59 protein-coding genes and 2 tRNA genes (1 of these 61 cut by a window edge) are annotated in these 54193 nt (G+C 67.1%); 32 read left to right on the top strand and 29 right to left on the bottom strand.

Translation table 11 applies throughout. From position 1 onward, the window contains the following. Positions 1-202, bottom strand: partial view of a PLP-dependent cysteine synthase family protein gene (locus TSH20_RS27595; protein ID WP_109155541.1) — the 5' end (the start) only. 926 nt of this gene lie to the left of the window's left edge; only the first 202 of its 1128 coding nucleotides appear in the window; it begins with the start codon at positions 200-202; its stop codon lies off the left edge, out of view. A 92-nt stretch (positions 203-294) separates the two neighbouring features. After that, the gene (locus TSH20_RS27590; protein ID WP_158282072.1) at positions 295-1983 is read right to left on the bottom strand and encodes a cache domain-containing protein; all 1689 of its coding nucleotides are present in this window, start codon (positions 1981-1983) and stop codon (positions 295-297) included. Positions 1984-2218: 235 nt separating this feature from the next. Between TSH20_RS27590 and TSH20_RS27585 the strand changes: the two genes are divergently transcribed. Then, a complete protein-coding gene (locus TSH20_RS27585) occupies positions 2219-2950 on the top strand; it encodes a DUF6065 family protein (RefSeq protein ID WP_109155543.1) in 732 nt (243 codons plus the stop codon). Here the strand turns inward: TSH20_RS27585 and gmk are convergent, their stop codons facing one another. After that, on the bottom strand, positions 2951-3598 hold the full coding sequence (gene gmk, locus TSH20_RS27580) for a guanylate kinase (protein WP_109155544.1): 648 nt from the start codon (positions 3596-3598) through the stop codon (positions 2951-2953). Positions 3599-3620: 22 nt separating this feature from the next. Continuing rightward, positions 3621-4487 carry a YicC/YloC family endoribonuclease gene (locus TSH20_RS27575; RefSeq protein WP_109155545.1) on the bottom strand — a complete coding sequence of 289 codons (867 nt, stop codon included), beginning with the start codon at positions 4485-4487 and terminating at the stop codon, positions 3621-3623. A gap of 142 nt (positions 4488-4629) precedes the next feature. On the opposite strand from TSH20_RS27575, the gene TSH20_RS27570 reads away from it, so the two are divergent. After that, positions 4630-5391, top strand: coding sequence for an SDR family NAD(P)-dependent oxidoreductase (locus TSH20_RS27570; protein ID WP_109155546.1), 762 nt, complete (start codon positions 4630-4632; stop codon positions 5389-5391). Positions 5392-5416: 25 nt separating this feature from the next. Here TSH20_RS27570 and TSH20_RS27565 read toward each other — a convergent pair whose 3' ends face one another. Continuing rightward, a complete protein-coding gene (locus TSH20_RS27565) occupies positions 5417-6703 on the bottom strand; it encodes a hypothetical protein (RefSeq protein WP_109155547.1) in 1287 nt (428 codons plus the stop codon). 284 nt (positions 6704-6987) lie between these two features. Next, a complete protein-coding gene (rnd, locus tag TSH20_RS27560; RefSeq protein WP_109155548.1) occupies positions 6988-8178 on the bottom strand; it encodes a ribonuclease D in 1191 nt (396 codons plus the stop codon). Positions 8179-8521: 343 nt separating this feature from the next. Here rnd and aspS point away from each other — a divergent pair, with 343 nt between their 5' ends. From aspS to gloA, 16 genes are all read left to right on the top strand, one after another. After that, positions 8522-10348 (top strand): aspartate--tRNA ligase, encoded by a 1827-nt coding sequence (gene aspS / locus TSH20_RS27555; protein WP_109155549.1) that lies wholly within the window; start codon positions 8522-8524, stop codon positions 10346-10348. Between the two features lie 241 nt (positions 10349-10589). Continuing rightward, positions 10590-11372: a 30S ribosomal protein S2 gene (gene rpsB, locus TSH20_RS27550; protein WP_109155550.1), complete on the top strand. Its 783-nt coding sequence runs from the start codon at positions 10590-10592 to the stop codon at positions 11370-11372. 149 nt (positions 11373-11521) lie between these two features. After that, positions 11522-12454, top strand: coding sequence for a translation elongation factor Ts (tsf, locus tag TSH20_RS27545; RefSeq protein ID WP_109155551.1), 933 nt, complete (start codon positions 11522-11524; stop codon positions 12452-12454). Positions 12455-12521: 67 nt separating this feature from the next. Continuing rightward, positions 12522-13277 (top strand): UMP kinase, encoded by a 756-nt coding sequence (gene pyrH / locus TSH20_RS27540; RefSeq protein ID WP_109155552.1) that lies wholly within the window; start codon positions 12522-12524, stop codon positions 13275-13277. A gap of 40 nt (positions 13278-13317) precedes the next feature. Further along, positions 13318-13839, top strand: a complete 522-nt coding sequence (gene frr, locus TSH20_RS27535; protein ID WP_211099754.1) for a ribosome recycling factor — start codon at positions 13318-13320, stop codon at positions 13837-13839. Positions 13840-13845: 6 nt separating this feature from the next. Further along, on the top strand, positions 13846-14586 hold the full coding sequence (locus tag TSH20_RS27530) for an isoprenyl transferase (RefSeq protein WP_109151391.1): 741 nt from the start codon (positions 13846-13848) through the stop codon (positions 14584-14586). Positions 14587-14605: 19 nt separating this feature from the next. Continuing rightward, positions 14606-15418, top strand: a complete 813-nt coding sequence (locus tag TSH20_RS27525) for a phosphatidate cytidylyltransferase (protein ID WP_247871105.1) — start codon at positions 14606-14608, stop codon at positions 15416-15418. Continuing rightward, positions 15409-16617: a 1-deoxy-D-xylulose-5-phosphate reductoisomerase gene (locus TSH20_RS27520; protein ID WP_109155555.1), complete on the top strand. Its 1209-nt coding sequence runs from the start codon at positions 15409-15411 to the stop codon at positions 16615-16617. Before TSH20_RS27525 ends, TSH20_RS27520 begins: the two co-directional genes overlap by 10 nt. A gap of 36 nt (positions 16618-16653) precedes the next feature. Then, positions 16654-17787 (top strand): RIP metalloprotease RseP, encoded by a 1134-nt coding sequence (gene rseP / locus TSH20_RS27515; RefSeq protein ID WP_109155556.1) that lies wholly within the window; start codon positions 16654-16656, stop codon positions 17785-17787. A 27-nt stretch (positions 17788-17814) separates the two neighbouring features. Further along, entirely contained in the window at positions 17815-20154 is a 2340-nt protein-coding gene (bamA, locus tag TSH20_RS27510; RefSeq protein WP_199231857.1) for an outer membrane protein assembly factor BamA, read from the top strand. Between the two features lies 1 nt (position 20155). Beyond that, positions 20156-20800: an OmpH family outer membrane protein gene (locus TSH20_RS27505; RefSeq protein ID WP_109155557.1), complete on the top strand. Its 645-nt coding sequence runs from the start codon at positions 20156-20158 to the stop codon at positions 20798-20800. 215 nt (positions 20801-21015) lie between these two features. Beyond that, positions 21016-21498: a 3-hydroxyacyl-ACP dehydratase FabZ gene (gene fabZ / locus TSH20_RS27500; RefSeq protein ID WP_085089229.1), complete on the top strand. Its 483-nt coding sequence runs from the start codon at positions 21016-21018 to the stop codon at positions 21496-21498. Then, positions 21495-22289, top strand: a complete 795-nt coding sequence (lpxA, locus tag TSH20_RS27495; RefSeq protein ID WP_109151385.1) for an acyl-ACP--UDP-N-acetylglucosamine O-acyltransferase — start codon at positions 21495-21497, stop codon at positions 22287-22289. The genes fabZ and lpxA overlap by 4 nt, the downstream gene beginning before the upstream one ends. A gap of 12 nt (positions 22290-22301) precedes the next feature. Beyond that, complete coding sequence (gene lpxI, locus TSH20_RS27490) at positions 22302-23159, top strand: UDP-2,3-diacylglucosamine diphosphatase LpxI (RefSeq protein ID WP_109155558.1); 858 nt, start codon at positions 22302-22304, stop codon at positions 23157-23159. Continuing rightward, the gene (gene lpxB, locus TSH20_RS27485) at positions 23156-24367 is read left to right on the top strand and encodes a lipid-A-disaccharide synthase (protein WP_109155559.1); all 1212 of its coding nucleotides are present in this window, start codon (positions 23156-23158) and stop codon (positions 24365-24367) included. Before lpxI ends, lpxB begins: the two co-directional genes overlap by 4 nt. A gap of 17 nt (positions 24368-24384) precedes the next feature. Beyond that, a complete protein-coding gene (gene gloA / locus TSH20_RS27480; protein ID WP_109151382.1) occupies positions 24385-24780 on the top strand; it encodes a lactoylglutathione lyase in 396 nt (131 codons plus the stop codon). A 12-nt stretch (positions 24781-24792) separates the two neighbouring features. Here the strand turns inward: gloA and ftrA are convergent, their stop codons facing one another. Continuing rightward, positions 24793-25821: a transcriptional regulator FtrA gene (gene ftrA, locus TSH20_RS27475; protein ID WP_109155593.1), complete on the bottom strand. Its 1029-nt coding sequence runs from the start codon at positions 25819-25821 to the stop codon at positions 24793-24795. 100 nt (positions 25822-25921) lie between these two features. On the opposite strand from ftrA, the gene TSH20_RS27470 reads away from it, so the two are divergent. Beyond that, positions 25922-26320, top strand: coding sequence for a rhodanese-like domain-containing protein (locus TSH20_RS27470; protein ID WP_109155560.1), 399 nt, complete (start codon positions 25922-25924; stop codon positions 26318-26320). Positions 26321-26329: 9 nt separating this feature from the next. Here TSH20_RS27470 and TSH20_RS34735 read toward each other — a convergent pair whose 3' ends face one another. From TSH20_RS34735 to gltX, 3 genes are all read right to left on the bottom strand, one after another. After that, positions 26330-26503, bottom strand: coding sequence for a hypothetical protein (locus tag TSH20_RS34735; RefSeq protein ID WP_158280154.1), 174 nt, complete (start codon positions 26501-26503; stop codon positions 26330-26332). Positions 26504-26525: 22 nt separating this feature from the next. Continuing rightward, the gene (gene gltA / locus TSH20_RS27465; protein ID WP_109155561.1) at positions 26526-27839 is read right to left on the bottom strand and encodes a citrate synthase; all 1314 of its coding nucleotides are present in this window, start codon (positions 27837-27839) and stop codon (positions 26526-26528) included. A gap of 100 nt (positions 27840-27939) precedes the next feature. Continuing rightward, entirely contained in the window at positions 27940-29346 is a 1407-nt protein-coding gene (gltX, locus tag TSH20_RS27460) for a glutamate--tRNA ligase (RefSeq protein WP_109155562.1), read from the bottom strand. Positions 29347-29502: 156 nt separating this feature from the next. On the opposite strand from gltX, the gene TSH20_RS36220 reads away from it, so the two are divergent. Beyond that, a complete protein-coding gene (locus TSH20_RS36220; protein ID WP_109155563.1) occupies positions 29503-31656 on the top strand; it encodes a ComEC/Rec2 family competence protein in 2154 nt (717 codons plus the stop codon). Between the two features lie 150 nt (positions 31657-31806). Here TSH20_RS36220 and lexA read toward each other — a convergent pair whose 3' ends face one another. The 8 genes from lexA to TSH20_RS27415 all read right to left on the bottom strand — a co-directional run bounded on the left by lexA (position 31807) and on the right by TSH20_RS27415 (position 37995). Further along, complete coding sequence (lexA, locus tag TSH20_RS27450; RefSeq protein WP_109155564.1) at positions 31807-32529, bottom strand: transcriptional repressor LexA; 723 nt, start codon at positions 32527-32529, stop codon at positions 31807-31809. Between the two features lie 198 nt (positions 32530-32727). Further along, positions 32728-33957, bottom strand: a complete 1230-nt coding sequence (gene glp / locus TSH20_RS27445) for a gephyrin-like molybdotransferase Glp (protein ID WP_109155565.1) — start codon at positions 33955-33957, stop codon at positions 32728-32730. Between the two features lie 4 nt (positions 33958-33961). After that, complete coding sequence (moaC, locus tag TSH20_RS27440; protein WP_109155566.1) at positions 33962-34465, bottom strand: cyclic pyranopterin monophosphate synthase MoaC; 504 nt, start codon at positions 34463-34465, stop codon at positions 33962-33964. Continuing rightward, positions 34462-34935, bottom strand: coding sequence for a GNAT family N-acetyltransferase (locus TSH20_RS27435; protein ID WP_109155567.1), 474 nt, complete (start codon positions 34933-34935; stop codon positions 34462-34464). Before TSH20_RS27435 ends, moaC begins: the two co-directional genes overlap by 4 nt. A gap of 4 nt (positions 34936-34939) precedes the next feature. Then, positions 34940-35743 carry an indole-3-glycerol phosphate synthase TrpC gene (trpC, locus tag TSH20_RS27430; protein ID WP_109155568.1) on the bottom strand — a complete coding sequence of 268 codons (804 nt, stop codon included), beginning with the start codon at positions 35741-35743 and terminating at the stop codon, positions 34940-34942. After that, positions 35743-36777 (bottom strand): anthranilate phosphoribosyltransferase, encoded by a 1035-nt coding sequence (trpD, locus tag TSH20_RS27425; protein WP_109155569.1) that lies wholly within the window; start codon positions 36775-36777, stop codon positions 35743-35745. Before trpD ends, trpC begins: the two co-directional genes overlap by 1 nt. Then, positions 36774-37382 (bottom strand): aminodeoxychorismate/anthranilate synthase component II, encoded by a 609-nt coding sequence (locus TSH20_RS27420; protein WP_109155570.1) that lies wholly within the window; start codon positions 37380-37382, stop codon positions 36774-36776. Before TSH20_RS27420 ends, trpD begins: the two co-directional genes overlap by 4 nt. Positions 37383-37542: 160 nt before the next feature. Beyond that, positions 37543-37995, bottom strand: a complete 453-nt coding sequence (locus TSH20_RS27415; protein WP_109155571.1) for an STY0301 family protein — start codon at positions 37993-37995, stop codon at positions 37543-37545. 125 nt (positions 37996-38120) lie between these two features. Here TSH20_RS27415 and TSH20_RS36215 point away from each other — a divergent pair, with 125 nt between their 5' ends. The 3 genes from TSH20_RS36215 (at position 38121) to TSH20_RS27400 (ending at position 39814) form a co-directional block, all read left to right on the top strand. Further along, entirely contained in the window at positions 38121-39260 is a 1140-nt protein-coding gene (locus tag TSH20_RS36215) for a divergent polysaccharide deacetylase family protein (protein ID WP_282183589.1), read from the top strand. 27 nt (positions 39261-39287) lie between these two features. Then, complete coding sequence (locus TSH20_RS27405; protein WP_109155572.1) at positions 39288-39494, top strand: heavy-metal-associated domain-containing protein; 207 nt, start codon at positions 39288-39290, stop codon at positions 39492-39494. A gap of 89 nt (positions 39495-39583) precedes the next feature. Next, a complete protein-coding gene (locus TSH20_RS27400; RefSeq protein WP_109155573.1) occupies positions 39584-39814 on the top strand; it encodes a zinc ribbon domain-containing protein in 231 nt (76 codons plus the stop codon). A 7-nt stretch (positions 39815-39821) separates the two neighbouring features. Here the strand turns inward: TSH20_RS27400 and TSH20_RS27395 are convergent, their stop codons facing one another. Continuing rightward, positions 39822-40643, bottom strand: coding sequence for an alpha/beta hydrolase (locus TSH20_RS27395; RefSeq protein ID WP_109155574.1), 822 nt, complete (start codon positions 40641-40643; stop codon positions 39822-39824). Positions 40644-40809: 166 nt separating this feature from the next. On the opposite strand from TSH20_RS27395, the gene TSH20_RS27390 reads away from it, so the two are divergent. From TSH20_RS27390 to TSH20_RS27375, 4 genes are read left to right on the top strand one after another with little or no spacing between them, the layout of a single operon-like run. Further along, positions 40810-41271 (top strand): cupin domain-containing protein, encoded by a 462-nt coding sequence (locus TSH20_RS27390; protein WP_109155575.1) that lies wholly within the window; start codon positions 40810-40812, stop codon positions 41269-41271. Between the two features lie 11 nt (positions 41272-41282). Then, positions 41283-41807 (top strand): bifunctional adenosylcobinamide kinase/adenosylcobinamide-phosphate guanylyltransferase, encoded by a 525-nt coding sequence (cobU, locus tag TSH20_RS27385; RefSeq protein ID WP_109155576.1) that lies wholly within the window; start codon positions 41283-41285, stop codon positions 41805-41807. Continuing rightward, positions 41804-42418, top strand: a complete 615-nt coding sequence (gene cobO / locus TSH20_RS27380; RefSeq protein ID WP_109155577.1) for a cob(I)yrinic acid a,c-diamide adenosyltransferase — start codon at positions 41804-41806, stop codon at positions 42416-42418. Before cobU ends, cobO begins: the two co-directional genes overlap by 4 nt. A gap of 18 nt (positions 42419-42436) precedes the next feature. Continuing rightward, the gene (locus tag TSH20_RS27375; protein ID WP_109155578.1) at positions 42437-43903 is read left to right on the top strand and encodes a cobyric acid synthase; all 1467 of its coding nucleotides are present in this window, start codon (positions 42437-42439) and stop codon (positions 43901-43903) included. Positions 43904-43952: 49 nt separating this feature from the next. On the opposite strand, the gene TSH20_RS27370 is transcribed toward TSH20_RS27375, so the two are convergent. The 7 genes from TSH20_RS27370 to TSH20_RS27340 all read right to left on the bottom strand — a co-directional run bounded on the left by TSH20_RS27370 (position 43953) and on the right by TSH20_RS27340 (position 49512). Further along, positions 43953-44570: a GNAT family N-acetyltransferase gene (locus TSH20_RS27370; protein WP_109155579.1), complete on the bottom strand. Its 618-nt coding sequence runs from the start codon at positions 44568-44570 to the stop codon at positions 43953-43955. Further along, positions 44546-44974: a GNAT family acetyltransferase gene (locus tag TSH20_RS27365; RefSeq protein ID WP_109155580.1), complete on the bottom strand. Its 429-nt coding sequence runs from the start codon at positions 44972-44974 to the stop codon at positions 44546-44548. The genes TSH20_RS27370 and TSH20_RS27365 overlap by 25 nt, the downstream gene beginning before the upstream one ends. Continuing rightward, a complete protein-coding gene (locus TSH20_RS27360; protein WP_109155581.1) occupies positions 44971-45858 on the bottom strand; it encodes a rhodanese-like domain-containing protein in 888 nt (295 codons plus the stop codon). Before TSH20_RS27360 ends, TSH20_RS27365 begins: the two co-directional genes overlap by 4 nt. Before the next feature lie 51 nt (positions 45859-45909). Next, positions 45910-46617 (bottom strand): alanyl-tRNA editing protein, encoded by a 708-nt coding sequence (locus tag TSH20_RS27355; protein WP_109155582.1) that lies wholly within the window; start codon positions 46615-46617, stop codon positions 45910-45912. Positions 46618-46635: 18 nt separating this feature from the next. After that, positions 46636-47637, bottom strand: coding sequence for a cysteine synthase A (locus TSH20_RS27350; RefSeq protein ID WP_109155583.1), 1002 nt, complete (start codon positions 47635-47637; stop codon positions 46636-46638). 156 nt (positions 47638-47793) lie between these two features. Further along, positions 47794-48405: an NUDIX domain-containing protein gene (locus TSH20_RS27345; RefSeq protein WP_109155584.1), complete on the bottom strand. Its 612-nt coding sequence runs from the start codon at positions 48403-48405 to the stop codon at positions 47794-47796. A gap of 78 nt (positions 48406-48483) precedes the next feature. Then, positions 48484-49512: a S1C family serine protease gene (locus TSH20_RS27340; RefSeq protein WP_109155585.1), complete on the bottom strand. Its 1029-nt coding sequence runs from the start codon at positions 49510-49512 to the stop codon at positions 48484-48486. A gap of 229 nt (positions 49513-49741) precedes the next feature. Between TSH20_RS27340 and TSH20_RS27335 the strand changes: the two genes are divergently transcribed. Beyond that, the gene (locus TSH20_RS27335) at positions 49742-49921 is read left to right on the top strand and encodes a hypothetical protein (protein WP_109155586.1); all 180 of its coding nucleotides are present in this window, start codon (positions 49742-49744) and stop codon (positions 49919-49921) included. Positions 49922-49998: 77 nt separating this feature from the next. Then, a complete protein-coding gene (locus TSH20_RS27330; RefSeq protein ID WP_085089261.1) occupies positions 49999-50241 on the top strand; it encodes a hypothetical protein in 243 nt (80 codons plus the stop codon). Positions 50242-50248: 7 nt separating this feature from the next. On the opposite strand, the gene TSH20_RS27325 is transcribed toward TSH20_RS27330, so the two are convergent. From TSH20_RS27325 to TSH20_RS27315, 3 genes are all read right to left on the bottom strand, one after another. Next, on the bottom strand, positions 50249-50494 hold the full coding sequence (locus TSH20_RS27325; protein WP_247871106.1) for a hypothetical protein: 246 nt from the start codon (positions 50492-50494) through the stop codon (positions 50249-50251). A gap of 268 nt (positions 50495-50762) precedes the next feature. After that, positions 50763-50838 (bottom strand) — tRNA-Asn (locus TSH20_RS27320). Positions 50839-51069: 231 nt separating this feature from the next. After that, positions 51070-51143 (bottom strand) — tRNA-Cys (locus tag TSH20_RS27315). 320 nt (positions 51144-51463) lie between these two features. Here TSH20_RS27315 and TSH20_RS27310 point away from each other — a divergent pair. The 3 genes from TSH20_RS27310 to TSH20_RS27300 all read left to right on the top strand — a co-directional run bounded on the left by TSH20_RS27310 (position 51464) and on the right by TSH20_RS27300 (position 53955). Further along, positions 51464-52120, top strand: coding sequence for a protein-L-isoaspartate O-methyltransferase (locus TSH20_RS27310; RefSeq protein ID WP_109152886.1), 657 nt, complete (start codon positions 51464-51466; stop codon positions 52118-52120). Positions 52121-52222: 102 nt separating this feature from the next. Beyond that, positions 52223-52549, top strand: coding sequence for a rhodanese-like domain-containing protein (locus TSH20_RS27305; RefSeq protein ID WP_085089264.1), 327 nt, complete (start codon positions 52223-52225; stop codon positions 52547-52549). 2 nt (positions 52550-52551) lie between these two features. Next, a complete protein-coding gene (locus TSH20_RS27300; protein WP_109155588.1) occupies positions 52552-53955 on the top strand; it encodes a TolC family outer membrane protein in 1404 nt (467 codons plus the stop codon). The last annotated feature ends 238 nt before the right edge of the window (positions 53956-54193 follow it).

Genomic DNA, 54193 nt, shown 5'->3' with positions numbered 1-54193 from the left:
GCCGGTGCTTCAGGCTGCCGGTGGGGTGTGTCGATTCGTCCTTCAGGTACAGCGTGATCCCCTGCGCCGCCGGGACCGGCAGCCGCAGCAGGTGGGTGTCGGCGGAGCGGTTCACGTCCGCCTCGAGTCGGCGCAGCGCCTCGTCGAGCCAGCCCCGGCGGGCGGAGGTGGGGGTGGTCTGAGCGGGGGAGGGGGCGGTCATGGAGTCCTGTCCGACAATTCGCTGACCCCATCCATAGCGCGGAATTTTACCGAATGCATCCGGTAGAATACCCTCCCCACCGCAACAGGCGGTCAGCCCTGACGGATGCGGGCGACGAAGGCGGACACTTCGCCCAGCATGCGGTCGGCGCGCTCACCCACCGCACGGGCCGCGGCGGCGACCTCGGCGGAGGCCTGCCCGGTGGCGGTGGCGTGGCTGCACACCAGGTTCAGGCTGTCGGACACCGAACTGACGCCCTGCGCCGCCTCGTTGACGTTGCGGCTGATGTCGCGGGTCGCCGCTCCCTGTTCCTCGATGGCGGCGGAGATGCTGGACGCGACGCTGTTCACCGTCTCGATGGCGCCGCCGACCCCGCGCATCGCCTCGACCACCGACGAGGTGGCGTCGGTCATGGCGGCGATCTGCGCCTGGACATCGTCGGTGGCCTTGGCGGTCTGGTTGGCGAGGTTCTTCACCTCGCTCGCCACCACGGCGAAGCCTTTGCCGGCTTCGCCGGCGCGGGCGGCCTCGATGGTGGCGTTCAGGGCCAGGAGGTTGGTCTGTTCGGCGATGGAGCGGATCAGGTCGACCACCTCCACCGTGCGCCGGGCGACGCTGTCCAACTGCTCGATCAGGGCATAGGTGCGGCGGACATCCTCCACCGCACGGGCCGAGCCGGTCGTCGATTCGGCGATCTGCTGGGCGATCTCGCGGATGGAGGCGGCCAACTCCTCGGTCGCGCCGGCCACCGCCTGGACATTGCCGGAGGTGGTCCCCGCGGCGCGGGCGGCGCCGTCCATCAGCCGGGTGGTCTGTTCCGCCCCGCTGCTCATGGCGCCCGACGTGTGGGTCAGCTGACCCGCCGACTCGGCGACAGAGCGGACCAGCGCGCCGACCGTGCCTTCGAACTCGTCGGCCAGCCGCTTCATGGTGGCGCGACGGGCCTCGTCGGCTTCCCGTTCCAGCGCGGCATGGCGGCGGCGCAGGTCTTCCGCCTCGATGGCGCTGAGACGCAGGGTTTCCACCGAGCGGGCCAGCGCCCCCACCTCGTCGGCGCGGTCGGTGCCGGCGACCTGGGCGGCGAGATCGCCCTTGGCGATGCGGCCGGTGGCGGAGGCGATGCCGTCGAGACCCTTGCCGATGCGCGATACCAACTGGAAGCCGAACAGCCCCAGCACCAGCGCGGCCGCCAGCGTCACCGCCAGGGTCTCGATCAGCGTGCTGCGGAAAGCGGCGTCGACATCGTCGATGTAGACTCCGGTGCCGATCATCCAGCCCCACGGCTCAAAGATCGCGGCATAGGCCAGCTTCGGAAACGGTTCGGTGCCGCCGGCCTTGGGGAAGTTGTAGATCAGCGTGCCGTCGCCGCTGCGCGCCGAGTCGATCAGTCCGCGGATCACCAACACGCCGTTGCTGTCCTTGAAATCGGCCAGCTTGCGGGTGCCTTCCAGGTCGGGGCGGACGCCGTGGAAAACGTTGGTGCCGTCGAATTCGTAGCCGAACATGTATTCGTTGCCGAAGAAGCGCAGGGCCCGCAGCGCAGTCTTGGCGCGAGTCTGCGCCTCCTCGCGGCTAAACTCGCCCTTGGCGGCGCGCGCGTCGTAAGACTTCATGATCGATAGCGAGGTCTGCACCACCGCCTCGATGGATTTGTGGTATCCCTCGACCATCGTCTCGCGCTTCGACGTCGCCGACCAGATGCCGGCCACCAGGATGGTGGCGAGGAACAGCCCCTGAAGGATCAGGAGCTTCGCCTTGATGCTGTTGAGTTTGGTGAACATTGCCCAGCCCCACACGATACGCGCACCACCGCGACCGTCGCCTGCGGGGCACGGCATAGTGCGCTTCGCTAATTGATGTAACTCTAATGCGAAGTATGACACATACTTGGGTACTCCGCGACCGCGTAATCTCTAACGGGTGAGTAGGAATAATCCGGATGGACAGGCGGCTGGTTGTGACCATCGCCAGCCTCAGGGTTACACCGGATGGCGAAGTCTGGCAGGATGCGGCGCCATGACGCTGACCGCTTATCCGCTCTCGGGCGTGCTGCCCGACATCCGCCCGGCCCGTCCGACCCGCGACTGGATCGATGCCCTGCCGGAGCAGTACGGCTATCGCTGCCTGCCGCTCAACATCGCCAGCATGCATGGGTGGGAGGTCTGCTGCCCCGTGGGGGTGACGGCGGTGTGGGACGGCGGCACCGGGTTGGAGGCCATCACCGTCACTGCGGAGGAGCAGCACCCTCTGCTTCCCGCCAGCCATTTCGGCAGCGGCGTGCTGACCTTCCACGTCGCGGCTCTGTTCCGCACGCCGCCGGGCGTCAACCTGATGGTCACCGGACCGCTGAACCAGCCGAAGCACGGCATCATGGGCCTGTCGGGCATCATTGAAACCGACTGGTCACCGTACCCCTTCACCATGAACTGGAAATTCACCGCGCCCGGCGTGCCGGTCACCTGGGAGAAGGGCGAACCCTTCGCCCATCTGATGCCGATCCAGCGTGGTCTGGTGGAATGCCTGACGCCGGAGGTCCGCGACCTCGACAGCGATCCGGAGACGGCGGCGCAGTACCGTGCCTGGGCAGCCTCGCGCAGCCAGTTCAACAATGACCTGCAGACGCCGGGAAGCGCCGCCGCGCAGGAACGCTGGCAAAAGGGCTATTACCGCGGCAAACAGCCGGACGGTAGCGACGGCCCGCCCGGCCACGAAATCAAGGTCCGGGCGAAGCCGTTTCCAGACAAGTAGTTACAGCGTGTCTTGAATGCTGCGCACGAATTCCGGCAGGCCGACCTGACGGCGGCGGCGCAGCCGTTCGGCGTGCAGGATCGCTTCCACCGCGGCGATGCTTTCATTCACGTCGCTGTTGACGATGACATAGTCGTATTCCGGCCAGTGGCTGATCTCGTTGGAGGCCTTCGCCATGCGGTTGGCGATGACCTCCTCCGAATCCTGGCCACGGCCGCGCAGGCGGCGTTCCAACTCACCGACCGATGGCGGCAGGACGAAGACGCTGACCAGATCGTCGCGGGCGTTCTGCGCCAGTTGCTGCGCGCCCTGCCAGTCGATGGCGAACAGCACGTCGCGGCCGGCGCCCAGCGCATCCTCCACCGCCACTCGCGGCGTGCCATAGCAGTTGCCGAAGACACGGGCATGTTCCAGCAGATCGCCGGTCTCCGCCATGCGATCGAAGCGCTGCTGGTCGATGAAATAGTAATCCAGCCCTTCGGCTTCGCCGGGGCGCATCGGCCGGGTCGTCACCGATACCGACATGGTGATGCCGGCATCGCGCTCCAGCAGGCCGCGGGCAATGGTGGTCTTGCCGGCACCCGATGGGGAGGACAGCACCAGCATCAGGCCGCGCCGGTGGATCAGGGAGGTGTTGGTCGCAGCCATGGCGCTCACTCGGTGTTGATGATTACTCGATGTTCTGGACCTGCTCGCGAAGCTGCTCGATCGAGGCTTTCAGCGACAGGCCGATGCGGGTCAGTTCGACGTCCGCCGACTTGGAGCAGAGCGTGTTGGCCTCGCGGTTGAACTCCTGGCACAGGAAGTCAAACCGGCGGCCGATGGCCCCGCCCTCCGCCATCAGGTCGCGCGCAGCCTGGATATGCGCGCGCAGCCGGTCCAGCTCTTCGCGCACGTCGGCCTTGCCGATCAGGATCGCCGCCTCCTGCGCCAGCCGGTCTTCCGACAGGGCGGGGAAGGAGCCGAGGATCGCGGCGACCTGGGCGCGCAGCTTCTCGCGCAGCGCCTCCGGCTGGGTGGAGGCGCAGGCCGACGCGGCGTCCACCAGCCGGGCGATCTCGTCGAGATGGCCGTTCAGAACCTCGGCAATGCGCGCACCTTCGGCAAGGCGGTTGACCACCAGCTGGTCGACCAGCTTGGCCAGATCGCCCTTCAGCGCCGATTCGACGCGCTCGCGCGCTTCGGTCTCATCCTCTTCCACCGGCTCGATGATGCCGCGCACCGCCAGCAGCGAATCCAGCCGCGGCGGGGCGGCGCCAGCCCCCTCGATCTCCCGCGCGATCTCCAGAACCTGGGCCAGAAGCTCGCGGTTGATGCGCAGTTGGGAGACCGCCTGGGCGCGGTTGACGGTCAGCGTCAGGTTGACGTTGCCGCGGGCCAGCCGCTTGGGCAACTCGGCTCTCGCCACCGCCTCGACGCTGTCGAAGCCCGACGGCAGGCGGCAGCGCAGATCCAGGCTGCGGCCATTGACGCTCTTGGCCTCGAAGGTCCAGGAATAGCCGTCGCCGTGCCCGTCGACGCGCGCGAAACCGGTCATGCTGGCAATGACGGGGCGATGGGCTGGCAAAGGCGGCCTCATTTGAAAAGCGGTGTCGATTTGTTTCGTGCTTATAAACGTGACATCACCCCACAACAAGCTTCGGCGCCATCGGGCAGCCGGCGAACAGGGCGGAACCTCCATGAAACAGCCGCGCTCCATCGTCATAACCGGCGCTTCCAGCGGCATCGGCGAGGCCCTGGCAGCCCTTTATGCAGCGCCCGGTGTGACGCTCGCGCTGACCGGGCGCGACTCCGCGAGGTTGGAGGCGGTGGCCGGGCGCTGTCGCGCCGCCGGCGCCCTTGTGGAGACGGCGGTGATCGATGTGGCCGACCGTGCCGCCATGGCCGGTTGGCTGGCTCAGGTCGATGCCGCAACGCCGGTCGATCTGCTGATCGCCAACGCCGGCATGTCGGCCGGCACCAGCGACGGCGGTGAGACGGAGGAGCAGGCCCGGCGCATCCTGGCGGTCAACATCGACGGCGTGCTGAACAGCATTCATCCGCTGCTTCCGGCGATGCGGGCGCGGCGGCGCGGCCAAATCGCCATCATGGCGTCGCTTGCGGGATTCCGCGGCCTTCCCGGCGCGCCGGCCTATTGCGCCAGCAAGGCGATGGTCCGGGTCTATGGCGAGGCGTTGCGCGGCGATCTGGCGGGGGAGGGGATCGGCGTGTCGGTGATCTGCCCCGGCTTCGTCAAAAGCCGGATGACCGCGGTGAACCGCTTCCCTATGCCGTTCCTGATGGAAACCGATCCCGCCGCCCGCGTCATCCGCCGTGGGTTGGAGCGCAACAAGGCGCGAATCGCCTTTCCCTGGCCGATGGTGGCCGCCGTCTGGCTGCTGGCCCTGCTTCCCCCGGCCTGGACCGACGGTCTGCTGCGGCAGGCGCCGCGGAAGCCGTGAGCGCCGCCGTCAATCCACCTTGGCCTCAATCCACCTTGGCGTGTGCGATGGCCTCGCGGACGCTGACGCCCTTGCGCATGATGTTGTCGACCGCGCGGCCCTGGACCAGATTGATCCCCATCTTGTGGGCATAAACCAGGCTGGTCACGCTGTCGCAGCGCGCCAGGATGAACTTGCAGCGGTCCTGCTCGGCAATGCGGTCGCGGAAATACTTCTCGAACTGCGGGTCCATCTCCAGCATGTCGTTGGACCAGAAGATTTTCGCATAGTCGGCGTTCAGATATTCCAGATCGAAATTCGTCACCCAGAACGGGTTCAGCCCGTCCACCGCGATCTGATAGCGGCGGTCCTGTGCAAACTCCACCACCTCGTTGAACAGCGACAGATTCTCGATCAGGTCACCCTTCGACACCTCCAGAACCACTTGCCCGCGGAAATCGATCGGCAGCCGCTCGTCGAACTTCACGAAGCCGGTGGAAATGACGGTCGACAGGTTGATGTTGATGCCGATCCGCCGCCCGCGCATGAAGCTCAGCCCATGGTTCAGCGCGCGAAGCACCGACTGGTCGAGATTGGCGGTGAAGTAGTTGAACAGCCACTTGTTGGCGGTGATGTCGTAATCGGGGCACAGCCGCTCCTGGAGCAGCTTGATGGAGATGTAGAGTTCATAATACTCCATCTCCGCATCGCCGCCGCCGATGTTGGCGATGCCCTGGTTGAACAGAAAGGGCGACAGGTCGAACATCTGCATCGAGCGTTCGAGCTTGCCCAATTCTTCCAGCGTGATAGGCGGCTTGGTCTCGGTGACGTGTTGCCCGGTCTCGTTCGCCTGCAGTTCTTCGATGAAACGGATGACGTTGATGAAGTTCAACGCCAGTTCCATGATCGAATAAAGCGAATATTCCTTGTAGGGGTTCGGCCCGGTCAGCGTCGTCTTCGACAGGAAGACCTGTTCCACCGTCTGGCAGACGTCGGTGACGCCGGTCAGCTTCAGCCCCTTGTAGAGGACGATGACATCGCCGTTGGAAATGTTGAAGGACTGCAGATAGGAGGCCTTGGTCGCCAGTTCCTGGATGATGGAGCGGACCATCATCTGGCTGGTCGGATCGCGGTCCTTCAGAAGCGACAGATGCATGTGGATCAGCCGCATGCCCTGCAATTCGTTCTTCGCCGACCGCAGCAGGTTCAGGAGCTTGTCGTTGTCGAATTCCGGCTTCTGGTCCTTGGCGGCGGCGACGGCGGCCTGCTTTTCCGTGGTGGAAAGCCGGACACGGTCCCGTCCCAGAGGTGGTCTGCCGCCAAACCTGCTCATACCTTGCTCACTCCCACAACAAGCGTCACGCCTGCCAACCACCCATGTCTTCGGCCGCTCGTTGTCCGGCAGCCTTTTGCTTTGCGTCCGGGCGCTTCCGCCCGGCCGACTCCGGCGGCCCGCGAACCGGCCGGGCATGCCTGATCCGTCCGATCCTACGAAGCCGAACCGATCTTAACGGTAACTTTCTTTAAAAAGCCCTTAAGGCTAAAGTCCGGGCGCAGGAGGCACCCGGACCGCCGCAAAAGGCGCCGCAATCATCGAAGCGACGCCATCCGAAAAGGTCAAGTTTCGGATTCGGCCGAATCGGTCGTCTGGCGCGGTTCGCCAGCAGGAACGATGCGGACGCGACGGTCTATGACCGCAAGTCCGATCTTTCCGTGCTTCAATGCGAGCGCATCATTGCCGAACAGTTCGCGACGCCAGCCCTGCATCGCCGGAATCTCTGCCCGATCATCGGCCGCCAACGCCTCCAGATCGGATGAGGACGCCACCAACTTCGCCGCGACATTGTTCTCGTCGCACTTCATCTTCAGAAGCACGCGCAACAATTCGACGATCGGTTGCAATCCGGGCGGCGGTTCCTCGCGCGGTTCGACACGGGGCAGGGCGCTGTCCGGCAGGTCCAGTCCCGCCTGCACGGCAGACAGCACGTCGGCGCCCTGGCGTCCCTCGGCGAAGCCGCGGCCCAGTCCGCGGGTGCGGGCGAGGTCGTCGACGGTGGTCGGCGCGTGGGCGGCGATCTCCAGCAGCGCCTCGTCGCGCAGCACGCGGGAGCGCGGCTGGTCGCGGCGCTGGGCCTCGCGCTCGCGCCACGCCGCCAGCTCCTTCAGGATGGCCATGAAGCGCGGCTTGTTGGTCCGCACCTTCAGCCGCATGTAGGAGCTTTCCGGATCGACCTGATAGGTCGCCGGATCGGTCAGGATCGCCATCTCCTCTTCCAGCCAGTGCGAGCGACCGGAGCGGGCGAGGCGGCGCTTCAGCTTCTCATAGGCCGGGCGCAGATGGATGACGTCGGACAGGGCGTAGGTCAGCTGGCGGTCGGTCAGCGGCCGGTGCGACCAGTCGGTGAAGCGGCTGGACTTGTCGATGCGGGCGCCGGCCAGCTTGGTCACCAGCGTCTCGTAGCCGACGCTCTCGCCGAAGCCGCAGACCATCGCCGCGACCTGGGTGTCGAACAGCGGATGCGGGATCTGGCCGGACAGGTGCCAGAAGATCTCCACATCCTGGCGGGCGGCGTGGAACACCTTCAGCACCGACGGGTCGCTCATCAGCGCGAACAGCGGCGCCAGGTCGATGCCTTCGGCCAGCGGGTCGATGGCGACCGCGCCGTCGGGCCCGCCGACCTGCACGAGGCACAGTTGCGGCCAATAGGTCTTTTCCCGCAGGAACTCGGTGTCGACCGTGATGTACTCGGCCCCTGCCAGCGACTGACAGAAGGCCTGAAGGGCGTCGGTTGTCGTGATGAGCGTCATGGTTGCTTCATACACGACCGTGCGGGTGCGCGAAAGTCCGCCGACGTGCGGAGCCGATGCGCGTTGCAAAAGGATATGTCGGGCGGGCGGCAGGCCGGATTTTCCCGCTCTGCTTATCCCACGGCCACGGCGGTGTTAAACTGCGGTTCGGCAGCCGGCCTGCCGGCGGATGGAACGGTTGAACAGGGTGGTCCAGGATGTTTCAAACCGTTCCAAACGTTCCATCCGGGCTCCCGCCGCACTGCGCTGCACCCTATCGCGGCTTGACTTTCGCGCGCGTCCGGTGTGGTGTGTCGAACCGCTTTTTCCGCCGGATTCCGCCCTTTTCAAGGTGTTTCGACCCATGCACCCCTACCGCACGCACACCTGCGGCCAGCTTCGTGAAGAGAATGCCGGTGAAACCGTCCGCCTGTCGGGCTGGATGAACCGGAAGCGCGACCATGGACAGCTGCTGTTCATCGACCTGCGCGACCATTACGGCCTGACGCAGTGCGTGGTCGATACCTCCAACCCGGCCTTCGAGGTCGCCAACCGGCTGAAGCTGGAATCGGTCATCACCGTCACCGGCAAGGTGGTGAAGCGCACGGCCGAGACCATCAACGACAAGCTGCCCACCGGCCGCATCGAACTGCAGATCGCCGAGCTGACCGTGGAAGGCGAGGCGGAGCAGATCCCGCTGCAGGTCAACCAGGACACCGATGCCGGCGAGGACGTGCGCCTGCGCTACCGCTTCCTCGACCTGCGCCGCGAGCGCATCCACGAGAACATCATGCTGCGGTCGCGCGTGATCGCCTCGGCGCGCCGCCGCATGATCGACCAGGGCTTCACCGAGTTCCAGACGCCGATCCTCACCGCCTCCTCGCCCGAGGGTGCGCGCGATTATCTGGTGCCCAGCCGCAACCATCCCGGCAAGTTCTACGCCCTGCCGCAGGCGCCGCAGCAGTTCAAGCAGCTGCTGATGGTCGCCGGCTTCGACCGCTACTTCCAGATCGCCCCCTGCTTCCGCGACGAGGACGCCCGCGCCGACCGTAGCCCGGGCGAGTTCTACCAGCTCGATTTCGAGATGTCCTTCGTCACCCAGGAAGACGTCTTCGCCGCCATCGAGCCGGTGCTGCACGGCATCTTCGAAGAGTTCGGCGGTTTCCGCCGCGAGTCGAAGCCGGTCATCGACGGGCTGCCCTTCCGCCGCATCTCCTTCGCCGAATCGATGCTGAAGTACGGCAACGACAAGCCGGACCTGCGCAACCCGCTGGTCATCACCGACGTGACCGAGGTGTTCAAGCGCGACGACGTGGAATTCCGCGCCTTCAAGCAGACGCTGGAGAAGGGCGGCGTCGTCCGCGCCATCCGCGCCCCGAAGGTCTCCGATCGTCCGCGCAGCTTCTTCGACAAGCTGAACGACTGGGCCCGCGGTCTCGGCGCCCCCGGCCTCGGCTACATCGTCATGGAAGCCGGCGGCGGCAAGGGTCCGATCGCCAAGTTCGTGCCGGAAGCCGCCCAGGCCGCCCTGCGTGAGCTGGCCGGTCTCGAGGATGGCGACGCGATCTTCTTCGTCTGCGATCAGGTGGGCCCGGCGGCCAAGCTGGCCGGCCTCGCCCGCACCCGCATCGGCGAGGAGCTGGACCTGATCGAGAAGAACGCCTTCCGCTTCTGCTGGATCGTCGACTTCCCGATGTACGAGCTGGACGAGGAGACCAACAAGGTCATCTTCAGCCACAACCCGTTCTCCATGCCCCAGGGCGGCCTGAAGGCGCTGGAGACGATGAACCCGCTCGACATCAAGGCCTACCAGTACGACATCGTCTGCAACGGCGTCGAACTGTCGTCCGGCGCCATCCGTAATCACCTGCCGGAGGTGATGTACAAGGCCTTCGAGATCGCCGGCTATCCACCGGAGGAGCTGGAAGCCCGATTCGGCGGCATGCTGAGCGCGTTCAAGCTGGGCGCCCCGCCGCACGGCGGTTCGGCCCCGGGTATCGACCGCATCGTCATGCTGCTGGCCGACGAGCCGAACATCCGCGAGGTCATCGCCTTCCCGCTGAACCAGCGCGCCGAAGATCTCCTGATGCAGGCCCCGGCACCGGTCGACACCGCCCGTCTGAAGGAACTGCACCTGAAGCTCGACCTGCCGAAGCCGAAGGTCGCCGCCCCGTCCGCGCCGCAGGCGTAAAGGAACTTTCACCGGTCCTTGGCGGTTTGCTGAAAAGGCCATCCGGACGCTGGTCCGGGTGGCCTTTTTCCTTGTCAACATGCGCGTGCGGGGCTATGTAAGCGCCGTCGTCAAAACCTCACGCGGGCTGGCGGACCTTCGGTTTTACTCCGATGGCCCGATCCGGTGTCTTCAGCCATGGTTTCCATGCGCCGTCGACAATGCCCGCGGCGGAGCAACCGGAAAAAGGGATTTTTTCCACATGACCATGCCCACCTTCACCATGCGCCAGCTGCTGGAAGCCGGTGTCCACTTCGGTCACCACACCCGCCGCTGGAACCCGAAGATGAACCAGTACATCTTCGGCGTCCGCAATGGCGTGCACATCATCGACCTCGAGCAGACCGTCCCGATGCTGCACCGCGCCCTGCAGGCCGTGCGTGACGTCGTCGCCGGCGGTGGCCGCGTCCTGTTCGTCGGCACCAAGCGCCAGGCCCAGGAGCGCATTGCCGAGGCTGCCGCCAAGTGCGGTCAGTACTACGTCAACCACCGCTGGCTCGGCGGCATGCTGACCAACTGGAAGACGATCTCCCAGTCGATCAAGCGCCTGCGCGAGATGGAAGAGCGTCTGGGTGGCGACACCTCGGGCCTGACCAAGCGCGAAGTGCTGGAGCTGACCCGCGAGCGCGACAAGCTGGAGCGTGCGCTGGGCGGTATTAAGGAGATGGGCGGCCTCCCGGACGTCATCTTCATCATCGACACCAACAAGGAGTCGATCGCGGTCAAGGAAGCCAACAAGCTGGGCATCCCGGTCATCGCGGTCCTCGACAGCAACTCCGATCCGGACGGCGTGGCCTTCCCGATCCCCGGCAACGACGACGCCCTGCGCGCCATCGAGCTGTACTGCGACCTGACGGTCGGCGCCGTGCTTGACGGCCTGCAGGCCGAGATGAGCGCCGCCGGCATCGACGTCGGCGCCGCCGAGGACGCTCCGGCCGAGCAGCTGCCGGAGGAAGAGACCGCCGCCGAGACCGCCCAGGCCTGACCCTGACGGTTCAAGGGCAGCCGGGCCTTATGACCTATGGCCCGGCTGCCTTTTTTATGGGCTGGCTTTTTTCTGGGTTGCCACCCGTTTTGACTTTGTGACTCAATCCGATCCGCCTGCCGGATCGCTTGGAAGGAAGAGGGCGCAACATGGCCGAGATTACCGCCTCGCTCGTCAAGGAACTGCGCGAGAAGACCGGCGCGGGCATGATGGACTGCAAGAAGGCGCTGAACGAGACGCAGGGCGACCTCGAGGGCGCCGTCGACTGGCTGCGCAAGAAGGGCCTCGCCGCCGCTGCGAAGAAGTCGGGCCGCGTCGCCGCCGAGGGTCTGGTCGCCGTCGCCACCGCCGGCACCAAGGGTGCCGTCGTCGAGGTGAACGCCGAGACCGACTTCGTTGCCCGCAACGACAAGTTCCAGGCTTTCGCCGCCAATGCCGCCGAGCTGGCGCTGACCTCTGCCGGCGACGTCGAGGCACTGAAGGCCGCCACCTATCCGGGCACCTCGCACACCGCCCAGGATGAGCTGACCAGCCTGATCGCCACCGTCGGCGAGAACATGAACCTGCGCCGCGCCGTCACCCTGTCGGTCTCGGCCGGTGTCGTCGTCAGCTACGTCCACTCGGCCATCGCGCCGGGCCTGGGCAAGATCGGCGTTCTGGTGGCTCTCGAGTCGACCGGCGACACCGCCAAGCTGGCCGACCTCGGCAAGCAGATCGCCATGCACATCGCCGCTGCCCGCCCGGACGCGCTGGACATCGCCGATGTCGACAGCTCGTCGCTGGAGCGTGAGCGCAACGTGCTGGCCGAGCAGGCCCGCGCTTCGGGCAAGCCGGAGAACATCATCGAGAAGATGGTCGAAGGCCGCGTCCGCAAGTACTACGAGGAAGTCTGCCTGCTGGAGCAGACCTACGTGATCGACGGCGAGACCAAGGTCCGCAAGGTGGTGGAGAACGCCGCCAAGGACATCGGCGCTCCGGTCAAGGTCACGGCCTTCACCCGCTTCGCGCTGGGCGAGGGCATCGAGAAGGCCCAGTCGGACTTCGCCGCCGAGGTCGCTGCCGCTGCCGGCGGTCAGGGCTGAGACCGGTAAGGTCGAACGCTAAAGGTCCGTACGCCGCATTCTGAAACAGCAAGGGAGCGTTCCCCCCATGGTCGAAACCACCGGGACCACCGCGCCGGCCGAGGGCGTCCGCTACAAGCGCGTCCTCCTCAAGGTGTCGGGCGAAGCGCTGATGGGTCAGCGCGACTATGGTCTGGACCCGGAGATGGTGAATCGCATCGCCAACGAGGTGAAGGCGGTCATCGGGCTCGGCGTCCAGGTCTGTCTGGTCATCGGCGGGGGGAACATCTTCCGGGGTGTGAAGGGTGCGGCGAGCGGCATGGAGCGTGCTTCGGCCGACTATATCGGCATGCTCGCCACCGTGATGAACGCGCTCTCGATGCAGAGCGCGCTCGAACGGATGGGCGTCAGCACGCGGGTGCAGTCGGCCATTCCCATGGCGACGGTCTGCGAGCCCTATATCCGGCGCCGCGCCGTCCGCCACATGGAAAAGGGCCGGGTGGTGATTTTCGCCGCCGGCACCGGCAACCCCTTCTTCACCACCGACACCGCCGCGGCGCTGCGCGCGTCCGAAATGGGCTGTGACGGTCTGCTGAAGGGCACGCAGGTCGATGGCGTCTATACCGCCGATCCGAAGAAGGATCCGACGGCCGAGCATTACGAACGCCTCACCTACATGGACGTCCTGACCAAGGACCTGCAGGTGATGGACGCTTCGGCGATCGCGCTGTCGCGCGAGAACCACATTCCCATTCTGGTCTTCTCGATCCACACGCCCGGCGCCTTCGCCGAAGTGATGCAGGGCCGTGGCAAGCACACCATCATAACGGAAGAAAGGGAGTAGGCCCGTGGCTGCGCCCGACCTATCGGATCTGAAGCGCCGCATGGAAGGCGCGCTTGACTCGTTTCGCAAGGAACTGGGCGGTCTGCGCACCGGCCGCGCCTCGTCCAATCTGCTCGAACCGGTGATGGTGGAGGCCTATGGCAGCCGCATGCACCTGCGCGAGGTCGCCACGGTCTCCGTTCCGGAGCCGCGCCTGATCTCGGTCCAGGTGTGGGACCGGGGCATGACCAAGGCGGTCGAGAAGGCCATCCGCGACAGCGGCCTGGGCCTGAACCCGCAGGCCGAAGGCCAGGTCATCCGCGTGCCGCTGCCCGATCTGACGCAGGAGCGCCGCGCCGAGCTGGCGAAGGTCGCCCACAAGTACGCCGAGCAGTGCCGCGTCGCCATCCGCAACATCCGTCGTGACGGCATGGACAGCCTGAAGAAGGCCGAGAAGGCCAGCGAGATCACCCAGGACGAGCACAAGGTCCAGGCGGACAAGGTGCAGGTGCTGACCGACCAGCACATCAAGCTGGTCGATGACTCGCTTGCGCAAAAAGAAAAGGAAATCATGCAGGTCTGATCCGGAATGCGCGACGCGGACGACAACCGGTCCAACACGGCCCCAGGGCATGTTGCCATCATCATGGATGGCAACGGGCGCTGGGCCAAGGCGCGCGGCCTGCCGCGCACCGCCGGTCACAAGAAGGGCGTGGACGCCGTCCGCCGCACCGTGGAAGCGGCGCGCGAACTTGGCATCGGCACTCTGACGATCTTCAGCTTCTCCTCGGAGAACTGGCGCCGGCCGGAGGAAGAGGTCAGCGACCTGATGGGTCTGCTGCGCTTCTACCTGCGCAGCGAAGTCGCCGAACTGCACCGGGCGGGCGTTCGCCTGCGGGTGATCGGCGACCGCACGCGGCTGTCGGAGGACATCAACCGGCTGATCGACAATGCCGAGGGCCTGACCCGCGACAACCGGGTGATGACGCTGGTGGTGGCTCTCAGCTACGGCTCGCGCCTGGAGATCGTCCATGCGGCTCGCCGGCTGGCGGAAGAAGTGGCGGCCGGTCGCCTGTCGCCTGAGGCCATTGACGAAGACGCGCTGTCGGCGCGGCTCTACACGGCCGACATACCCGACCCCGACCTGATCATCCGCACCAGCGGCGAGAAGCGGATCAGCAATTTCCTGCTGTGGCAGGCGGCCTATGCCGAGCTGGTCTTCGTCGATACGCTCTGGCCCGATTTCACCAAGCGCGATCTGGAGGCGGCGATTGAAGAGTTCCACCGACGGGAACGCCGCTTCGGCGCCACCACCGCCGGGTCCCGCTGACACGCCGGATTCGCTCGCAGTGCCGACCAAGCCATCCAGGGCAGGGGACCTCAAGGTTCGTGTCCTGTCGGCATTGGTCATGGCGCCGGTCGTGCTGGGTGCCGTCTGGATTGGCGGCTGGGTGTTCCATGCCCTGATCGCCTTCGGATCGGTGGTCGCCGTGTCCGAATGGACCAGCATCGTTCCCAGCGCCCGCCGCTTGCCGGCCCGCATCATGGCGACGGTCGGCATCCTCGTGGCAGTGATGGCGCAGATCGCCGCCGGTCCGGCCGCAGGGCTGGGGGCGGCTGCAGCCTTCGCCGTTCTGACCGCCATTGTCGGTGGCGGCGCCGACCGCAACCTGCTCGGTTTTGGCGTGCTTTATGTCGCTGTCGGCATGGCCGGCCTGATGTGGCTGCGTGATCTGCCGGAGTCCGGGCTGTCGCTCTTCCTGTTCGTCCTCATTGCCATCTGGGCAACCGACATCGGGGCCTATGCCGCGGGCCGCAGCATAGGCGGACCTAAGCTGGCGCCGCGCATCAGCCCCAAAAAGACCTGGGCCGGCCTGATCGGCGGCATGGCGTCTTCGGCGCTTTTCGGCTGGCTGGTGGCTCTGGCCTTCGGAGCGGCGCGCCCGGACATCGCTCTGGCGGTGGGCGCTGCCGTCGCCGTGGTCGGGCAGGCCGGCGACCTGTTCGAATCGGCGATCAAGCGGCGTTACAATGTGAAGGACAGCGGTCAGCTCATTCCCGGGCATGGCGGCATCCTCGACCGCATCGACGGGCTTCTGGCCGCGGCCCCGGTGCTGGCCCTGTTCCACGCGGCCGTTGGATCGGTTCTGTCATGGTGGTGAAAGCGGGAGCGGGGCCTGATGCGCCGCGTAGCGTAACGATCCTCGGGTCCACGGGCTCGGTCGGAACGCAGACGGTGGACCTCGTCTCCCGCGATCCGGAGCGCTTTCCGGTGGAGGCGCTGACCGCGAACCGCAACGTCACTCTGCTGGCTCAGCAAGCCCGGCAGTTGAACGCCCGCTTGGCCGTGGTCGCCGACCCCGCCGCCTATGCCGAGTTGAAGAGCCTGCTCTCCGGCACCGGCATCGAGGTCGCCGCCGGGTCCGAAGCGGTTGCCGCCGCGGCGGAGCGTCCGGCTGACTGGGTGATGGCCGCCATCGTCGGCGCCGCCGGTCTCGAGCCGACGCTCGCAGCGGTGCGGCGTGGCGCCATCGTCGCCTTCGCCAACAAGGAGGTGCTGGTCTGCGCCGGCGCCTTGATGATGGAGGAGGTGAAGGCCCACGGCGCGACGCTGCTGCCGGTCGACAGCGAGCATTCCGCCATCTACCAGGTCTTCGATTTCGACCGTACCGACAGCGTTGCCCGCCTGATCCTGACGGCGTCGGGCGGTCCCTTCCGCACCAGGGATCGCGCCTTCATGGCGGCTGCGACGCGGGAGCAGGCGGTCGCCCATCCGACCTGGGACATGGGCGCCAAGATTTCGGTCGACAGCGCCACGATGATGAACAAGGGGCTGGAGCTGATCGAAGCCCACTTCCTGTTCGGCATACCGGAAGAGCGCATCGATGTGCTGGTCCACCCGCAGTCGGTCATCCATTCGCTGGTCGAATATGTCGACGGCTCGGTTCTGGCGCAGCTCGGCACGCCCGACATGCGCACGCCGATCGCCTATGCGCTCGGCTGGCCCGCCCGCATCGCCACGCCGGCGGAGCGGCTCGATCTGGTCAAGGCGGCGACGCTGACCTTCGAGGCTCCTGATCCCGTGCGTTTCCCTGCACTGAGGCTGGCCCGGGCCGCCTTGCAAAGCGGGGGGGGCGCTCCTACTATACTCAGTGCCGCCAACGAGGTGGCCGTCCAGGCGTTTCTCGACCGCCGGATCGGCTTCCTCGACATCGAACGGATCGTCGAGGAGACGTTGACGGCGTTGCCCCACCGCCCGCTGCGCGATCTCGCCGCCGTGCGGGAGGCCGACGCGGATGCGAGGCGGGACGCCGCCTGCCGTGTTGCGGCCATCGGTGCGACGGCGGTTGGCAGCCGATGATCCGCGTTCGAGGCGCTGGAAGGCGCAAGGGTTGATATGGACGTTATCGGCGGTTTCTGGACCTCGGTGCTGGCCTTTCTGCTGGTCCTCACCGTGCTCGTCTTCGTGCACGAGCTTGGTCACTATCTGATCGCGCGCCGCAACGGCGTGCGGATCGAAACCTTCTCCATCGGCTTCGGACCGGAACTGTTCGGCTTCACCGACCGGGTGGGCACCCGCTGGAAATTCAGCGCGCTGCCGCTCGGCGGCTACGTCAAGATGTTCGGCGATGCCGATCCGGCCAGCACCCCGGGTGCCCATCTGACCGCCATGTCGGCGGAGGAGCGCGCGGTGTCCTTCCACCACAAGCGGGTGGGGCAGCGTGCAGCCATCGTCGCGGCCGGACCGATCGCGAATTTCGTCTTCTCCATCGTCGTTCTTTCCCTGCTGTTCATGACCGCCGGACAGTCCTTCACGCCGCCGGACGTCGGTGGCATTCAGCCCGGCAGTGCGGCGGAACGCGCCGGCATTCAGCCGGGTGATCTGATCCTGTCGGTCGATGGTACCGGGGTTCAGCGATTCGAAGAGATCCGGCAGATCGTTTCGATCCGCCCGGGCGAGCCGCTGGCCATCGAACTGAAGCGTGATGGACGGGTTATGACCCTGACCGCCACGCCGGAGTCGCAGACGGTCACCGACCGACTCGGCAACGCTCACCAGATCGGCCTGCTCGGGATCAGCCGCGGCAGCGTCGGCATGATGCGTCATGATCCCGTGACCGCTGTCTGGCAGGCGGGACGTGAAGTCGCAGGCATGATCACCGGCACCTTCACCGCACTGGGCCAGATGGTCCAGGGATCGCGCGGGACGGAGGAGTTGGGCGGCCCGCTGCGCATCGCCCAGATGTCGGGCGAGGTGGCGCAATCCGGCTGGTATCCGCTGGTCTGGTTCATGACGTTCCTGTCTGTGAACCTGGGCCTCATCAACCTGTTTCCGGTTCCGATGCTGGATGGCGGCCACCTGCTTTTTTACGGCATCGAAAAGCTGCTCGGCCGGCCGGTTGGAGCGCGAGCGCAAGAATACGGTTTCCGAATTGGATTGGCCTTGGTATTAACGCTCATGGTCTTCGCCACGTGGAACGACCTTGTTCAATTGCGCGTGGTCGATTTCTTCCGGGGACTGGTTTCCTAAAGCCAGCCCCTTGCCAGGGAGCGTGATTTGCCGGTGTCGAGCAAAGTTCTGGTGGCGGGCCTGATGGCCGGCTGCGCCATGACGACGGTGTCTGTCGCCCTCGCCCAAACCGCCGCCTCGCCCGGTCGGGCTCAGGCGGTCACCGGGTCCACGGTCACCCAGGTGTTCAGTGGCGGTACGGTGCGCGACATCCGGGTCGAAGGCACCCAGCGAATCGAACCCTCCACGGTCCGCTCCTACCTGACCGTCCAGCCCGGCGACCCGTTCGATCCCGACCGGATCGACCAGTCGCTGAAGTCGCTGTTCAACACCGGCCTGTTCGCCGACGTCGTGCTGAAGCGCGAAGGCGACACGCTTGTGGTGACGGTGGCGGAGAATCCGATCATCAATCGCATCGCGTTCGAGGGCAATCGGCGCATCGAGAAGGATACGCTGGAGAAGGAAATCCAGTTGCGTCCGCGCGTGGTCTATACCCGAACCCGGGTCCAGTCCGACGTCCAACGCATCCAGGAGATTTACCGGCGGCAAGGCCGATTCGGTGCGACCGTCGAACCGAAGATCATCCAGCTCGACCAGAACCGTGTCGATCTGGTGTTCGAGATCAATGAAGGCGTGCGCACCGGCGTGCGCGGCATCACCTTCATCGGCAACGAGCATTTCTCGGACGGAACCCTGCGCGAGAACATCCAGACCAAGGAGTCCGCTTGGTGGCGGTTCCTGTCGTCGGATGACAATTACGATCCGGATCGCCTGAACTACGATCGCGACCTGCTGCGCCGCTACTATCTGAAGGAAGGCTATGCCGATTTCCGCGTCGTGTCGGCGGTCGCCGAACTGACTCCGGACAAGTCGGATTTCTTCATCACCTTCACCATTGAGGAAGGCGAGCGCTACAAGTTCGGCAAGGTCGACATCAAGACCTCGCTGAAGCAGCTCGACCCCGCGGTTCTGCAGAACAGCGTCACCACCACCGAAGGCGACTGGTACAACGCCCAGAAGGTGGAAGACACCATCACGAAGCTGACCAACGCGGTCGGCGATCTACAGTATGCGTTCGTCGATGTCCGTCCGCGGATTTCGCGCAATCGTGAAACCCACACCATCGACATCACCTACGAGATCAACGAGGGTCCGCGCACCTTCGTTGACCGCATCGATATTTCCGGCAACGTCCGGACGCTCGACAAGGTGATCCGCCGCGAGATGCTGCTGTCCGAAGGCGACCCCTTCAACGCGTCGAAGCTGAAGCGGTCGGAGCAGCGCATCAAGGATCTCGGCTTCTTCGAGCGCGTGAACATCACGACGTCCGAGAGCAGCGCGCCGGACCGTACCGTCGTCAACGTCGACGTGGCCGAACAGTCCACCGGTGAAATCTCTATCGGTGCGGGCTTCTCGACCTCCGACGGCCCGTTGGGTGACTTCTCGATCCGCGAGCGCAATCTCCTTGGCCGCGGCCAGGATCTGCGTCTGGGTGCCACACTGTCCGGCCGGCGCCAGCTGTACGATATCTCCTTCACGGAGCCGTACTTCATGGACCGCGACCTGTCGGCTGGCGTCGACATCTTCCGGACGCGCTACAACTACCAGGATGAAAGCTCCTTCAACGAGAAGAACACCGGCTTCGCCCTGCGCCTCGGCTATCCGCTGACCGAGCGTCTGCGCCAGCGCGTTTACTATCAGCTGCAGGACACGCTGATCGAGGAAGTGCCGACCACCGCGTCGAAGTACATCCAGGAGCAGCGCGGTGAGCGTCTGACCTCACTGATCGGCCAGGAGTTGACCTACGACGTCCGCAACAGCAAGCTGACGCCGACCGAGGGGTATTTCGTCCGCCTGACCAATGACATCGCCGGTCTCGGTGGGTCGGTGCGCTTCCTGCGGAACAAGCTGGCTGCCGGCTACTACCTGCCGCTCGGCGAGGACCAGTGGGTGCTCAGCACCACCGGCGAAATCGGCTACATCCACGGCCTCGGCAAGAAGGTTGACCTAGGCGACCGTTTCTTCATCGGCGGCGACACGCTGCGCGGCTTCAACACCGCCGGTATCGGCCCGCGCGACATTTCGACCGGCGACGCGCTGGGCGGCACGCGCTATGCCCGCGCCTCGGTGGAAATGAGCTTCCCCTTCGGCCTGCCGGAGGAATTCGGTCTGCTCGGCCATGCCTTCACCGATGTCGGCACGCTGGGCAAGGCCGACATCAGCGATCCGAACGTGAAGGATGACGAGAGCATCCGCGTCTCCATCGGCACCGGCGTGTCGTGGAAGTCGCCGTTCGGCCCCATCCGGCTCGATGTCGCCCTGCCGATCCGCAAGGAAGGCTACGACAAGAAAGAGCTTATCCGCTTCAGCTTCGGAACCAGGTTCTAAGATGCAATCCACCCTGTCGAAGACGCCGTTCCGCGTCGCCGCCCTGTCGGCCGTTACGGCTGCCGGTCTCCTCTTTGCCGCGACCTCGGCCATGGCCCAGGCGGCTCCGGCCCAATCGGCACCCAAGACCGACGCCCCGAAGGCCGAAGTCCCGGGTCCGGGTGCGGAGCTCAAGGCGCCTGTCATCGCAGTGATCGACGTCCAGAAGATCATGCAGGAATCCGCCGCGTCGAAGGGCATCACCAAGTCCTTCGAATCACTGCGTGATTCCTATCAGAAGGAAATTTCCGCGCTGGAGGACAAGCTCCGCAAGAACGAGGACGAACTGCGCAAGCAGCAGACCGTCCTATCGCCGGAAGCTCTCGCCAACAAGCGCCGCGATTTCGAAAAGCAGGTTGCCGACGTGCAGAAGACGGTTCAGAACCGCAAGCGCGCTCTGGAGACCAGCCTGAACGAAGCGATGGCCGTCGTTCACAAGACGATGGTCGAGGTGGTCGCCGACATCTCCCGCGAGCGCGGCGCGAACCTCGTTCTGGCTCGCCAGCAGTTCGTTCTGGTCGACACGCAGCTCGACGTCACCGACGCGGTGATGGAGCGCGTGAACAAGAAGCTGCCGCAGGTTGCGCTGAACGTCCCCAAGCAGTGATGCTTGTCTGAACAGGGCCGTCGCCGTCCCGAGCGGGGACGGTGGCGGCCCTGTTCCGTTTCCGGGTTCGGCGGTTGCGGTCGCCGCGGAAATGGGGCAAGAAGGCGGAGCAAACAATAAGGCACCGGTGTTCCTTATCGGGGCGGCGGTGCCCGTTCCCTTCAAACAGGGAATGCTGAACTCTATCGGTTGGTGGAAAGGCGGGCGGCCGGGCAATGGACGTGACGGCGGACAACAACGCGCAAAGCAACAAGATCGACGACATCGACATCACGCGGATCATGAAGATGATCCCGCATCGTTACCCGATCCTGATGATCGACCGGGTGATCGATGTGACGCTGGGCGAAGGCGCCACCGGCGTGAAGAACGTCACGATCAACGAGCCATTCTTCCAGGGCCACTTCCCGTCGCGCCCGGTCATGCCCGGCGTGCTGATCATCGAGGCGATGGCCCAGACCTCTGCCGTGCTGGTCGTGGCGACCCTGGGTCCCGACGCCGAAGGCAAGCTGGTCTATTTCATGACCGTCGACGAGGCTCGCTTCCGCCGCCCCGTCACCCCTGGCGACACCATCCACATCCACGTCACCAAGCAGCGTCAGCGCGCCAACGTGTGGAAGTTCAAGGGCGAGGCCAAGGTCAATGGCGTCCTCGTCGCTGAAGCCGTCTATTCTGCCATGATTCTGGACGAAAAATGACCGTTACCATCCATCCGTCCGCCATCGTCGATCCCGCTGCCAAGCTGGGGGAGGGGGTCAGCATCGGCCCCTTCTGCGTCGTCGGTCCCGACGTCACGCTGGGCGACGGCGTTCGGCTGGTTTCGCATGTTGCGGTCGACGGGCGCACCAGCATCGGCGCCGAAACCGTCATCTATCCCTTCGCGTCCATCGGGCACCGGCCGCAGGATCTGAAGTTCCATGGCGAGCCATCGGAACTCGTCATCGGCGCCCGTAACCAGATCCGCGAACATGTGACGATGAACCCGGGCACCGAGGGCGGCGGCATGATCACCCGCGTCGGTGACGACGGGTTGTTCATGATGGGCTCGCACGTGGCCCACGACTGCATCGTCGGCGACCATGTCATCATGGCCAACAACGCCACTTTGGGCGGTCACGTCACGCTGGGTGACTATGTCATCATCGGCGGACTGTCTGCGGTGCGCCAGTTCGTGCGCATCGGCTCCCATGCCATGATCGGCGGCATGTCGGGCGTCGAGAACGACGTGATTCCCTTCGGCCTGGTCATGGGGGACCGCGCCCGGCTGGCTGGCCTGAATCTGGTCGGCCTGGAGCGCCGCGGCTTCAAGAAGGATGACATCCACGCCCTGCGTGCCGCCTATCGCATGCTGTTCGGTCCGGAGGGGACCTTCGCCGAGCGGGTGGATGAGGTCGGTCGCGATTTCGGCGAGCGTGCGCTGATTTCGGACGTGCTCTCCTTCATCCGGGCCAAGGAAGCCCGGTCTCTCTGCCAGCCGCGCGAGAGCTGAGGCGACCGGCCTATGGCCGATACAACAAAAGGCACCGGATCGCCGCCAGCGGGTCCGAAGCTGGCGATCCTGGCCGGCGGCGGTACGCTCCCGGCCCGCATCGCCAACGCGGTGCGCGGGCAGGGGCGTGAGGTCTTCATCGTGGCCTTCGATGGACACACCGATCCCGAGACGGTTGCCGGGGCGCCCCATGTCTGGAGTCGCTTCGGTGCCGCCGGCACGATCCTGCGGCGTCTGCATGAGGAGGGCGTGGGAGAGGTCGTTCTTGCCGGGCCGGTGAAGCGTCCCTCTTTCACCGAACTGATGCCGGATTGGCGCACCGCGCGTTTCCTTGCCCGCGTCGGCACCCGCGCACTCGGCGATGACGGCCTGCTGCGCGCCGTTGTGCGCGAAGTCGAGGATGACGGGTTCCGTGTGGTCGGATTGCATGACCTGCTGAAGGATCTGCTGACCGTTGCCGGACCGGTCGGCCGTCTCGCGCCCGACGTGGACGCGGAGCGGGACATTGCCCGTGCGGTCGAAGTCGCCCGCGCAATGGGGGTGCTGGACGTCGGGCAGGGTGCGGTGGTTCAGCAGGGAATCGTTCTGGCGGTCGAGGCGATCGAGGGAACCGACGCCATGCTCGATCGCTGTGCCGCCTTGGCGCGTCCGGGGCCCGGTGGCGTGCTGGTCAAGGTGAGGAAGCCGAAGCAGGATCGCCGCATCGACCTTCCCACCATGGGTGTCACCACGGTGGAAAAGGCTGCGGCTGCCGGTCTGCGGGGGATCGCGGTCGAGGCCGGCGGCAGCCTGCTGGTGGACCGACCTGCGGTGGCCGAGGCGGCGGATCGCCTCGGCCTGTTCGTTGTCGGCATCGAGATTCCGCAATGAGTGGCCCGCTTGCGGCCGATGACGGTCCGACACTGTTCCTGATTGCCGGCGAGCCGTCCGGCGACGCGCTGGGCGCCCGGCTGATGGCTGCGGCCAAGCGGCTGACCGGCGGAAAGGTGAGGTTCGTCGGCATCGGCGGCGAGAAGATGATGGCGGAGGGGCTGGTCAGCCTCTTTCCCATGGCGGAACTGACCCTGTTCGGCATCTTCGAACTGCTGCCGCACCTGCCGAACCTGATCCGTCGCATCGACCAAACGGTCGCGGAGATCATCCGTATACGTCCCGACGCCGTGGTCGGTATCGACTCGCCGGGCTTCACCGTGCGCGTGGCAAAGAAGGTGCGTGCGGCGGCACCCGCCATCCCATTGATCCACTATGTCGCACCGACGGTTTGGGCCTGGAAGCCGAAGCGTGCGGCGAAATATGCCGCCATCTACGATCATCTGCTTGCTGTGCTTCCCTTCGAGCCGCCCTATTTCGAGAGAGAGGGGCTGGCTTGCACCTTTGTCGGTCATTCGGTGGTCGAGGGCGGGGCAGGGAAGGGCGATGGTGCCGGCTTCCGTAATCGTCACGGGATTGCGTCGACCGACCGCGTGGTCGCGGTTCTTCCCGGCAGCCGCAAAGGCGAAGTGTCGCGGCTGCTGCCGGATTTCCGTGCAACGCTGGAGCGGTTGCAACCGACCCACCCGACTTTGGTGGCGGTGATCCCGACAGTGGCCACGGTACGCGACCGGGTGGCGGCGGCGATCGCCGACTGGCCGGTTCGAACTGTGCTGTTGGAAGGTGACGCCGAAAAATACGATGCCTTCACCGCGGCGGAAGCGGCACTCGCCGCGTCCGGCACCGTTTCTCTGGAGTTGGCTCTTGCGCGGCTGCCGACGGTCATCGCTTATCGGCTGAACCCGGTGACGGTCGCGCTTTATCGGCGTCTGATCCGGGTGAAATACGTCAACCTCGTCAACCTGATGCTCGATCGGATGCTGGTTCCCGAACTGCTGCAGCAGGATTGCCGGCCGGAAAGACTGGCCACCGAACTGGGCCGCCTGCTGGATGATCCGGCGGCACGTCAGGCGCAGATCGATGGCGTTGCCGAGGTGGCCCGCTGGCTGGGGCAAGGCGACACACCGCCCAGCGAGCGGGCTGCCCGTACGATCCTGAACGTCGTTGCGGAGCGACGCTTGAACAGGCCCCTGGAGGGCAAACCCTGAATGGGAGATCAGAGATCATGAGTGAATTCCGTCTGCTGCACACGATGCTGCGCGTGCTGGACCTGGAGAAGTCGCTCGACTTCTACACGCGGCTGCTCGGCATGAAGCTGCTGCGTCGCAATGACTATGAGGGCGGCCGCTTCACTCTCGCCTTCGTCGGTTACGGCGAGGAGTCCGACACTGCGGTCCTGGAACTGACCCACAATTGGGATCAGAAGGAACCGTACGAGATTGGCACTGCCTACGGTCATATCGCCCTCGGCGTGCCGGACATCTATGCCACCTGCGAGAAGCTGGCGGCCGAAGGTGTCAAGATTCCGCGCCCGCCGGGTCCTATGAAGCATGGCACCACCGTGATCGCCTTCATCGAAGACCCGGATGGTTACAAGGTGGAGTTGATCGAGAGGAAGTGACCGGCCATTGGGTCAAAGGTCATGAGGAGGGGCGTGGTCGGTGATGACCGCGCCCCTTTTCGTTGGCGCAGTTCCGGCCACACGGCGGAACCGTTCGCGGTAGTTGGCCGGGCTGAGTCCCAGCCGGCGGCGGAAATGGTGCCTGAGGGTGGCGGCGGAGCCGAAGCCGGTCAGGGTCGCCACTTCCTCCACCGGCAGGCTGCTCGATTCCAGAAGGTCACGGGCGCGACCCAGTCGCTCCGTCAGCAGCCAGTCGCCGGGCGTGGTGCCGGTCAGGGACTGGAACCGGCGCAGGAAGGTGCGGACACTCATCCCCGCCCGCGATGCCATGCCGGACAGGCTGTGTTCCTCCGCCAGCCTCTCCCGCAAATGATCGAGCAGGGGAGCCAAGCGGGCTCCTTCGCGGGCGGTCGGCACCGGCGTTTCGATGAATTGTGCCTGCCCGCCTTCGCGATGCGGCTGGACGACCAGACGGCGGGCCACGCTGTTTGCCGCCTCCGGTCCGAAATCGCGGCGGACCAGATGCAGGCAGAGGTCGATGCCGGCGGCACTGCCGGCTGAGGTCAGAATGTTGCCTTCATCCACATACAGCACGTCGGGCATCACCCGTATATCGGGGTAAAGTTCACCGAGCGTCGCGGTATATCGCCAGTGCGTGGTCGCCCGGCGTCCGTTCAGAAGTCCGGCGGCGGCGAGAACGAACGCGCCGGAGCAGATCGACAGGATCCGTGCGCCGCGCTTGTTGGCCCGGCGCAACGCGGCGATCAGGTCGCCGGGTACCGGCTCCCGTGCGCCGCGCCAGCCCGGAATGATGATGATGCCGGCTTGGTCGAGCAGGTCGAGTCCGCCATCGGCTTCCACGCGGATGCCGCCCACCGCGCGCAGCGGTCCGGCATCGAGGGCGGCGACCGCAAATCTGTACCAATCCGGCCCGAGTTCCGGGCGCGACAGGCCGAACACCTCGACGGCGACGCCGAACTCGAAGGTGCAGAGGCCGTCATAGGCGAGGGCGACGACCAGCGGGGGCGTGGCGATTGGCATGATCTGCACGATAGCTGGCGGTTGCGCCACTTTCCAGCCGAAGGAGCGATTGGAATGATGGGGGCGTCACGTCCAATCAGACCCCAGCAACGAGGACCCCATGCCCAGTCTCGTCACCGAAATTCCCGCGGCCCCGTCTGAGATTGCGGCGGCTCACTTTGCCAGGCGGCTGTCGCTGGAGACCGACTGCTGGGATGTTCACGACACGCTGAAATCCGGTAAACCGGACTTCATTCTGCTCGATGTGCGTGGACCGGCAGCATTCGCGCGTGGACATATACCGGGAGCCCTGAACCTGCCGCACGGCAAGATTACCGAGCGTCGGATGGCGGATTGGCCGGACGGCACGCTGTTCGTGGTCTACTGCGCCGGACCCCATTGCAACGGTGCTGATCGCGCCGCCTTGCGCCTCGCAAGGATTGGACGGCCGGTCAAACTGATGATCGGCGGCATCACGGGGTGGATCGACGAAGGCTTCGCACTGGAGTGCGAGAACTGAGGCGTTGCCTCAGATGAAGACGATCCCGGCGATCAGTGCCAGGATCAGCAGATAAACGATCAGGCGGCGGACGCGCCAGCCGAGTGGCGCCCTGTTGTCGTTGGCCGGCGGGCGCAGACGCACCCGCCGGGCCGGAACGATGTACGCAGTCGGGTCCTGGGCGGCTCCGTTGGAGCCGCCCATTCCGATGTGGGCTGTGGGCCGGTTAGCCACGCTCGGCCAGCGGCACGAACGGCCGCTTGGTCTGGCCGGTGTAGAGCTGACGCGGACGGCCGATCTTCTGCACCGGGTCCTCGATCATCTCCTTCCACTGGCTGATCCAGCCGACGGTGCGGGCCAGCGCGAACAGCACGGTGAACATGCTGGTCGGGAATCCCATCGCCTTCAGGATGATGCCCGAGTAGAAGTCGACGTTCGGATAGAGCTTCTTCTCGATGAAGTACTCGTCCGAGAGGGCGATCTTCTCCAGCTCCATCGCGATGTCCAGCAGCGGCTCGTCCTTGATGCCGAGCTCGCCGAGGACCTCGTGGCAGGTCTGGCGCATGACCTGGGCGCGCGGGTCGTAGTTCTTGTAGACCCGGTGGCCGAAGCCCATCAGGCGGAAGTTGTCGTTCTTGTCCTTGGCGCGGCGGACGAACTCGGGGATGCGATCCACCGAGCCGATCTCTTCCAGCATCTTCAGAACGGCTTCGTTCGCACCGCCATGGGCCGGACCCCACAGCGAGGCGATGCCGGCGGCGATGCAGGCGAACGGGTTGGCGCCCGACGAACCGGCCAGACGGACGGTCGAGGTCGAGGCGTTCTGCTCGTGGTCGGCGTGCAGGATGAAGATCTTGTCCATCGCCTTGGACAGGATCGGGTTGACCTTGAACGGCTCGCAGGGTGTGCCGAAGGTCATGTAGAGGAAGTTCTCCGCATACGACAGGTCGTTGCGCGGATACATGAAGGGCTGGCCGGTCGAGTACTTGTAGGCCATGGCCGCGATCGTCGGCATCTTGGCGATCAGGCGGTGCGCGGCAATCTTGCGCGCCTGCGGATCGTTGATGTCCAGCGAGTCGTGGTAGAAGGCCGACAGGGCGCCGACGACGCCGCACATGATCGCCATCGGGTGGGCGTCACGGCGGAAGCCGCTGTAGAACTTGGTCAGCTGCTCGTGCACCATCGAGTGGCGGCGCAGGATGTTCTCGAACTCCGTGCGCTCGGTCGCGGTCGGCAGATGGTTGTTGAGCAGGAGGAAGCAGACTTCCGGGAAGGTCGAATGCTCGGCCAGATCGTCGATGGCGTAGCCGCGGTGCAGCAGAACACCCTCGTCGCCGTCGATGTAGGTGATCTGCGACTCGCAGCTGCCCGTCGAGGTGAAGCCCGGATCGTAGGTGAAGTGGCCGGTCTCGGCGTAGAGCTTGCGGATGTCGATCACGCTCGGCCCGACGCTGCCGTGCAGGACCGGCATCGTGACCTGCTTGCCCGTCTTATTGTCGATGAGGGTTACGGTATCCTTGCCGTCCTCAGTCTGGGTCATCTCGGCACGTCCTTATCGTTGAGGGTCGGGCTTGGCGCCCTTTTTTCGTCGGCGCAGCATAGTTCCAAGGCTGCCCGATGGCAACGCACGGAAGTGACCATTATGCTGCACCCGCTGCATCGCGGATGCGAGAAAGCGTTGCTTCGCGGCCCAGCAGTTCGGCCACTTCGAAGATCGGCGGCGACACCGTCGATCCGGTCAGCGCGGCGCGCAACGGCTGAGCCACCTTGCCCAGCTTTTCGCCCCGTGCCTCGGCGAAGGCGCGAACCTGCGATTCCAGCGCAGCGGCGGTGAAATCCGGCACTTCGGCGAAGGCAGCCGCCAGTTCTTTCAACAGATTGCGGCCCTTTTCGTCCAGCAGCGCGGACGCTTTTTCGTCATAGCTGAGCGGCTGCGGCGCGACATAGAAGCGTGCGCTCTGCGCCAGATCGACCACGGTGCGGGCGCGCTGCTTCAGGCCGTTCATGGCCCGCGTCAGAAGGTCGCGTTCGGCGTCGCTCAGGCCGCGGCCGAGTTCCGCCTCCAGGCGCGGGGCGATCAGACCGAACAGTCGGGAATCGTCGGCAAGCCGCATGTAATGGGCATTCAGATTCTCGAGCTTGGCGAAGTCGAAGCGCGACGGCGAGCGGCCGATGCTCTCCAGGTTGAACCACTCGATGGCCTGTTCGGTCGAGATGATCTCGTCGTCGCCATGCGACCAGCCGAGCCGCAGCAGATAGTTACGGACCGCTTCCGGCAGATAGCCCATGTCGCGGTAGGCATCGACGCCCAGCGCGCCGTGACGCTTGGACAGCTTGGCGCCGTCGGGGCCATGGATCAGCGGGATATGGCCGAAGCGCGGCAGGTCCCAGCCCATGGCGTTGAAGATCTGGATCTGTCGGAAGGTATTGGTCAGGTGGTCGTCGCCGCGGATGACGTGGGTGACGTTCATGTCGTGGTCGTCGACCACCACAGCCAGCAGATAGGTCGGGGTGCCGTCGGCGCGCAGCAGGATCAGGTCGTCGAGCTGGGCGTTCTGCACCGTCACCTCGCCCTGGACAAGGTCGTTCAGGACGGTCTGGCCCTCCTGCGGCGCCTTCAGCCGGATCACCGGAGCAACGCCCGGAGGGGCATCGGAATCGGGACGGTCGCGCCAGCGGCCATCGTAGCGCATCGGCTGCCCGGCCGCCTTCTGGGCGGCGCGCATCTCCTCCAGCTCTTCCGGACTGCAATAGCAGCGATAAGCCTTGCCGGCGGCCAGCATCTGGTGCGCCACCTCGGCATGACGGTCCTTGCGCTCGAACTGGCTGACGGCGTCGCCGTCCCAGTCGAGCCCCAGCCACTTCAGCCCATCGAGGATGGCGTCCACCGCCGCCTGGGTCGAACGTTGCCGGTCGGTGTCTTCGATCCGCAGCAGGAACTTGCCGCCGGTGTTGCGGGCGTACAGCCAGTTGAACAGGGCGGTGCGGCCACCGCCGATGTGCAGAAAGCCGGTCGGCGACGGAGCGAAGCGGGTGACGACGGTCATCGGTCTCTCAATTTCCGGTTCGGCGCTGGTATGATGCGCCGGTGGTTCGACACCGTGGTTTAACACAGCCACCCGGCTTGGAGGCAATGCGATGCGTGCATGGACGGTCGTTGAAGGGCCCGCGGGCGGCATCGCTGCGCCGGGAAGCCGCTGCCGGTGACCGCCGCCGGCTGGCCGGAGGAGGAGACGGATAACCCACCGGCGCTCAGCGGACGATGGCGGCGCCTGTTGGCGCGCGCCGGCAGGCGACTCGCGGCGTTGGCAGGGGCGGAGGGGGAGCGTTGGGTTCTGTGGCTGCCCGTCGCTTTTGGGGCGGGGGTGTCGCTGTATTTCGGGTTGCGGCAGGAACCGGTCTGGTGGGGCGGACTCGCGGCGGTCGGCGGGGCGGTGATCCTGTTGTTGGCTGTGCGGCGCTGGTTCGCGTTGGCCGGGGTAGCGACGGCTCTGCTGATGGCGGCAGCCGGATTTCTGGTGGCGCAGGCGCATACGGCGCGCATGGCGGCGCCGGTCCTGACCCGAAGCATCGCGGGCGCCACCGTCACCGGGCGGGTGATGGCCGTGGAGCGGCGACCGGGTGCTGTGCGCATCACCATGCGGGAGGTGACGGTCAGCAGACTGGCACCGGAGCAGACGCCGGCCGCGTTGAGAATCCGCCTGTCCGACCGCAACCCCGCGCCCGCTCCGGGATCGGTGGTTCGGCTGCGGGCGACGCTGTTGCCGCCGCAGGCGCCGGCGGAACCCGGTGCCTTCGACTTCCAGCGGCGGGCCTGGTTCATGGGTCTGGGTGGGACCGGCTTTGCCACAGGGGCGGTGGAGCAGGTGGAGGCGCCGCCGGTGACGGGATGGAGCACGGTTGCCATCGCCTTCGAACGGGCGCGGGGAGCCATCGCGGAGCGCGTCGCGGCGGCGATCGGCGACCCGGTGGAGGCGAGCGTCACCACCGCGCTGCTGAATGGCGAGGAGTTCGGCATTCCCGAAGCGACGCTGGATGATTTCCGCAACAGCGGGCTGGCGCATCTTCTGTCGATTTCCGGCCTGCATGTCGGCATCGCGGCGGGCATCCTGTTCTATGTGGTGCGGGCGCTGCTGGCGGCGGTGCCCTATATCGCTCTGCGATGGCCGATCAAGAAGATCGCGGCGCTGTTCGGGATCCTGTCGGCGCTCGCCTACACGCTGCTGGTCGGAGCGCCGTTGCCGACGGTGCGGTCGGTGCTGATGACCGGCATGGTGATGGGGGCGATCATGCTGGACCGCCATCCGCTGAGCATGCGGCTGGTCGCCTTCGCCGGGCTGGTCACCATCGCCATGGACCCGGAGGGGATGCTGGGGCCGAGCTTCCAGATGTCTTTCGCGGCGGTGGTGGCGCTGATCGCGGCGTTCGAGCGTGGCAGTGTCAGGCTGGCGGAGTGGCGGCGCGACGCGGGATGGTTGGTGCGCGGGCTGTTCTATGTCGGCGGGATCCTGCTGACCAGCGTGGTGGCGACGCTGGCGACCTTGCCCTTCTCGCTCTTCCATTTTCAGCAGATTGCCTTTTATGGCGTGCTGTCGAACCTGATCGCGATTCCCATCACGTCCTTCTGGGTCATGCCGTGGAGCCTGATCGCCTACGCGCTGCTGCCCCTCGGGTTGGAGGCGCCGGCGCTGATTGCCATGAATTGGGGCGATCGGGCGGTGATCTGGACCGCGGAGTTCTTCGGTCGGTTGCCCTGGGCTTCGCTGACGGTGCCGGCGATGCCGGTGGAGGGATTCGCGGCGCTGGTGGTGGGCGGGCTCTGGCTGTGCGTATGGACGCGGCGGTGGCGCTGGCTGGGGATGCTGCCGATCCTGGCGGGGTTGGCCTCGCCGATGCTGGTGGAACGGCCGGACGTGCTGGTGGCGGGGGACGGGACGGTGGTGGCGGTGAGGCTGCCGGACGGGCGGCTCAGTGGCTCGGGCAAGGGCGGCGGGCGGCTGACCGAGACCTGGAGGGAGCGCGACGGGGAGCGGGCAGCGGCGGAGCCCTGGCCGGCGGCGGGCGGATGGAGCGAAGGCGGGCGGTCGCTGAGTTGCGATGCGCTGGGGTGTCTGTACCGGGTGCGGGGGAAGACGGTGGCATTGCCGCGGCTGCCCGATGCACTGGACGAGGATTGCGGATCGGCGGACGCGGTGGTGACGGCGGCGGTGGCGCGCGGGTGCCGGGCCGGTTTGGTGGTCGACCGATGGGCGCTGCGGCATGAGGGAGCGCATACGCTGACGGTGACGGAGGAGGGCATCCGGGTGGAGACGGTGCGAGGGCTTAGGGGGGATCGGCCCTGGACCGGGGGGAGATGAAGGCCCGTCGGAGTTAGACCCCCTCCCTAGCCCTCCCCCGCTCTCAGCGGACCTTCGGTCCGCCTGCCGCGTCAGCACAAAGCGAAGCTTTGTGCGAGAGCTGGGCGGGAGAGGGAATTGAGCTTCGTGCGGGAGAGCCCCGACCGCAGGTCAGTACTTGCGGACGAGACCGACCAGCTTGCCCTGTACGCGGACGCGGTCGGCGCCGAAGATGCGGGTTTCGTAGGCGGCGTTGGCGGGCTCCAGGGCCACCGTGTTGCCCTTGCGGCGCAAACGCTTCAGCGTCACCTCGCCTTCATCGACCAGCGCGACGACGATGGTGCCGTTCTCCGCCGCGTCGCAACGCTGAATGATGATGGTGTCGTGGTCGAGGATGCCGGCCTCGATCATCGAATCGCCGGAAACCTCCAGGGCGTAATGGTCTCCGCCGGTCAGCATGGAGGCCGGAACATCGACGAAGGCACTGTTGTCGCGCAGGGCCTCGATCGGCGTGCCCGCGGCGATACGGCCGTAGAGCGGGAGCTGAACGGTCTCGTTGGCGGCGGGCATCGTGGCGGGAGGCGTGGTGTCGCGGCCGGCAAAGGCGAAATCGCCCTTGATGACGTTGGGCTGGAACTTCGGCTTGGGCGCCGCGCTGCGGCTGCGGGCGGCGTCCAGGCCTTCCGGCAGGCGGAGAACCTCGAGCGCGCGGGCGCGGTGGGGCAGGCGGCGGATGAAGCCGCGTTCCTCAAGTCCGGTGATGAGGCGATGGATGCCCGACTTGGACTTCAGCCCCAGGGCGTCCTTCATCTCGTCGAACGACGGCGAGACACCGCCCTGGCCGAGCCGTTCGTGGATGAACAGCAGCAATTCGTGCTGCTTGCGCGTGAGCATGGATGCCTCCCGGCCGTCGCCAGACTGAAGATGGAACAAAAACTAAACGTTGCTCCATGTTCTAGTTTGGTTCCTGCCGCGCGTCAAGCCCCCCGGCGGCTTCTTTTAGAACTTGAACGGAACATTTCGAACAGTGTGAAACAGTTTTCGGGATGCTGTTCAACTGTTCCATCCGTCGTTCGGGGGGTGTTCCAAGTCCTAGATGCTGAGCGCTCCATCGGTCAGGGGGAGCACGGTCACCATGGCGCCGGCCGGTTCCGGATCGGCGTTGGGCGGGCGGAGGATCAGGCAATCGGCCTGGGCATAGAGAGTGGTGATGGCGCTGTCCTGCCGGGCGAAGGGGGTGACGGTCAGGACGCCGTCGGGGCCGGCGGCGAGCGTCGCACGGAGATACTCCTCGCGCCGGTCGTTGGCCTTCAGCGCGGTGGTCAGGCGGGCGCGCAGCGGCAGGCGGTCGTCCTCGGGCGGCAGGCCCTGCAGCAGACGCAGAATCGGGCGCAGGAACAGCACGCCGGTGACGCCGGTGGACACCGGGTTGCCGGGGAGACCCAGCAGCGGCACCGATCCGGCGCGGCCGAACATCAGCGCCTTGCCCGGCCGCATCGCCACGGTCTGCACCTCCAGCGCCACGCCGCGTTCGGCCAGCACGTCGCGCACGAGATCGTATTCGCCATGGGCGGCCCCGCCGGTGGTGACCAGCAGATCGCACCCTGCGGCCCCCTTCGCCAAGGCCGCCACACTCTCCGGCGTATCCTTGGCAATTCCCAGATTGTGGGCGAGGCCGCCCTGGGCGGTGACGAGGGCGCAGAGGCCAAGCGCGTTGGTGCTGACGATCTGGCTCGGCCCCAGCGGATCGCCGGGCAGGGCGATCTCGTCGCCGGTGGCGAGGATTGCGATGCGCGGCCGGCGATGGACCGAGAGCCAGGGCACATTGCCGCCGGCAGCGAGCGCAATGTCGCGGGCGGTCAGGCGACGTCCCTTCGGCAGAAGCTCCTGACCGAGGGTGAAGTCGAATCCCGCCTCGCGGATGAAGCGGCCGGCGACCACGGCGCGGCCGATCCGGACGGTGGCGTCGTCGGCGCTGCAATCCTCCTGCATCACCACGGCGTCGGCGCCATCGGGCAGGGGCGCTCCGGTGAAGATGCGCACCGCCTCACCAGGGCCGACGCTGCCGTCGAACGCATGGCCGGCGGAGGATTCGCCGATGCGGCGCAGGGGGACGGGCGAGTCGGCGGTCGCGGCGGCGATGTCGGCGGCGCGCACCGCCCAGCCGTCCATCGCGGCGGCGTGGAAGGGCGGCTGCGTCAGCCGGGCGATCACCGGCTCGGCGAGCACGCGGCCCAGCGCATCGGGCAGGGCGACGGTCTCCGCCGGCAGAGGGGCGAATGCCGACAGGATGCGGGCGCGCGCCTCGGCGACGGAGATCATCAGATTATGCTCCTGCGGATGGGACGGCGGTGGTGGACGCACCCCATTCGCCGCTCTTGCCGCCGGCCTTGTGCAGCAGGCGGACGTCGGTGATGGTCATGCCGCGGTCCACCGCCTTGCACATGTCGTAAACGGTCAGCGCCGCGACGGTGACGGCGGTCAGCGCCTCCATCTCCACGCCGGTCTGGCCCTTCAGCTTGCAGGTGGCGGTCACGTCCACGGCGTTGCGGGCGGGATCGCAGGAAAGGTCGACCTTGACCGAGGTCAGCATCAGCGGGTGGCACAGCGGGATCAGGTCCGGCGTGCGCTTGGCCCCCATGATGCCGGCCAGCCGGGCGACCGACAGAACGTCGCCCTTCTTCACTCCGCCCTGCATGATGAGCGCCAGGGTCTCCGACTGCATCAGCACGGTGGCGGCGGCGGTGGCGGTGCGTTCGGTCTCCGCCTTGTCGGAGACGTCGACCATCACCGCCTTGCCCTCGGCGTCGAAATGGGTGAAGCCGGTCATCGGACGGTCTCCAGAAGCGGTTTTTCCATGAAGACGCTGACGCCGTTGTCTTCATAGCAGGCATATGGGCCGCGGTCGGCGAACCCGGCCTTGCGGTAGAGCGCCAGCGCCTCGTGCTGGTGGATGCCGGATTCGAGCAGCAGGGCGGTCAGCCCCTCGTCCCGCGCCTGTTCCTCCAGCCGGGTGAGCAGTCGGTCGCCGATGCGGTGGCCGCGGGCGGCGGGATCGACATACATGCGCTTCACCTCGCCGTAACCGGTCGGATCGACGCGGAGTGCGGCGCAGCCGACCGGAACGCCGTCTTTGCGGGCGACGAAGAAGCGAACGTCCGGCGCCTCCAGGGAGTCGATGTCCAGCAGATGGCAGGTGTCCGCCGGATAGAGGTCCAGCAGATAGCGATCGAGCGCGGCGACCAGGGCGATCACCGCATCCTGACGCGGGCTTTCCGCGGCGATGGCGATGTCGGGCATCGCGTCACACCGGAGACAGTAGGGCGCGGGTGGCGGCGGTCACGTCGGCCTGCCGCATCAGCGATTCGCCGACCAGGAAGCAGCGCGCCCCGACCTTCGCCATCCGGGCCAGATCGGCGGGGGTGTAGAGCCCGCTTTCCGCAACCAGCATGCGGTCGGCCGGGACATTGGCCGCCAGTTCCTCCGTCGTCGCGATGTCGACGGCGAGCGTCTTGAGATTGCGGTTGTTGACGCCGAGCAGCGGCGTCTTCAGCAGCAGCGCACGGTCCAGTTCGGCGCGGTCATGCACCTCGACCAGCACGTCCAGACCCTGGCCGATCGCGGCATCCTCGATCTCCGCCGCCTGGGCGTCGGACAGCGAGGCCATGATGATGAGGATGCAGTCGGCGCCCAGCGCGCGGGCCTCCACGATCTGATAGGGATCGACCATGAAGTCCTTGCGCAGAACCGGCAGATCGACCGCGGCGCGGGCGGCCACCAGATACTCGTCCTTTCCCTGGAAATAGGGCTCGTCGGTCAATACCGACAGGCAGGTCGCCCCGCCCTCGCGATAGGCGCGGGCCAGCGTCGGCGGGTCGAAGTCGGCGCGGATCAGGCCCTTGGACGGGCTGGCCTTCTTGATCTCGGCGATCAGCCCGTAGCGGCCGGCCTCCACCGCGGCGCCGAGCGCCCGGATGAAGCCGCGCGGCGGGTTGGTCTCGTTGGCGGCCTTGGCGGCGGCCTCGACCTCCGACAGCGGGCGGGCGGCCTTGCGGGAGGCGACCAGCGCGCGCTTGTCGTCGTTGATGCGGGTCAGAACGTCGCTCATCAGGCCACCGCCTCGTTGGTGATGGCGACCAGCCGGCGAAGGCGGTCGCGGGCGCCACCGCTGTCGATGGCGTCGGCGGCCATCGCCACACCCTCCTTCAGCGTCGCGGCCTTGCCGGCCACATGCAGGGCGGCGGCAGCGTTCAGCAGCACGATGTCGCGGTAGGGGCTGTGCACCCCGTCGAACAGGGCGTGGATCGCCTCGGCGTTGACCTGGGCGTCGCCACCCTTCAGGTCCTCGATGCGGGCGCGGGGCAGACCGGCATCCTCCGGCGTCACCTCGAACACCGTCACCTCGCCGTCCTTCAACTGGGCGACGGTGGTGGGGCCGGTGGTGGTGATCTCGTCCAGCCCGTCGGAGCCATGGACGATCCATGCCGCTTCGGACCCCAGCCGCTTCAGTACCTGGGCCAGCGGCTCCACCCATTGCTTGGAGAAGACGCCGAGGACTTGGCGCTTGGCCGTCGCCGGGTTGGCGAGCGGACCCAGCAGGTTGAAGACGGTGCGGGTGCCGAGCTCGACCCGCGTGGGGCCGACGTTGCGCATGGCGATATGGTGGCGCGGCGCCATCAGGAAGGCGATGTGGGCATCCCACAGCGCCTTGCGCACCAGCGCGAAGTCGCAGTCGAGGTTGACGCCCAGCGAACCCAGCACGTCGGCCGCACCGGATTTGGAGGAGATGGCGCGGTTGCCGTGCTTGGCGACCGGCACGCCGCAGGACGACACCACCAGCGCCGCGGCGGTGGAGATGTTGTAGGTGCCGGCCCCGTCGCCGCCAGTGCCGCAGGTGTCGATGGTGCCGGGAGGCGCCTCCACCGGGATCGCCTTGGCGCGCATGACGCGGGCGGCGCCGGTGATCTCGTCCACCGTCTCGCCGCGGACGCGCAGCGCCATCAGGAAGCCGCCCATCTGCGACGGGGTGGCGTTGCCCGACATGATGATGTCGAAGGCGAAGCCGGCCTCGGCCTCGGTCAGGGCGGCGCCGGTGGCGACCTTGCCCAGGATGGCCTTCATATCAGTGAGGTCGCCGCTCATGCTGCGGTCTCCAGGGTCGCGTTCTCCGGGCGGGGACGGGTCAGGTCCAGGAAATTCTGCAGGATCTTGTGGCCGTGCTCGCTCTCGATGCTCTCGGGATGGAACTGCACGCCGTGGATCGGCAGCTCGCGGTGCGCCAGCGCCATGATGAGGCCGTCGGCTGTCTCGCCGGTCACCTCCAGGCAGGCGGGCAGCGTCTCGCGCTCGACGATCAGCGAGTGGTAACGCGTGGCGCGGAACGGGCTGGGCAGGCCGGCCAGCACGCCGCGGCCCTGGTGTAGGATGTTGTCGACCTTGCCGTGCATCGGCACCGGCGCGCGGATCACCCGGCCGCCGAAGGATTGACCGATGGACTGGTGGCCCAGGCAGACGCCCAACAGCGGCAGGCGGGCCTTCGCGGCGGCGTCGATCAGGGGCAGGCAGATGCCGGCGCGGTCGGGATCGCAGGGGCCCGGGGACAGCACGATGCCGTCGGGGCGCAATGCCATCGCCTCCTGCACCGTCAGGGCGTCGTTGCGGCGGACCTGCACGTCGGCGCCAAGCTCGCCCAGGTAATGGACGAGGTTGTAGGTAAAGCTGTCGTAGTTATCGATGAGCAGCAGCATGCGCCTTCCGCCTTCCACCTTCGCCCGGCCAACTTCGCCCGGGCCGTCTGGACCGTTCCGGCCCTGTTCCAACGCGGGGCCGTTCCGGCCCTGTTCCAACGAGGAACACCCTAGCGGCTGAGGGGGCGGATTTCCAGCCTCCGCGCAGAACTTCGCCGCTTCACCGGCAGTCGAGCTGCGGCGGCGTCTTCGGGTCGTCCAGGACGGTGCCGCGGATGTCGGTCGCCAGCGTCAGGGTGCAACGGCGGGTATGGGACGGCAGGTCGGCGGCGAGCGTCGCCTGGGTGTCGCGGTAGCGGCAGACCAGGAAGATGTTCCGTCGCCGGGCACCGGTGAACTCCCAAACCTGGACGATGCTGCGGCCGCGCCGGACCTCGCGGTCGGGGGCCAGCGAGGCAGGAGAGGCGCTGGTCATTTCGCTGGCGCGGTCGCCCTCGACGATGGTGATGCCGGCGAAGCCGTGGCTGTCGTGGCCGGGGTAGGGCGACCAGCCGCCGGGGGCGTCGGGCTGCGCCTGGACCGTCAGGCCGGCCGGGCATTGCAGGCCGCCGGCGGCCTGCGCCGGGGCGGAAGTGGCCAGCAGGAACGCCGCAGTAACAAAGATGGGACGCATCGGACGGACTCTTCAGGGTGGGCTTGGCGGTATGGAAAGGGCGGGTTCCGCCCCGGCCTTTTGCGCCGTTTGGGCGGTTGCGGCGGCGGCGGCGGGGTGCCACTGTGCGGCGCCCCGGTCGCAGGATGGACATCGTCACCATGGCCCGCAAGGCGCCTTCGAAAGCCCGCAGAACTTCGCTTCCCCCGTTTCTGTCGAATCCCTTCGTTCTGGCTCTGGCTGCGGTCGCCGCGGTGTTCGCCGTGGCGATGGGCGTCGCCACGTTGACCGGCGGACGGTCCGGCGGAGAAAAGGCGCCGCAGGCGCCGGTTCAGCAGGCCGCCCTGCCGTCTGCGCCGGCCTCCGCACTGCCCGCAACGCCGCCGTCTCCGCCTGCGGCGAAGGCCGAGGCGCCGGTGCATGCGGCGGAAGGGCCGGAACATGCGGTGCCGGAAAAGCCGGCGCAGGATAAGGTCGAGGCGCGTCCGCCGGCCACGACGGTGGCGATGCTGCCGCCGCCCGCGCCGCCGGCCCAGCCGCCGGTGCAGGCACCTTCGGGCAATGCCGCGCTGTGGCGCAAGAACGCGCTGCCGGCCGAGGTGCCGCCGGGCAGGCCGATCATCGCCATCGTCATCGACGACATGGGGCTGGACCGCAAACGCTCGGCGCGGATGGCCGGGCTCCATGGGCCGCTGACGCTGTCCTGGCTGCCCTATGCCCGCGACCTGTCGGCCCAATCGAAGGCGGCCCGCGCCAATGGGCACGAGCTGATGCTGCACATGCCGATGGAGCCCAGCGTGAAGGCCGATCCGGGGCCGAACGCTCTGCTGGTCTCGCTGGACAAGGGCGAGATCGTGAAGCGGTTCCGCGCCGCGCTGGACAGCTTCGACGGCTATGTCGGGGTGAACAACCATATGGGCAGCCGGTTCACCGCCGACCGGGCGGCGCTGGCGCCGGTGCTGGCGGAGTTGCACCGCCGCGGGCTGCTGTGGCTGGACAGCCGGACGACGCCCAACAGCGCCGGAATCGGGCTGGCGCGGGAGCTGAAGATGCCCTGGGTCGGCCGCGACATCTTCCTCGACAACGAGGAGACGGTGGCGGCGGTGAAGGCTCAATTGGCGAAGACGGAGCAGGTGGCGAAGCGGCAGGGCTATGCCGTCGCCATCGGTCACCCGCATGATGCGACAATCGAGGCTCTGGCGTCCTGGCTGCCGGATGTGCAAAAGCGTGGCTTCGTTCTTGTCCCGGTCAGCGCGGTGGTGCGGACGCACCATGCCGGCGGCTGACCCGACCGAAAGGGGAGCCCCGTGACGATGGCCGATGCGTACAAGGTGGATGGAATGACCTGCGGCGGCTGCGCCCGCTCCGTTTCCAATGCGATCACCAAGGCGGCGCCCGATGCCGCGGTGACCGTCGACCTCGCCACCGGCACCGTGCTGGTCGATGGCGGCGTGCCGGCCGATGTGGTGCGGCAGGCGGTCGAAGCGGCCGGTTTCGATTTCGCTGGGGCTGCTGCCTGACCGATTTGGGTGCGGTGCAACAAAACCATTTTCTTAATATGGATATTGCGGCATGCTCGGGACGATGCGATCCGTTTCGCGAGGGTGCGATGCCGCTTTATTCCTATCGCTGCAAGGCCTGCGACCATGGGTTCGAGTCCCTGGTGCGCTCCGGTGAGACGCCCGCCTGTCCATCCTGCGGCAGCGCCGAGCTGACCCGCCAGCTTTCGAACGTGGCGCCGGAAGGCAAGTCCGGCGCCATCGTCCACTCCGCCCGCCGGATGGCGGCGAAGGAAGGGCATTTCAGCAATTATTCCCGGTCGGAGCGGCCCAAGGCGTAGGGCGGCCTCAGGCCACCTCGGCCGTCACCGTCGCGGTGATCCACGCCTCGACCCGCTCGGCCGCCGACTGCCAGTCCTGTTCGAGCATCATCGCGTGGCCCATGCCCGGCAGGAACACCGGGTGGGTGCCCAGCGCTGCGGCGGTGGCGACCACCTCCGCACGGGGGAACAGCAGGTCTTCCTCCGCGCCCATGACCAGCATCGGCATGTCGCGCGGCGGCAGGACGGGGAAGGGGATCCAGCCGCCGATGTCCAGCAGGACTCGGCGCGATTCCTCCTGCAGGTAGCTCTCGTACTTGGCGGCTTCGGCGCGCGGCATCTTGTCGGAGAACATGGCGCGGCGGATGGCGTCGGGGTCGATCGCCTTCTCGCCGAATGTCATCAGCATCGACATCTGCTGGAACACATAAGGCGAGCGCCAAGCCAGCCCCATGGTGGAGGACAGCAGGCCGTAGGGCGGGGCGGACGCCATCAGCACGCCGGCGGGAAAGCGGCACTTCGCCAGCGCGCGCTGCACCACCATGCCGCCCATCGAATGGCCGATCAGAACCGGCGGGGCGGAGAGGCGATCTGCCGCCTCCAGCACGTCATCGATGTAATCGGCGATGCCGAAATCATGCAGCCGGTCGCGCCCTTCGCTGTTGCCATGCCCACGCAGCGAGACGGCATGGGCTTCCCACCCGCGCGCGGCGAACCAGGGCAGGAACTTGGCATCCCAGATCCAGGCGCCGCTGAAGGCGCCATGGACGAACAGGAGCGGCGGCGCTTTCGGCGTGCTGATGGGCGGCGTGCCGGCGGGACGGCGGCTGATGATTTCCAGGGTCGACATCGCATCGCAGGTTGTTGTTTTGCACTGCAATAAGCATGGTGGGCGAACGGGCACCTGTCCAGCCACCGGGCGGTCAACCCTGCCCTGTAAGGGGACTTGAGCCGTTTGACGCCGCCGGTGCGGTTTGCGACAGTCCGGACCCGCACTGCAGAACCGGAGAGCGCCCATGCCGAACCCACCGGTCCTTGATCCCGCGACGCTGGCCGCCGAAACCGGCGCCACCGACTATCCGCAGCCGTTCCGGGCGCAGGTCGCCGGGCGGCACCGGATGGTGCTGGGCGATCCGCTGGGCCTGAGCAATTTCGGCGTCAACTTGACCCGGCTGGCGCCCGGCGCTTCCTCCGCCCTGCGCCACTGGCACAGCAAACAGGACGAGTTCGTCTATGTGGTGGAGGGCGAACTGACGCTGGTGACCGACGCGGGGGAGACGCTGCTGACCGCCGGCATGTGCGCCGGATTCCCGCATGGCGTCGCCGACGGGCACCGGCTGATCAACCGCAGCGACCGCCCGGCCAGCTATCTGGAGGTCGGCGACCGCAGCGCCGGCGACGAGATCGACTATTCCGACGAGGACATGGTCTGGCGCGACGGCGCCTATCGGCATCGCGACGGGAACGCCTGGGAATGAAGGTTGGGGGAATGAACGCCGATCTGACGCTGGTGCTGGGCGGCGCGCGGTCGGGCAAGAGCCGCTATGCCGAGGGGCTGGTGACCGCGCTGGGGGGCCCACGCGTCTACATCGCCACCTCGCAGGTGTGGGATTCGGAAATGGCGGAGCGGGTGGCGAAGCACCGCGACGACCGTGGCCCCGACTGGACGACGGTGGAGGAGCCGCGCGACCTGACCGGGGTTTTGCGCTGTCATGCCGCCGAGGGCACCGGAGTCCTGGTCGATTGCCTGACCCTGTGGCTGACGAATCTGATGATGGCGGAGGCCGACGTCGCGGCGGAGAGCGCGGCGCTGGTGGAGCTTCTGCCGACCCTGCCCGGCCGTGTGGTCCTGGTCTCCAACGAGGTCGGGATGGGCATCGTGCCCGACAATGCGCTGGCGCGCCGCTTCCGCGACCATGCCGGCCGCCTGCACCAATCCATCGCGGCCGTGGCGCCGCGCGTCGTGCTGACCGTCGCCGGTCTGCCGATGTTCGTGAAGGGAACTCCGATATGACCGCCGACACCGAAGACCTTAACCGCCGCCACGCCGAGAAGATGAAGCGGCGCAAGGCGTTGCAGGAGCGGGCTCTCGCCTCCAAGACGGTGGAGAAGGGCCTGCTGATGGTCCACACCGGCAAGGGCAAGGGCAAGTCCACCGCCGCCTTCGGCCTGATGATGCGCGCCGTCGGCCACGGCATGCGGGTGGGCATGGTCCAGTTCGTCAAGGGCGCCTGGTCCACCGGCGAGACGGTGGCGCTGGAGCGATTCGAGGATCTGGTCGATTTCTACACGATGGGCGAAGGCTTCACCTGGGACACGCAGGACCGCGCCCGCGACATCGCCGCCGCCGAGGCCGCCTGGGCCAAGGCCAAGGAGCTGATGGCCGACCCGCGCTATCGCCTGATCGTGCTGGACGAGCTGAACATCGTGCTGCGCATGGACTACCTGCCGCTGGACGAGGTGCTGGCGACGCTGGCCGCCCGCCGGCCCGACCTGCATGTCTGCATCACCGGCCGCAACGCCAAGCCGGAACTGATCGCGGCCGCCGACCTCGTCACCGAGATGACTTTGGTCAAGCACCCGTTCGAAGCCGGGGTGAAGGCCCAGGCCGGCATCGAGTTCTGAGTTATGCGAACTCGGGCGATGCGATCTCGCGCGATCATGCTGCAAGGCACCGGCTCGGACGTCGGCAAGTCGCTGCTGGTGGCCGGCCTGTGCCGGGCGCTGGTGCGGCGTGGCCTGACCGTCCGGCCGTTCAAGCCGCAGAACATGTCCAACAACGCGGCGGTGACGGCGGACGGCGGCGAGATCGGCCGCGCCCAGGCGCTCCAGGCGCGGGCCTGCGGCGTGGCGCCCAGCGTCCACATGAACCCGGTGCTGCTGAAGCCGCAATCGGACGTCGGATCCCAAGTGGTGGTGCGCGGCGTCGTGGTCGGCACCGCGCGGGCCGCCGACTATCAGGCGCGCAAGCGCGAACTGCTGGGCACCGTGCTGGACAGTTTCGAGCGGCTGCGGGCCGAGGCCGACATCGTGGTGGTCGAGGGCGCCGGCAGCCCGGCGGAGGTCAATCTGCGGGCCGGCGACATCGCCAACATGGGCTTTGCGACGGCCGCCGACGTGCCGGTCCTGCTGGTCGGCGACATCGACCGCGGCGGCGTGATCGCCAGTCTGGTCGGCACCCACGCACTTCTACCAAAATCTGAGCAGGAGCGGATCAAGGGCTTTCTCATCAACAAGTTCCGTGGCGATGTTCGCCTGTTCGATGAAGGGCTGCGGATCATCGAGAGCCACACCGGCTGGCGCGGATTCGGCGTGGTGCCCTGGCTGCATGAGGCGGCGACCCTGCCGGCGGAGGATGCGGTGGCGCTAGACCGGCCGCGCGCTGTGGGGAACGGGTCGTTGCGCGTCGCGGTGCCGATGCTGTCGCGCATCGCCAACTTCGACGATTTCGATCCGCTGGCGCAGGAGCCGGGTGTCGCGCTGACCATGGTCCGTCCTGGACAGCCGCTGCCCGGCGACGCCGATCTGGTGATCCTGCCCGGCACCAAGGCGACGATTGCCGATCTCGCCTTCCTGCGGGCGCAAGGTTGGGATGTCGATCTGCTGGCCCATTGGCGGCGCGGTGGGCGGGTGCTGGGGATCTGCGGCGGCTATCAGATGCTGGGTCGGCGGATCGCCGATCCGGACGGCATCGAGGGGCCGCCGGGAGAGGCCGCCGGGCTCGGCCTGCTGGACGTCGAAACGGTGCTGAAGGGGCCGAAGGTGCTGGAGGAGGCACGCGGCACCGAGCGCCGCACCGGCGCGTCGGTGGCGGGGTACGAGATGCATATGGGGCGCACCGAAGGGCCGGACCGGGCGCGGCCGATGCTGGAGCTTGCGGGCGGCGTGACGGACGGCGCGGAGTCGGCGGACGGGCGGGTTGCCGGCTGCTATCTGCACGGGCTGTTCGGCGCGGACGGATTCCGTGCGGCCTATCTGCGCCGGCTTGGCGGCGACGGCTCGGAACTGGCCTATGGCGTGGCGGTGGATCGGGCGCTCGACGCCGTTGCCGACCGGCTGGAGTCGGCGGTCGATGTCGACGGGCTGCTGGCGGTGGCCGAAGGCGCTTAACGCGTCGGTTGGGAAGACGGGGCGGCGGAACGTCGCCGCCCTCTCTGACTTAGCGGGCGAGCGGAATATGCTCCCCGGAACTGCGCGGCAGCACGCCCTCCAGGCGCGGATCGCGGACCTCGCGGGCGACATGGCGGGTCGGAACGAAGCCCATGCTCTGATAGAGCGGCAGCGCCTTCGGATGGTCGAAGGTGCAGGTGTTGACAAGCAGCTTGGCCGTGCCGCCGTCCCAGGCCTTGCGGATGATGGTGTCGAGCAGCCAGGGGCCGAGCTTGTGGCCGATGAAGTCGGGGATCAGCCCGAAATAGGAGAGATCGGTCTCCTGCGTCCGCCGGTCCAACTCGCCATAGCCGGCGGGCGTGCCGTCGACATACAGCACCCAGACCTCCACCAGCGGATCGTGGATCGAGCGCTCCAGCTCCTTGCGCGGCATGCGGCGACGCTCGTGCCACAGCCAGGGTTCGCCCACCGTGTCGTAGAGATAGCGGTAGAAGGACCAGGTCGGCGGGTTGGCCCGCACCAGGGAAAGGTTGCCGGCCGGCTGGCGCACGGGCGCGTGGGCCGGCGGTGCGGTCATCTCCAGGTAGGTGACGATCACCGACAGATGGTCGGGCCGGCTGGCGGCTGGCACGGCGGGGCGGGTCAGGGAGAAGGGTTGGTCAGCCATTTCTGCATCATCGTGACGGGCGATCTGGCATAGCCCAGCCTTTCATAGAAGGCCAGCACCCGTTGGTTGGTCTCACGGACGAGGAGCTGGACCTTCGGCATCCCGGCAGCAGCCAGCCAGTCTTCGGCCTCCGCCACCATGCGCCGGCCGAGCCCTTGTCCCTGCAAAGCCGGATCGACGGCGACGTAATAGATCCAGCCGCGGTGGCCATCCTGCCCGACCATGGCGGTTGCGACGATCCGGTTATCGGCGACCGCCGCCAGTACGGTCGAACTGGTCTTCGACAAAGCCAGCGCGAAGTCCGCCGCCGGGTCGTTCCACGGCACCACCAGCCCGCAGGCGGTCCACAGCGCCACGACGGCGTCGCGGTCTACCGCCGTGCAGGGTCGGACGGAGAGGGTCACGGTTGCCGAGGTCCCGTTTCCAGCGGCAGATCCTCGCGCAGGCCCCACTCGGCCCACGAGCCGTCATAGATCGCCACGTCCGGCTTGCCGGCGGTGGCGAGGCCGAGCGCGATGACGCAGGCGGTGATGCCGCTGCCGCAGGAGGCGACGACCGGCCGGTCGAGGTCCAGCCCGGCAGCGCGCGCCTTCCCGGCGATGACGTCCGGCGGCAGCAGGGTCTTGGCCTCGGCGTCGATCAGGTCGGTGTGGGGCAGGTTGAAGCTGCCGGGAATCCGTCCGCTGCGGCGGCCGGGCCAGGGCTCCGCCACCGCGCCCTCGAATCGCGGCTGGGCGCGGGCGTCGGTCACCTGATCGGCGCGGGCGTCGATGTTGGCGAGAACCTGATCGGCACTGCGGATCAGCTCCGGCCGCTTGCGCGCGGTGAAGACCGCCGGCTGGACCGGGGCGGCCTCGCCCGAGTCGGTCGGACGTCCCTCCGTCAGCCATTTCGGCAGGCCGCCGTCCAGCACCGCCACCCGGTCGAAGCCGAACAGCCGGAACAGCCACCAGACGCGCGCCGCCGCGGTGGCCATGCCGGCACTGTCGTAGACCACCACCGTGTCGGCGTCGCCGATGCCGAGCGCGCCGATCTTGGCGGCGAAGGTCGCCTCGTCGGGCGCCATATGGGGCAGGGGGGCGGTGTTGGGTGCCGCCACCTCGTCGACATCGCACAGCCGGGCGCCGGCGATGTGGCAGGCGGCGAAATCCGCCCGGATGTCGCGCTTCAGGGCCGGCATGTGCCAGGACCCGTCGAGAACCTTCAGGCCGGGCCGTCCCAGATTGCGGGCGAGCCAGTCGGTGGAGACGACGGGGCCGGTCAGCGGTTCCACGGTGCTGTCGCTCATTCTGCGCGTCCTCGATATGACTCTGTCGGGCGGAAAATCGGGGTGACGGGCTCAGTCCTTCAGCGCGATGACGACGCGCCGGTTCTGCTTGCCCTTGTTTTCGATTTTCGTCACCTCGATTCCGCCGATCTCGCCGGTACGGGCGACATGGGTGCCGCCGCAGGGCTGCAGATCGACGCCCTCGACATTCAGCAGGCGCACCCGGCCGCTGCCGGTCGGCGGCTTCACCGACATGGTGCGGACCAGCTCCGGCTGCGCCGCCATCTCCTCGTCGGAAATCCAGCGGGTGCCGACCGGCGTGTCGGCGGCGATCAGCCGGTTGACCGCCTCGGCGATGGCATCCTTGTCCAGCACTTCGGCCGGGACGTTGAAGTCGAGCCGGCTCTTGTCCGCGCCGATCTGCCCGCCGGTGACCGACCCCGGCACCGCGGCGCACAGAAGGTGCAGGGCGGTGTGCATGCGCATGTGGCGATAGCGGCGGTCCCAGTCGATCTCCGCCTCCACCGCGGTGCCGGGGCCGGGCAACTCCTGTCCGTCCTCCGGCACATGGATGACGTCGTCGGGGCCGCCGTCGCCCTTCACCGTGTCCTTGATGCGGACTTCGAACCCGTCGAAGCGCAGGACCCCACTGTCGCCCGGCTGGCCGCCGCCGGTCGGGTAGAAGACGGTGCGGTCGAGCCGGATGCCGCGCTCGTCCACCGCCGTAACGGTGGCGACGCAGTTGCGGGCGTAGGCGTCCTCGCGGAATAGCGCGTCCATATCCCCCTCGATGAAGAATCAGGCCAGCCAGTCTGGCACCGGAAGATTCTTCTCACGGAGGAAGTCAGGATTGAAGAGCTTCGATTGGTAACGCTGCCCCCCGTCGCACAGGATGGTCACCACCGTGTGCCCCGGACCGAGGTCGCGCGCCACCCGCATCGCCGCGGCGATGTTGATGCCGCTTGATCCGCCCAGCACCAGACCCTGGGTCTTGATGAGGTCGAAGATGATCGGCAGCGCCTCTTCATCCGGGATCTGCAGGGCGTCGTCGATCGGCGCCTGTTCCAGGTTGGCGGTGATACGGCCCTGGCCGATGCCTTCAGTGATGGAACTGCCTTCCGACTTCAGTTCGCCCTTGGTGTAGTAGCTGAACAGCGCCGCACCCATCGGGTCGGCCAGCGTGATGCGGATGTTCGGGTTCCGCTCCTTCAGGGCCATGGCAATGCCGGCCAGCGTGCCGCCGCTGCCCACCGCGCAGGTGAAGGCATCGACCTTGCCGCCGGTCTGCTCCCAGATTTCCGGGCCGGTGGTGGTGCGGTGGCCTTCGCGGTTGGCGGTGTTGTCGAACTGGTTGGCCCAGACGACGCCGTTCGGCTCGGTCTTCGCCAGTTCCTCGGCCAGCCGGCCGGAATAGCGGACGTAGTTGTCGGGATTGGAATAGGGGACCGCCGGAACCAGCCGCAGGTCGGCGCCGATCAGGCGCAGCATGTCCTTCTTCTCCTGGCTCTGCGTCTCCGGCATGACGATGACGGTGCGATAGCCAAGCGCATTGCCGACCAGCGCCAGCCCGATGCCAGTGTTGCCGGCCGTCCCCTCGACGATGGTGCCGCCGGGGCGCAGAAGTCCGCGCTGTTCCGCGTCGCGCACGATGGCGAGCGCCGCGCGATCCTTGACCGACCCGCCGGGGTTCAGGAACTCCGCCTTGCCCAGGATCTCGCAGCCCGTCGCCTTCGATGGACCTTCCATGCGAATCAGCGGCGTGTTGCCGATGGCGCCGATAAAGCCGTTGCGGATGTCCAAGGCGGGTACTCCCAAGGTCAGGTGTGGATTGCTGACGATACTATCAGGTCGGGGAGCGGCGGTTTCAAGGCGGTGGTGTGAAATGCTGCATTGAACGATTTAGTTATGTGAATTTGGTGGCGGAGGGAGGGCGTCGATTGCCGACGCCCGCTACACTCATCCCTGACCGAGCCAGCGCTTGCGCAAGCCCTCGCGGTGGCGGGCCAGCCAGCCGACCGCGATGATGGCGACGGAGTTGCGCAGGCGGTTCTCGTCCATCATGCGGATCGCCTCGTCGGCCGGCAGGGCAAAGATCCGGATGTCCTCATGCTCGTCCTCCAAGCCACCGGTGGCGGCGAGGTTGCGGCTGTCGACCCGGCCGCAGAAGACGGTGACGACCTCGGTGAAGGCGCCGGGGCTGACGTAGTAGTCGCAGATCTGCTCGATCTCCTGGATGGCGCAGCCGGCCTCCTCCAGCGATTCGCGGCGTGCCACCTCCTCGGGGCTCTCGCCCTCGCCGACCATGCCGGCGACGATCTCGGTCATCCAGGCTGGGCCACCGGCCGCGGCCGAGCCGACGCGGAACTGCTCGATCATCACCACGCTGTCGAGGTCGGGGTCGTACAGCAGGACACCCACCGCCGCGCCGCGGTCGCAGACCTCGCGCGGCGGCAGCACGTCTGTCCAGGTTCCGTCGAATTTCTTGTGGCGCAGGCGGTAGACGTCGATGGTCAGGAAACCCTTGTAGGGGGTTTTCTTGTCGATGATCTCGATGTCGGGATGATTCATGGTCGGCGTGGTCCCACGGATGGCTGTTTGCGACAGGGTGCTACGCCGCCGCGCCCACCACAAGCGCCGGCGAGGGCGTCACAGCGTCGGGTTCAGCCGCAGGAAACGCACGCGGTCGGCCGAGGTCACCGGGACCGGGGTCAGGGTGGCGCCGCGCATCACCTCCAGCGGCACGACGACGCCGGCCGGCCCCAGGCCCCAGAGCTTGCGATAGAAATCCGCCAGCCCGCTGAAGCGCTGGCCGCCGACGCCGACGATCCAGTCGCCCGGACGCAGCCCAGCCGACTCGGCGGGACTGCGTGGCGACACCTTTTCCACCATCAGCCGGCCCAACTCCTCGCGCAGGGTGACGCCCAACCACGGCCGCGCCGGCTCCTGGCGGCGGCCATAGGCGAGCAGGTCTGCAAGAATCGGCTCCAGCGCCGAAACCGGGACGAACATGTTGCCGGGCAGGCCGCGGCCCTCCACCGCCTGCATCACCAGCAGCGATCCGATGCCGACCAGCCGGCCCTCGCGATCGACCAGGGCGGCGCCGTTGAAGGCGCGGATCGGCGGGAAGGTGAACAGCGCCTCGTCCAGCAGATACTCCCAGTAGCCGGCGAATTCACGCTTGCTGACCAGCTTCACGGCGGTGGCACTGCGATTGTCGCCGCCGCTGAGCGCCAGCAGCGTGTCGCCCTCCTTGACCGCATCGGCGTTGGCGAGCCGCAGCCAGGGCGCCGAGAAGCCCATCTCCGCCCGCAGCAGGCCGAAGCCGCTGACCGGGTCGTAAGCGACCATGCTGGCGGGATAGCTGCGCCCGTCGGCGGCTGTGACCTCGATCTGCGAGGCCTCCATCACCGTATAGCCGATGGTCAGGATCAGGCCGGACCCGTCAATGACGACGCCGCTACCCTCGCGCTCGGTTCCCAGCGTGCGGGCGCTCTGGCTGTCCGGCGGAACGACGGCGCTGATGCCGACGACGGAGCGGACGACGCGATCGGGATCCAGCTGCTCGGGATCCGCCGCCTGCGCCGGGCCGGCGCCGAGCGCGCCCAGCTGAATGCCGACAAGAACGAGGATGGCGGCCGCCAACCGCGGCACGACCGGTGCAGAGACGACCCGCATGACACCGCACTCCCGCGCAAGGCAGGGCCAAGGGCACCTCCGCGGTCGCGCGGCCCTGTCCGTCGCGACTCGCGTGACACTGACATGACATTGCGCTCGAGTCGCGGCTCATCAAGCGGTCGCCTGACGCCGGCCGGGCCTTTGAGGGAGGAAACATACCGCCGCCGGTCGGTGTTGTCCTGTCCGAGACCGGAAATCGGCTCGGACAATGAAGAGGAAAGGTGACAGCATGCCCATCAACAGCGAACAGGAACTGGAACAGGCCGTCCAGGAATTCCAGCGCGTGAGCGATGCACCCGAGGGCTCGGAGGAGGGACGCCGCCGCAGTGTTCTGGACGCGGACATCAAGGCGTATTACGCCAGATGCGCCAACACGATGCGGCCGGCCAAGCCGCCCTCCGCCGGCTGACCGATGTTGGGCAGCGGGTCCGGGGGGCTTCCGGCTCGATCGGCTGGCAGATTCGGCCATAAGGAGACCGGTCCGCGATGAAGCGACTCGACACCTGCTACACCTGCCGCTTCTGGGAGGGGCAGGGGCTCCGCCAGCGCGGGCCGAAGGGAACCTGCCGGCGCTATCCGCCGGTGGTGACGCCGCGCAGCCCCGAAGGCGACTTTCCCATCACGCTGTCCACCGACTGGTGCGGGGAATGGAAACGGGTGGCCGTCGCCGCGGTCGGTGGCGATCCGTCTGAGTCCGGCGACACCATCTATGACGATCTGGTGGAATAGGGCCGCCTCACCGCGGGTGGGGCGGGATCACCAGGACCGGCGTGTTCTCGTAGGACTGCGGCCGATGATCGGTCGCGGATCCGTCCCAATCGGTGCTGAAAACCAGCAGGGCGACCAGCACGGCCGCCAGGAACAGCAAAGCCGCGGTGATGCAATCCACCGTCCGCACCGGATGATCATCAGGTTCGGGCGAACTGCGGCCGGTTCCGTCGACTGGCGGCGCGGTGCGAAGACGTTCGGAATGGAATGGCATAAGCACGGCGATCCTCCATGGCTGGAGACGGCCGGTCCAAGACTGGGTCCGGATGGTTATCAAGTCTAACGCCGTGCGGCCGGACGCGGCATTTCGCTTCCGGCAAATCAGGATCGTCTTTTGGGACTAGTTCTTGTCATAATGGGCGACCGTCGGTCCTAGCCCGACTGCTTTAAACCGAATTCGGTTACTTAACCGCCACAGTCAAGGCGCAATGATGCGGAAATAAGAAAAGGCCGGATGCGTGTGGCATCCGGCCTTTTCGATCTGGCTCCCGGTGCTGGACTCGAACCAGCGACAAGCGGATTAACAGTCCGCTGCTCTACCAACTGAGCTAACCGGGATCGGTGACTGGCCTTTCGGCCGCCGCCGTTGTTGGCGTGGCGGGTGTATAGCCGAACCATCCGGGCCTGCCAAGCCAATTCCGACAGGAAAATGAATTTTCTTGGCCCAGGGCGCGAAAGGGTGGGGGAGGAGCATTCCGCCAATGAAAACAAGGCCCAAACGCAAAAAGCCCCGCCGGGGGCGGGGCTGCGTTCGGACCGGTTGGCCGTCTGCTATACTGTCGTCAGGTATGGAGGCACGGGCGGGAATCGAACCCACGTACACGGATTTGCAGTCCGCTGCATCACCACTCTGCCACCGCGCCATCCTGACCGGCACCGGCGCGCCGTTTCCGGTGCGCCCTCGGTGTGGAGCGGTGGTATAGCGGCCCGGAACGGAGCGGTCAAGGCGAATGGTGACGATTTTTGAACATCGTCGATCGGGCCGGCAGGGCATCCTCGCGACGACCGTTCGACCGGCGGTTTTCCCGGCACCCGCCAAAGGCTGGACATCCATCGCCCGCGGTCCCATCGCTCGTGGCGTTGTGTTCGCCGGGCCTTTGCGGCTATATACCGCCATGGCAGGAAGCCGTTCGCTGTTCGGCTTGGTGCCGGTGTCGTCACAACACATCAATAAGCGACCGCCATGACCGATTTCGCCGCCGCACGCTATTTCATGGTCGAGGGACAGATCCGCCCCAACAAGGTGACCGATCAACGTCTCGTCGACGTCCTGTCGGAGCTTCCGCGCGAAGCCTTCGTTCCTGAGACGGCGCGTGGCGTCGCTTATGTCGACGACGACCTCCCCATCGGCAAGGGCCGCTTCCTGCTGGAGCCGATGGTCTTCGCCCGCATGCTCCAGGCCGTCGCCGTGCAGGAGACCGACCGGGTGCTCGACGTCGGCGCCGCCGGCGGCTACTCCACCGCGGTGCTGGCCCGTCTCGCCTCGTCGGTGGTCGGCATCGACTGCGACGAAGGGCTGACCGCCGCCGCGACCGCCGCGCTGGCCGGGCAGGGCATCGCGAATGCCAAGGCCGTCACCGGCCCGCTGGCGGAGGGGTACGCCCAAAACGCCCCTTACGACGTCATCGTCGTCGAAGGTACCGTGCCGGAGGTGCCGGCGTCGCTGACCGACCAGCTGGCGGAAGGCGGACGCCTCGTCGCCATCGTCCAGGGCAAGGGCGCCGTCGGCGAGGTCCGCCTGTTCCAGCGGAGCGCCGGCGTGGTGTCGAGCCGCATCCTGTTCGAGGCCCAGCCGCATGCGCTGCCGGGCTTCGAAAAGAAGGCTTCCTTCGTGTTCTGACCGGATTCGCCGGTTGGACAGGTCTTGAACTGAACCGTGCAGTTTACCTCTGCGCGGTTCTGCGCTACCGTCGCCGTCGCCCTTGCACGAAAGTGAGCACCCATGGCCGCGCCGTTTGAGATCGAGGTGGAAGAGCTGGACCGCCGCCGCAAGGCCGGTGACGATCCGGTCGTCCTCGATGTGCGCGAGCCGTGGGAGTTTGCGCTGTGCGCCATCGACGACAGCCTGCACATCCCGATGAACGGGCTTCCCGGCCGGGTGGACGAGCTGCCGAAGGACCGCGACATCGTCGTCGTGTGCCATCACGGTGGCCGCAGCGCGCAGGTCACCATGTGGCTGCGTTCCAGGGGCTTCGACCGCGCCATCAACCTGGATGGCGGTGTCGATGCCTGGGCGCGCCGAATCGACCCGAACATGAAGGTCTACTGAACATGACCGTGCGAAGCCGTTTTGCGCGCCGCTGGCTGCTGGCGACGGCCCTGACCCTGACCGCCACGATGGGCACAGCAGTGACCGGCGGTGGTACGGCCCAGGCGCAGTCCCTGGAACAGGCCCTCGCCCAGGCCTATGCCAACAACCCGACCATCGGCGCCCAGCGCGCCCGTCTGCGCGCCGTCGACGAGGGCGTGCCGCAGGCGCTGTCCGGCTACCGCCCGACGGCCCGCGTGACCGCCGGCATCTCGCGCTCGACGGGCGAGAGCAAATATGACGGCGGCTCGACGGGATCCGAAGCCAATCCCAAAAGCGTCGGCATCACCGCCACCCAGCCGATCTACGACGCCACCGTCGCCCCGGCCGTCCGCCGCGCCGAACGGCTGGTCGAGGCGCAGCGCGCCACCCTGATCGCGTCGGAACAGTCGGTGCTGCTGGCCGCCGCCCAGGCCTATCTGGACATCGTCCAGAACCAGGCCATCCTGCAGCTGCAGACCAACAACGAACAGGTGCTGCGCCGTCAGCTGGACGCCGCCCGCGACCGCTTCCGCGTCGGCGAATACACCCGCACCGACGTCAGCCAGTCCGAGTCGCGCCTGTCGGCCGCCATCGCCTCCAAGATCTCGGCCGAAGGCACGCTGCGCGCCTCCCGCGCGACCTACGAGCGTCTGGTCGGCGCCGCTCCCGGCGAGCTGAAGGCGCCGAAGCCGGCCTTCCGCCTGCCGAAGAACCTGGACGAGCTGGTCGAGCTGGCCCGCGCCAACAACCCGAACGTCCTGTCCGCCTCCTATAGCGAAGCGGCGCAGCGCGAGGCGGTGGATCAGCAGTACGGCCGTCTGCTGCCGTCGGTGAACCTGTCGGCCTCCGGCAACCGCACCTATGATCCCGGCCGCTCCTCCGGCATCGACCTGAACCGCTCCGACAGCGCGCAGATCACCGCCCAGGTGACCATCCCGCTTTATCAGGCCGGCCAGCCCGAAGCCCTGGTCCGCGAGGCCAAGCAGACGGCCAATCAGGCCCGCCTGCAGATCGAGGAGGCCCGCCGTCAGGTGACCGAATCGGCGGTCAGCGCGTGGCAGGCCCTGCAGACCGCGCGTGCCAGCATCGAGTCCTACTCGGCGCAGATCAAGGCGGCGCAGATCGCTCTGGAAGGCGTCCGTCAGGAGGCGCAGGTCGGCTCGCGCACCGTCCTCGACGTGCTGAACCAGGAACAGGAACTACTGAACGCCCGCGTCTTCCTGGTCCGTGCCCAGCACGACGAGATGGTGGCGGCCTTCAATGTTCTGGCGTCCAGCGGACAGTTGACCGCCGACCGGCTCAACCTGCCGGTCCAGAAATACGACCCGCAAGCGAATTACGACAAGACGCGGGGCAAGTGGTTCGGAACGTCGGTGACCGAATGAACGAGACGGCCCGCGAAAGCGGGCCGTTTTTGTATTATGGCTTTTTTGTCAGCCCTGCCCTAGGTTTGGGTCAGGTTGACGTCTCGGGTTGCCACGATGAGCGATAAGGGCCAGCAAGAACCTTCGATGGAGGAAATCCTCGCCTCCATCCGGCGGATCATTTCCGAGGACGGCGAGCCTGCCAAGTCAGAAACCCAGGCGCCTTCGCCGCCTCCTCCGCCGCCACCCCCTCCGCCGC

The organism is Azospirillum sp. TSH20 (genome assembly GCF_003115935.1).
In the GTDB taxonomy this organism is placed as follows: Bacteria; Pseudomonadota; Alphaproteobacteria; order Azospirillales; family Azospirillaceae; genus Azospirillum.
The sequence above is the reverse complement of the archived record's forward strand: the minus strand, read 5'-3'. Positions and strand labels throughout refer to the sequence as shown.

Bases quoted from the DNA above. Each gene is read 5' to 3' on its own strand.
- TSH20_RS27590 (WP_158282072.1), bottom strand. From the start codon at position 1,983: ATGTTCACCAAACTCAACAGCATCAAGGCGAAGCTCCTGATCCTTCAG.
- TSH20_RS27585 (WP_109155543.1), top strand. From the start codon at position 2,219: ATGACGCTGACCGCTTATCCGCTCTCGGGCGTGCTGCCCGACATCCGC.
- gmk (WP_109155544.1), bottom strand. From the start codon at position 3,598: ATGGCTGCGACCAACACCTCCCTGATCCACCGGCGCGGCCTGATGCTG.
- TSH20_RS27575 (WP_109155545.1), bottom strand. From the start codon at position 4,487: ATGACCGGTTTCGCGCGCGTCGACGGGCACGGCGACGGCTATTCCTGG.
- TSH20_RS27570 (WP_109155546.1), top strand. From the start codon at position 4,630: ATGAAACAGCCGCGCTCCATCGTCATAACCGGCGCTTCCAGCGGCATC.
- TSH20_RS27565 (WP_109155547.1), bottom strand. From the start codon at position 6,703: ATGAGCAGGTTTGGCGGCAGACCACCTCTGGGACGGGACCGTGTCCGG.
- rnd (WP_109155548.1), bottom strand. From the start codon at position 8,178: ATGACGCTCATCACGACAACCGACGCCCTTCAGGCCTTCTGTCAGTCG.
- aspS (WP_109155549.1), top strand. From the start codon at position 8,522: ATGCACCCCTACCGCACGCACACCTGCGGCCAGCTTCGTGAAGAGAAT.
- rpsB (WP_109155550.1), top strand. From the start codon at position 10,590: ATGACCATGCCCACCTTCACCATGCGCCAGCTGCTGGAAGCCGGTGTC.
- tsf (WP_109155551.1), top strand. From the start codon at position 11,522: ATGGCCGAGATTACCGCCTCGCTCGTCAAGGAACTGCGCGAGAAGACC.
- pyrH (WP_109155552.1), top strand. From the start codon at position 12,522: ATGGTCGAAACCACCGGGACCACCGCGCCGGCCGAGGGCGTCCGCTAC.
- frr (WP_211099754.1), top strand. From the start codon at position 13,318: ATGGAAGGCGCGCTTGACTCGTTTCGCAAGGAACTGGGCGGTCTGCGC.
- TSH20_RS27530 (WP_109151391.1), top strand. From the start codon at position 13,846: ATGCGCGACGCGGACGACAACCGGTCCAACACGGCCCCAGGGCATGTT.
- TSH20_RS27520 (WP_109155555.1), top strand. From the start codon at position 15,409: ATGGTGGTGAAAGCGGGAGCGGGGCCTGATGCGCCGCGTAGCGTAACG.
- rseP (WP_109155556.1), top strand. From the start codon at position 16,654: ATGGACGTTATCGGCGGTTTCTGGACCTCGGTGCTGGCCTTTCTGCTG.
- TSH20_RS27505 (WP_109155557.1), top strand. From the start codon at position 20,156: ATGCAATCCACCCTGTCGAAGACGCCGTTCCGCGTCGCCGCCCTGTCG.
- fabZ (WP_085089229.1), top strand. From the start codon at position 21,016: ATGGACGTGACGGCGGACAACAACGCGCAAAGCAACAAGATCGACGAC.
- lpxA (WP_109151385.1), top strand. From the start codon at position 21,495: ATGACCGTTACCATCCATCCGTCCGCCATCGTCGATCCCGCTGCCAAG.
- lpxI (WP_109155558.1), top strand. From the start codon at position 22,302: ATGGCCGATACAACAAAAGGCACCGGATCGCCGCCAGCGGGTCCGAAG.
- lpxB (WP_109155559.1), top strand. From the start codon at position 23,156: ATGAGTGGCCCGCTTGCGGCCGATGACGGTCCGACACTGTTCCTGATT.
- gloA (WP_109151382.1), top strand. From the start codon at position 24,385: ATGAGTGAATTCCGTCTGCTGCACACGATGCTGCGCGTGCTGGACCTG.
- ftrA (WP_109155593.1), bottom strand. From the start codon at position 25,821: ATGCCAATCGCCACGCCCCCGCTGGTCGTCGCCCTCGCCTATGACGGC.
- TSH20_RS27470 (WP_109155560.1), top strand. From the start codon at position 25,922: ATGCCCAGTCTCGTCACCGAAATTCCCGCGGCCCCGTCTGAGATTGCG.
- TSH20_RS34735 (WP_158280154.1), bottom strand. From the start codon at position 26,503: ATGGGCGGCTCCAACGGAGCCGCCCAGGACCCGACTGCGTACATCGTT.
- gltA (WP_109155561.1), bottom strand. From the start codon at position 27,839: ATGACCCAGACTGAGGACGGCAAGGATACCGTAACCCTCATCGACAAT.
- gltX (WP_109155562.1), bottom strand. From the start codon at position 29,346: ATGACCGTCGTCACCCGCTTCGCTCCGTCGCCGACCGGCTTTCTGCAC.
- lexA (WP_109155564.1), bottom strand. From the start codon at position 32,529: ATGCTCACGCGCAAGCAGCACGAATTGCTGCTGTTCATCCACGAACGG.
- glp (WP_109155565.1), bottom strand. From the start codon at position 33,957: ATGATCTCCGTCGCCGAGGCGCGCGCCCGCATCCTGTCGGCATTCGCC.
- moaC (WP_109155566.1), bottom strand. From the start codon at position 34,465: ATGACCGGCTTCACCCATTTCGACGCCGAGGGCAAGGCGGTGATGGTC.
- TSH20_RS27435 (WP_109155567.1), bottom strand. From the start codon at position 34,935: ATGCCCGACATCGCCATCGCCGCGGAAAGCCCGCGTCAGGATGCGGTG.
- trpC (WP_109155568.1), bottom strand. From the start codon at position 35,743: ATGAGCGACGTTCTGACCCGCATCAACGACGACAAGCGCGCGCTGGTC.
- trpD (WP_109155569.1), bottom strand. From the start codon at position 36,777: ATGAGCGGCGACCTCACTGATATGAAGGCCATCCTGGGCAAGGTCGCC.
- TSH20_RS27420 (WP_109155570.1), bottom strand. From the start codon at position 37,382: ATGCTGCTGCTCATCGATAACTACGACAGCTTTACCTACAACCTCGTC.
- TSH20_RS27415 (WP_109155571.1), bottom strand. From the start codon at position 37,995: ATGCGTCCCATCTTTGTTACTGCGGCGTTCCTGCTGGCCACTTCCGCC.
- TSH20_RS36215 (WP_282183589.1), top strand. From the start codon at position 38,121: ATGGACATCGTCACCATGGCCCGCAAGGCGCCTTCGAAAGCCCGCAGA.
- TSH20_RS27405 (WP_109155572.1), top strand. From the start codon at position 39,288: ATGGCCGATGCGTACAAGGTGGATGGAATGACCTGCGGCGGCTGCGCC.
- TSH20_RS27400 (WP_109155573.1), top strand. From the start codon at position 39,584: ATGCCGCTTTATTCCTATCGCTGCAAGGCCTGCGACCATGGGTTCGAG.
- TSH20_RS27395 (WP_109155574.1), bottom strand. From the start codon at position 40,643: ATGTCGACCCTGGAAATCATCAGCCGCCGTCCCGCCGGCACGCCGCCC.
- TSH20_RS27390 (WP_109155575.1), top strand. From the start codon at position 40,810: ATGCCGAACCCACCGGTCCTTGATCCCGCGACGCTGGCCGCCGAAACC.
- cobU (WP_109155576.1), top strand. From the start codon at position 41,283: ATGAACGCCGATCTGACGCTGGTGCTGGGCGGCGCGCGGTCGGGCAAG.
- cobO (WP_109155577.1), top strand. From the start codon at position 41,804: ATGACCGCCGACACCGAAGACCTTAACCGCCGCCACGCCGAGAAGATG.
- TSH20_RS27375 (WP_109155578.1), top strand. From the start codon at position 42,437: ATGCGATCTCGCGCGATCATGCTGCAAGGCACCGGCTCGGACGTCGGC.
- TSH20_RS27370 (WP_109155579.1), bottom strand. From the start codon at position 44,570: ATGGCTGACCAACCCTTCTCCCTGACCCGCCCCGCCGTGCCAGCCGCC.
- TSH20_RS27360 (WP_109155581.1), bottom strand. From the start codon at position 45,858: ATGAGCGACAGCACCGTGGAACCGCTGACCGGCCCCGTCGTCTCCACC.
- TSH20_RS27355 (WP_109155582.1), bottom strand. From the start codon at position 46,617: ATGGACGCGCTATTCCGCGAGGACGCCTACGCCCGCAACTGCGTCGCC.
- TSH20_RS27345 (WP_109155584.1), bottom strand. From the start codon at position 48,405: ATGAATCATCCCGACATCGAGATCATCGACAAGAAAACCCCCTACAAG.
- TSH20_RS27340 (WP_109155585.1), bottom strand. From the start codon at position 49,512: ATGCGGGTCGTCTCTGCACCGGTCGTGCCGCGGTTGGCGGCCGCCATC.
- TSH20_RS27335 (WP_109155586.1), top strand. From the start codon at position 49,742: ATGCCCATCAACAGCGAACAGGAACTGGAACAGGCCGTCCAGGAATTC.
- TSH20_RS27330 (WP_085089261.1), top strand. From the start codon at position 49,999: ATGAAGCGACTCGACACCTGCTACACCTGCCGCTTCTGGGAGGGGCAG.
- TSH20_RS27325 (WP_247871106.1), bottom strand. From the start codon at position 50,494: ATGCCATTCCATTCCGAACGTCTTCGCACCGCGCCGCCAGTCGACGGA.
- TSH20_RS27310 (WP_109152886.1), top strand. From the start codon at position 51,464: ATGACCGATTTCGCCGCCGCACGCTATTTCATGGTCGAGGGACAGATC.
- TSH20_RS27305 (WP_085089264.1), top strand. From the start codon at position 52,223: ATGGCCGCGCCGTTTGAGATCGAGGTGGAAGAGCTGGACCGCCGCCGC.
- TSH20_RS27300 (WP_109155588.1), top strand. From the start codon at position 52,552: ATGACCGTGCGAAGCCGTTTTGCGCGCCGCTGGCTGCTGGCGACGGCC.